The sequence below is a fragment of the Bradyrhizobium glycinis genome (genome assembly GCF_016031655.1).
Lineage (GTDB): Bacteria > Pseudomonadota > Alphaproteobacteria > Rhizobiales > Xanthobacteraceae > Bradyrhizobium > Bradyrhizobium glycinis.
Genome location: NZ_JACCHQ010000019.1, coordinates 55,061 through 109,768 on the forward strand (window position 1 = coordinate 55,061; position 54,708 = coordinate 109,768).

The following is a 54,708-nucleotide window of genomic DNA, read 5'->3' on the forward strand; positions in this document are numbered from 1 at the left end:
GTGCCGGAAGATGTCCTGGATCGTATTGACCTCTGCGGCCTCCACGGCCGCCTGGGAGGTGCCGAGCAGCAGCACCGCGGCAACCAGCACGAGCTTGCCACCACGGCGCGCCATGGCCGCTCCTATTTGATGTCGGAGGCGACCTGCACCTTCACCATCTTGTCGGGGTCGGTGACGGAGCCGCCGGGCGAGCCGGGGGGCGCCTTCTTCAGCTTGTCGACGACGTCCATGCCCTGCACGACCTCACCGATCACGGTGTACTGGCCGTCGAGGCTGCCGCCGTCGGCGAACATGATGAAGAACTGCGAGTTGGCGCTGTCGACGCTGTCGCCGCGCCGAGCCATGCCGACGATGCCGCGGGCAAAATGCACCTTGGAGAATTCCTGCTTCAGGTTCGGGTACTTCGAGCCGCCGGTGCCGTTGAAGTTCTGGCCGTCGCCCGTCTGCGCCATGAAGCCGTCCATGACGCGGTGGAACGGCACGTTGTTGTAGAAGCCCTCGCGCGCGAGCTGCTTGATGCGTTCGGCATGCTGGGGCGCGATGTCGGTCCTGAGCTTGATGACGATGCGGCCCTTGGTGCTGTCGATGACGATGGCGTTGGCCTTGTCGAGATTTGCCGGCAATTGCTGCGCCACCGCCGGCGCCGCGAACAGAAGCGCGGCAAGAACTGCGAGAATTCGGATCATGACAACTCCGGATCAGAGAGAAGTGGAAGCGCGCCGCTAGCCGGCGAATTTGGCCTTGAGCTGTGCCGCGACCTGCGGCGGGACAAAGGCCGAGACGTCCCCGCCCATGCCGGCGATCTGGCGCACCAAAGTGGCGGTGATCGGGCGGACCATGGGAGAGGCCGGCAGGAAGACCGTGTGCACCTCGGGCGCCATGGCCTCGTTCATGCCGGCGAGCTGCATTTCGTAGTCGAGGTCGGTGCCGTCGCGCAGGCCCCGGATCATGATGGTCGCGCCGTGCTTTCGCGCCGCAGTGACCGATAGATCGTCAAAGGTCGTCGCCTCGAGCACGCAGCCGGCCTGCGCCGCGATCGGACCACAGACGTCCTCGAGCATCTGGAGCCGCTCCTCGGTCGAGAACAGCGGCTTCTTGCCGGGATGCACCCCGATCGCGACCACAAGCCTGTCGCACAGCGCAACGCTGTGCCGGACCACATCCAGGTGGCCGTTGGTGATGGGGTCGAAGGAACCCGGGTAGAAGGCAATGCGCGACATGGCCCCGTCCTACCTCGCCCGGCCCGGGCCGGCAAGCCGGACAGGGTCCTTGTCCGTTTCCGGTCCAGCCCCCGAAAACGTCCGGCCGGGCGTCGGCGACAGCCGGTTTGTTTCGTCCTCGGGGTGGCTACGAAACAAAACGGAGCGCGAACGAAACCATTTCCGGCGACGGCGAAGACGTCCGGAAACTGGCCATGGTTACTAATCCGGCCAACGAACGACGGGCCGCGTACTGGGCGTAGGCGGCCGCATCACAGGGGACTGTCAATGATCAAGGCTCTTTCAGCGATCGCTCTGTCTGCGTGTGTTGCCGCGGCCCTCACCCTCCTGCCCGGCTTTGCCCCGAAGGTCGAAGCCAGCGTGCCGCAGCCGCTGGCCAAGAGCGACCGGCTGGATATCCGCGCCGTCGGCCGTGACTGCTCGCAGCAGGCCTGGCCGAATTTCGAGGCGTCCTGCCTGCGCCGCGCCGGCAGCAAGGCCAATGTCCGCGAGGCGCGCCTCGTGACCGCCGACCGCACCCCGTAGACGGATCTGTACGTTCGCGTCGGGTAGGTCCCTCTAGATAAACCCCATGGATATTTGCGACGTCTCGTCGCAGACTGCATCGTGTTCGCGCCCGTCGGAATGGCCCGTCGAGCGCGATCTGGTTGAGGGGGGCACTGTTCCGATCGGCTGCCGCCTGCCATGACCGTGGGCGCCCTTGGGGGTCTGCGGCGGTGTCGGCACCTGCCCACTCTAAGCCCTGACGGAAGCCGCCATAGCGCAGCCGCCGTGCTGCAGGTGCGAAAATGTCCAATGATCCACCTCTGCAGCTGAAGCCGCGGCTGACAATCTCGGTCGATCAGGTGCAGGCGATCCTCGGTCAGATATCTCCGCAGGCCTCGCTGCTGAACGTCGCCGAACTGCATGGCGGGGAGATCGGCACCGTCCTGGAGATCGTGTTGGCGGATTCGCGCGCCTGCGTCCTCAAGGCCTACCCTGCATCGCTGCAGTGGAAAATGGAGAAGGAGGTCTACGTTCTGGGACTTCTCCGTGGCGTCGATGTAGCCGTTCCGAGAATATTGTTCGCCGACGACACGCAATCTGTGATCGACCTCAACTACGTCCTGATGACCAAGCTCGACGGCACGATCCTCGGCCGACGCGAAGCCGATCTATCGGACGCAGGGTTGTTCGCAATCTACGCCGAGATGGGTGCTGCGCTTCGCAGGATCAACGAAGTTTCCCTCGATAGTTTTGGCTACATTGGTCCTCACGGGGTCTGGACGGCGCATCCGAGCAACCGGGCCTACATGTGCGCGCAGCTCGAGCGAAAACTGAAGGAATTTTGCAATCGAGGCGGAGAACCCGCACTTGCCGGGCGAATTCGGAAAGCCGTTGCCGCTCGGCAGCACCTTTTTGATGCTGCCGTCACCCCGAGCCTTTGCCACTACGATTTCCATGCTGGTAACGTGCTGGTGACGCCGCAGGGCGCTCCGCATTTGTCAGGTATCGTCGATTTCGAGAATGCGACGTCAGGCGATCCGCTGATGGATATCGCAAAGGCGCTCTACTATTTCACGGCGAAGGATGCACCGAAGCGCGAAGGACTGCTCGCGGGCTATGGCAAGATCGAGCGTACCGATTGGCAGGAAACGCTTCGTCTCTACCGCATGTATTGCACGCTGGAGCTATGGTGCTGGATGGCGCAAATCGGCAAGCAGGAAGCGCTTGCCGATTTGACGCGGGAGCTTGCAAACGCAGCTTAGAACGGGGCGTCACGCCCCGTTGCCGTTCTCGCCGTTGCCGTTCTCCGCCTCTTCGGTGATGTGCTCGACCGAGACGACGTGCTCGTCCTCGGCGGTGTCGAACACGATCACGCCTTGCGTCGAGCGGCCGGCGATGCGGATGCCTTCGACCGGGCAGCGGATCAGCTGGCCCTTGTCGGTGACGAGCATGATCTGATCGGCCTCCTCCACGGGGAACGAGGCCACGAGATTGCCGTTGCGGTTATTGACGCTCATGGCGACGATGCCTTTGCCGCCGCGGCCCGTGGTGCGGTACTCGTAGGACGAGGTCCGCTTGCCATAGCCGTTGACGGAGACGGTCAGCACGACCTGCTCCTGCGCCGACATCTCGACATATCGCTCCTGCGGGAGCTGGAAGCTGCCCGAGGTCTCCTCGGCCTCAGCATCGGCCGGCGCCTCGTCCGCGGCGGCTTCACCCGCCACCGCGCGGCGCATCTTCAAATAGGCTGAGCGCTCGTCCGAGGTGGTGTCGACGTGGCGCAGGATCGCCAGCGAAATCACCTTGTCGCCTTCGCCGAGTGCGATGCCGCGCACGCCCATCGAGGTGCGCCCGGTGAACACGCGCACGTCGGTGACGGGGAAGCGGATGCACTGGCCGCCGGCAGCGGTCAGCAGCACGTCGTCGCGCTCGGTGCAGATCTGCACGTCGACGATCGCCTCGTTGTCGTCGAGCTTCATGGCGATGATGCCGGAGCGGCGCACGTCGACGAAGTCGGACAGCTTGTTGCGGCGGACGTTGCCGCCCGTGGTGGCGAACATCACGTCGAGCTGGCCCCAGGTCGATTCATCCTCCGGCAGCGGCATGATGGTGGTGATGCGCTCGCCCTGCTCCAGCGGCAGGATGTTGATCATGGCCTTGCCGCGTGCGTTCGGCGCGGCCATCGGCAGCCGCCAGACCTTTTCCTTGTACACCTGGCCGCGCGAGGAGAAGAACAGCACCGGAGTATGGGTCGAGGCGACAAAGAGCCGGCTGACGAAATCCTCGTCGCGGGTCTGCATGCCGGAGCGGCCCTTGCCGCCGCGGCGCTGGGCGCGATAGGCCGATAGCGGCACGCGCTTGACGTAGCCGGCATGCGAGACCGTGACGACCATGTCCTCGCGCTGGATCAGGTCCTCGTCCTCGACCTCGCCCTCCTGCTCCATGATCACGGTGCGGCGCGGGGTTGCGAACTCGGTCTTCACCTCGGCGAGCTCGGTCTTGATGATGTCGAGGATGCGCCCGCGCGAGCGCAGGATGTCGAGATAATCGCTGATCTCGCCGGCGAGCTTGGACAGCTCCTCCCCGATCTCGTCGCGGCCGAGCGCGGTGAGGCGCGCCAGGCGCAGCTCCAGGATCGCCCTCGCCTGCTCCAGCGACAGGCGGATCGTCCCGTCCGCGTTGATGCGGTGACGGGGATCGTCGATCAGCGTGATGATGTCCTCGACGTCGCGCGCGGCCCAGTCGCGGGTCATCAGTGTCTCCCGCGCCGCAGCCGGCGTCGGCGAGTGCCGGATCACCTTGATGATCTCATCGATATTGGCGACCGCAATGGCGAGGCCGACCTGCTCGTGCGCGCGTTCGCGCGCCTTGCGCAGCTTGTACTTGGTCCGGCGGGTGACGACCTGCTCGCGGAAGCCGACGAAGATCGTCAGCATGTCCTTCAGGTTCATGGTCTGCGGACGGCCAGAATCGAGCGCGACGGCGTTGACGCCGAAGCTCGTCTGCAGCGGCGTGAACTTGTAGAGCTGGTTCAGCACGACGTCTGGCACGGCATCGCGCTTGAGCTCGACGACGACGCGATAGCCATCGCGGTCGGACTCGTCGCGCAGGTCGGAGATGCCCTCGATCTTCTTTTCCTTGTAGAGCTCGGCGATGCGCTCGACCATCGTCGCCTTGTTCACCTGATAGGGGATCTCGGTGATGACGATCGCCTCGCGCTCTTTGCGGATCGTCTCGAAGGTGACCTTGCCGCGCATTACGATGGAGCCGCGGCCGAGATGATAGGCGCTGCGGATGCCCTGGCGTCCGAGGATAATGCCACCGGTCGGGAAATCCGGGCCCGGGATGATGTTGATGAGCTCGTCGATCGTCAGCGACGGATTGTCGATCAGCGCGACGCAAGCGTCGATCACCTCGCCGAGATTGTGCGGCGGGATATTGGTGGCCATGCCGACCGCGATACCGCCGGCGCCGTTGACCAAGAGGTTCGGGAACCGCGCGGGCAGAACCACCGGCTCCTTCTCGGAACCGTCGTAATTATCCTGGAAGTCAACCGTGTCGTCGTCGATGTCCTCGAGCAGCTTCAGCGCGATCTTGGTCAGGCGCGACTCGGTGTAGCGCATCGCCGCCGGCGGATCGCCGTCGACCGAGCCGAAATTGCCCTGCCCGTCGATCAAGGGCGCGCGCATCGAGAAGTCCTGCGCCATGCGCACCAAGGCGTCATAGATCGCCTGGTCGCCATGGGGATGGTACTTACCCATGACCTCGCCGACGGCGCCGGCGGACTTCTTGTGCTTCTTGTCCGGGGTGTCGCCGCGATTGTTCATCGCGAACAGGATCCGGCGGTGGACCGGCTTCAACCCGTCGCGCGCATCGGGCAGCGCACGCGCCACGATCACGCTCATGGCGTAATCGAGATAGGACTTCTTCATCTCCTCGTAGATGGAAACGGGACGAATGTCCGAGGGGTGCGCCGGCTGGTCGCCGGGCTTGTTGTCGTCGTCAGCCAAGGGGGAATCCGGTGAGGTTTTGTCTGGGAATCATATAGCGCATCACACCCCCGATAACCACCCTTGCCGGGGCTCGGGACGCGCTTTTTCCGACTGTTTTTCCAGAGACTTACGCCCTGCCGGGCACTGCCGCCGACAGGCCGGGAACGGACCGGGCGGAACCGGGTCTCACCCCGAAAATCACGCGGTGCATGATGCGCCCGGGCACCAGCGTGAACAGCCCCGCGACCACCAGCGCGCCGGCGAAGATGAAGATCATCATCCGCCGGTGATCGGCGATGCGATGGGTTCGCGCCCGCCACACTGCCAGCGGCAGAACAACCAGGGTGAAGATCGACAACAGATGGATCGGGCTGAACGGCCCGACCAGGCGGATCTCGTGGATCCAGAACGACGAGGCGGCCACGACCACCATCAGGACCACCCAGAGCCAGCCGATGGTCCGGTGCGGCAGCGTGCCTTTAGGGGCAGCAAACTGGACAAGGCCGAGCACGATGGCGGCCATTGCGGCAAAGGCATGGAGCGGGATCGAGGGAGCAGCCTCAAGCAGCGGCGCAAGACTCATGCGAGGCTTCCTCGCGTCCGGGCGAAGGCGATGTGAATTTGATTAACATGCCATCACATCGCGCCCCGTCAAAAACCTGAGGCTGCACATGAGGCAAGGCCGAAAAAATCGTGCCTGGCCCGGCAATTGGTGAGACGTCCTGCCGCCTCACGCGAGCAAGCGCACGGAGGCTCAGAACGGGATATCGTCGTCCATGTCGCTGTTGCGGCCGCCGCCGGCGGCAACGGGACGGCGCGGCGCGCTGCTTACGGGTCCGGAGGAGCCGAAATCGCCACCCGGCTCGTCGCCGAAGCTGCCGCCTCCGCCGCCACCGCCGCGGCCGTCGAGCATCGTCAGCGTGGAGTTGAAGCCCTGCAGCACGACCTCGGTCGAGTACTTCTCGACGCCGCTCTGGTCGGTCCATTTGCGGGTCTGCAACGCGCCTTCGATGTAAACCTTCGCGCCCTTCTTCAGGTATTGTTCGGCGACCTTGCAGAGTCCTTCATTGAAGATCACGACGCGATGCCACTCGGTCTTTTCCTTGCGCTCGCCGGTGTTCTTGTCGCGCCAGGTCTCCGAGGTGGCGATGCTCAAGTTCGCGATCGGCCGCCCGTCCTGGGTGCGGCGGATTTCGGGATCCTTGCCGAGATTTCCAACCAGAATGACCTTGTTGACGCTTCCCGCCATCGCCGCTCTCCACTCCAAATGCCACTGAATTTCAAAAGGGCGAATCCGCTGCCCGCGTTCTTCTGCGCCCGCTAGGGCGACCCTATACGCTTGCGGGCACCGGTCAGCCTGCCACCCCCGGGGTTATCCCCACATATAGCATCACGCTCAGGTTTGTTCCAGATTTGTTCTTCGTCACGAGGCGAGCGGATTTTCCCGCGCATGCCGCGCAAAAGGGCAGCCCTCGAATGGAACCTTACCGAGTTCCCGTGAACGCCCAAAACCACTTAACATTCATCAAGTTGTTCCACCTCAGTTGAGCCGCGAGTGTGGCATTCCGGAGACGGACTTTGCCCTTTCCTTAGGCTACCTTTGCCTTGGAATTAGTTCATATGGGCGTCGCGCCTGATCAGCCGTTTCGGGGACTTTCATGAAGCGGACGAAACTTGGGGAGACTGCAATGAATAAGGTTCTATTTGGCACAATCAGTGTACTGGCGTTGGGGCTGTCGGCTCCGGCAAGCGCGGCGGACATGGCCGCGCGTCCCTACACCAAGGCTCCGGCACCGGCGGTCGCTGCGATCTACGACTGGAGCGGCTTCTATATCGGCATCAACGGCGGCGGCGGCACCAGCCGCAAGTGCTGGGACTTCCTCGACGCTACCGGCGCCGTAACCGGGGTTCCCGGCACCTTCGTCCGTGAAGGATGCCACAACGCGACCGGTGGCACCGTCGGTGGCCAGATCGGCTATCGCTGGCAGTCCACCAATTGGGTGTTCGGCGTCGAAGGCCAGGGTAACTGGGCTGACTTCTCGGGCGACAACGTCAGCACCGTCTTCCCTGGAAGCGCTTTGGTCACCGGTGATCGCAACCGCTCCCGCATCGATGCTTTTGGCCTGCTTACGGGCCAGGTCGGTTACGCCTGGAACAACGTGCTGCTCTATGTGAAGGGCGGCGGCGCCGTGGTCGGGGACAAGTACGACGTTTATGCCGCGGCCGGCACGCCGGGCGCCGGCACGCTGCTGGCATCGGCTCGCGAGACCCGCTGGGGCGGCACCGTTGGCGCCGGTCTGGAATTCGGATTTGCTCCGAACTGGACGCTCGGCGTCGAGTACAACCACATCTTCCTCGGCGACCGCACGATCACCTTCACGACGCCTGCAGGCGTCGTGTTCGGAAGCGATCGCATCAGTCAGGACGTCGACATGGGTCTTGTCCGCTTGAACTATCGCTTCGGCGGCCCACTGGTTGCGAGGTACTGATATCCCGCTGATTTCGCGAGCGAAGGGAAGGGCCGGCCCGCGCCGGCCCTTTTTATTTTGGCACGATGCTGGACGTAAATGAGTCAGCAACCATCACCTTTTCGGCTGTTGTGGCTTTTCGGAGACACAACTTGCGGCTTTGGTGGTGTAAATGCAGCGTCAGTTGGGCCGTTTGAGTCCGCTGCCCTTCCGTCACGGAAGGCAACAACAGAAACTGGGACTGGGATTAAGTTGAAAATGAAAAAGGTTTTGTTGGCTTCGGCCTGTGTGTTCGCTCTTGCGGCCCCCGCTTCGGCTGCTGATCTGGCAGCCCGCCCCTACACCAAGGCTCCGGTGGCTGTGGCCTCGGTCTACAACTGGACCGGCTTCTACCTCGGTATCGTCGGCGGCGGCGCTTGGCAGGACGCCTCCGACATCAAGATGAAGGGCGGCTTCGTCGGCGGCACCGCCGGCTACAATTGGCAGACCGGTAACGTCGTGTTCGGTATCGAGGCCGACGGCGCCTGGGCCGACGTCAGCGACTCGGTCACCGCCGGCGTCCTCACCACCAGCTCGAAGATCGATGCGATGGGCACCGTGCGCGGCCGCATCGGCTACGCCGTCAACAACGTGCTGTTCTACGGCACCGGCGGTTACGCCTGGGTCGACAACAAGATCACCCTCTCCGCACTCGGCGTGTCCGTGTCGGACAGCAAGTGGCACAACGGCTGGACTGTCGGCGCCGGCGTCGAGGCGTTCTTCGCGCCGCAGTGGTCGGTCAAGGGCGAGTATCTCTATCGCAGCCTCGGCGGCGAGACCTACTTCTCGGGCGCCCTCCCCACCAACACGCTCGAGCTGCACACCGTGCAGGTCGGCGTGAATTATCACTTCGGTGGCCCGGTCGTCGCCAAGTACTGAGCTTCGTCTCTAACGCACCCGCGTTACGAAAGGCCGGCCTCGCGCCGGCCTTTTTGTATTTGTTGCGGCCGCCCGTTCGCTCGCGTTTTCGGACGGATGTGGCCGCCGAGTGACACAACTTTTGGCTTCAATGGTGTAAAGCAATGATGTTACTTGGGTCATGAGGTCCGCTGCTCTTCCGCTCTCCGGAAGACCGGAATGAGAAAATGGAAGTGGGGAATTGATATGAAGAAGCTTTTGCTGGCTTCGGCCAGCTTGTTCGCTCTGGCTGCCCCTGCATCGGCGGCTGATCTCGCGGCCCGCCCGTACACCAAGGCTCCGGTGGCTGTGGCCTCAGTCTACAACTGGTCTGGTTTCTACATCGGCGCCAACGCCGGTGGCGGCTCGAGCCGTAATTGCTGGGATCTGACCAGCGTGGGTGGCGTTGCCATCACTCCGGTAGCCGAAGGTTGCCACAATGCGACTGGCGCCGTGGTCGGCGGCCAGGTTGGTTACCGCTGGCAGTCCGCCAGCTGGGTGTTCGGCCTCGAAGCCCAGGGTGATTGGGCCGACCTGAAGGGCTCCAACACCAGCTCGCCCGCGGCTCTCTTCCCGCTGGTGAACAATACCAAGATCGACGCCATCGGGCTCTTCACCGGGCAGGTGGGTTATGCTTGGAACAATGTGCTCTGGTACGTGAAGGGCGGCGCGGCCGTCACCCACAACAAGTTCAGCGGCACTCTGGCGGGCGTCACGCTCGACACCGCGAACGAAACCCGTTGGGGCGGCACCGTCGGCACGGGCATCGAGTTCGGCTTCGCACCGAACTGGTCGGTTGCCGTCGAATACAACCACCTGTTCATGGGCAAGCACACCGACAACTTCACCTTCCTCGGTGTGAACACCCGCGGCGACAGTATCAAGCAGGACGTGGATATGGGCACGGTTCGCCTGAACTACACCTTCGGTGGCCCGGTTGTCGCGAAGTATTAAGCTGCGTCTCTGACGCATCCGACGTTACGAAAGGCCGGCCTCGCGCCGGCCTTTTGCTTTGGCGGCGCCGTTCCGGCCGCGTTCCGCACGTTCCTGCTGCCAGATGCCGCCAGCGCGCCAACAATCCGTTGACGATTCGCAACTCGCACTGGAAATCCGCCGCCGTTCTTCCTACGTTCGCTGCCATACCCATCGGCGCCGTTCCCGGTTCCGGGCGAAGCGCGCCTTTTGCATTGGCGCGGTCGCGCGTCTTTGGATTCCTCGAGGACCTCTGGGATGGACGAAGTGATCAGGGCGAAGCGCCAACAAGAGAACGCGGGCTCGAGCCTGCGCGCAATTACGATCCGCGGCGCGCGCGAGCACAACCTCAAGAATATCGACGTCGAGATTCCCCGCGACAAGCTGGTGGTCTTCACCGGCCTTTCCGGCTCCGGCAAATCCTCCCTCGCCTTCGACACCATCTATGCCGAGGGCCAGCGCCGCTATGTCGAATCGCTCTCGGCCTATGCCCGCCAGTTCCTGGAGATGATGCAGAAGCCGGACGTCGACCAGATCGACGGGCTCTCGCCGGCGATCTCGATCGAGCAGAAGACGACGTCGAAGAACCCGCGCTCCACCGTCGGCACCGTCACCGAGATCTACGACTACATGCGCCTCTTGTGGGCCCGCGTCGGCGTGCCCTATTCGCCGGCTACGGGCCTGCCGATCGAGAGCCAGACCGTCTCGCAGATGGTCGACCGCGTGCTGGCCCTGCCCGAGGGCACCCGCCTCTATCTGCTGGCGCCGGTCGTGCGCGGCCGCAAGGGCGAGTACAAGAAGGAGCTCGCCGAGTGGCTCAAGAAGGGCTTTCAGCGCGTCAAGATCGACGGCACCTTCCATGAGCTGGCGGAAGCCCCCAACCTCGATAAGAAATTCCCGCACGACATCGATGTCGTGGTCGACCGCATCGTGGTGCGCGCCGATATCGGCCAGCGCCTCGCCGAGAGCTTTGAGACCGCGCTGAAGCTCGCCGAAGGCCTGGCCGTCGTCGAGTTCGCCGATGCTCCCGCGGCGGCGGCTCCTGCGGAGGAAAAGAAGAAGACCGCAAAGATCCACGACAAGAGCGGGCCCGAGCGCATCCTGTTCTCGGAAAAGTTCGCCTGTCCGGTCTCCGGCTTCACCATTCCCGAGATCGAGCCGCGCCTGTTCTCCTTCAACAATCCCTACGGCGCCTGCCCCGCCTGCGGCGGCCTCGGCGTCGAGCAGCATGTCGACGAGGACCTCGTCATCCCCGAGAAGGATGTGACGCTGCGCAAGGGCGCGATCGCGCCCTGGGCCAAATCGTCGTCGCCCTATTACGTGCAGACGCTGACCGCGCTCGGCAAGCACTACAAGTTCACGCTCGACACCAAGTGGAAGGATCTGCCGAAGAAGACGCAGAACGCGATCCTGTACGGCTCGGGCGAGGACGAGATCAAGTTCTCCTACGAGGACGGGGTGCGCTCCTACGACACCAAGAAGCCGTTCGAGGGCGTCATCACCAACATCAACCGCCGCTACCGCGAGACCGAGAGCGAGTGGGCGCGCGAGGAGCTGGCGAAATATTTCCACGACGTGCCCTGCGAGGCGTGCCACGGGTTTCGGCTCAAGCCCGAAGCGCTTTGCGTCAAGGTCGGCGGCAAGCATATCGGCGAGATCTCGGAGCTGTCGGTCAAGCGCGCCGGCGAGTGGTTCGCAGGCGTGCCCGAGGCGCTGAACAAGCAGCAGAACGAGATCGCCGGCCGCATCCTGAAGGAGATCCGCGAGCGCCTCACCTTCCTGCTCGACGTCGGCCTCAACTACCTCACGCTGTCCCGCTCCTCCGGCACGCTGTCCGGCGGCGAGAGCCAGCGCATCCGCCTCGCTTCGCAGATCGGCTCGGGGCTCACAGGCGTGCTCTACGTGCTGGACGAGCCTTCGATCGGCCTGCACCAGCGCGACAACGCCCGCCTGCTGGATACGCTGAAGCGGCTGCGCGACCTCGGCAACACCGTGGTCGTGGTCGAGCACGACGAGGACGCCATCCGCCTTGCGGACTACGTGCTCGACATCGGTCCCGGCGCCGGCATGCATGGCGGCAACATCGTCGCCGAAGGCACGCCCGCCGAGATCATGCGCAACCCGAAATCGCTGACCGGCAAGTATCTCACCGGCGAGCTCGAGGTCGAGGTGCCGGAGCGGCGTCCGCCGAACCACCGCCGCACCATCAAGGTGGTGAACGCGCGCGGCAATAACCTCAAGAACGTCACGGCGGAGATTCCGCTCGGCCTGTTCACCTGCGTCACCGGCGTCTCCGGCGGCGGCAAGTCGACGCTGCTGATCGACACGCTCTATCGCGCCATCGCCCGCAAGCTCAACAATGCCAGCGAGGGAGCCGCCCCGCACGACCGCATCGAGGGCCTCGAGCACATCGACAAGATCATCGACATCGACCAGTCGCCGATCGGCCGCACCCCGCGCTCGAACCCGGCGACCTACACCGGCGCCTTCACGCCGATCCGCGAATGGTTCGCCGGCCTTCCGGAAGCGAAAGCGCGCGGCTACGAGCCCGGCCGCTTCTCCTTCAACGTCAAGGGCGGCCGCTGCGAGGCTTGCCAGGGCGACGGCGTCATCAAGATCGAGATGCACTTCCTGCCCGACGTCTACGTCACCTGCGACGTCTGCAAGGGCAAGCGCTACAACCGCGAGACGCTGGAGGTGCTGTTCAAGGGCAAGAGCATCGCCGACGTGCTCGACATGACCGTCGAGGAAGCCGCCGAATTCTTCAAGGCGGTGCCGCGCGTGCGCGAGACCTTCCAGACCCTGCACCGCGTCGGCCTCGACTACATCCACGTCGGCCAGCAGGCGACGACGCTCTCGGGCGGTGAAGCCCAGCGCGTCAAGCTGGCCAAGGAGCTGTCCAAGCGCGCCACCGGCCGCACGCTCTATATCCTGGACGAGCCGACCACCGGCCTGCACTTCCACGACGTCAAGAAGCTCCTGGAGGTGCTGCACGAACTGGTCGCGCAGGGCAACACGGTCGTCGTCATCGAGCACAATCTCGAAGTCATCAAGACCGCCGACTGGGTCATCGACCTCGGGCCCGAAGGCGGCGACGGCGGCGGCGAGATCGTCGCCTGGGGCCCGCCGGAAGACATCGTCAAGGCGCCGCGGAGCTATACGGGGAAATTCCTCGCGCCGGTGCTGGAGAAGGCGCGGAAGCCGAAGCGGAGGCGTGCGGCGAGCGAGGCGGCGGAGTAGCCGATTTGCATCGAAGCCGTAGGGCTGCAGGGCGGATGGGCGAAGCGTAATCCGACGCCGCACGATCGGGGAAGAACCGACATGTCCGCAGGACTTGTACAAACGTATCGCGCCTTCGCCCACAACAATGCCTGGGCGAACCATCGCCTGCTTACCGCCTGCGCCGCGCTGTCCCAGGCGGAATTCGAAGCCCACCGCACCGGCTTCTTTCCAAGCCTGCAGCATACGCTGAACCACATCTACAACGTCGACCTCTTCTACATCGATGCGCTTGAAGGTGGCTGGCTAGGACCGCACGCCTGGACGAACGAGGTGCCGTACCCCTCACTTGCCGAGCTCAAACCTGCCCAGGCCGCAATGGACAAGCGCCTGATTGCGATCTGTGATGGGCTGACAACTGAACGCCTCGACGGCTTCGTCCAGATCAACCGCGACACGAGCGTTCAGACCGAACGCCGCGACCGGCTGCTCATGCATCTGTTTCAGCATCAGATCCATCATCGCGGACAGGCGCACGCCATGCTGTCCGCCACGAACGTCGCGCCGCCCCAGCTCGACGAGTTCTTCGCAGAAGGCGAAGCGCCGCTTCGGGCCGACGAGTTCGCCGAACTCGGCTGGACCGAGGAAACGGTGTGGACCCCGTAGTCGCGTAGCCGCGCTACAATCTAAGCCAGAAACTCCGGCGGCACGTGGTCGGTCAGCCACACGCCATTGTCCGCGCGGTAGAACTTGAATCCCTTCGCGTGCATGCCGCCTGCATCGACCTTGAAGACGTGGGGCTTGCCGTGGCGTTGACCAACTCTCTGTGCCGTCGCGTCATCGGCGGACAGATGCACCTGCTGGCGCGCTTGTGGCTTCAGGCCCTCGGACAGGATCGCCTCCACAAACCGCGTGGCCGTGCCGTGGTATAGGATCGACGGCGGCTCGCGCGGCGACAGGCCGAGCTCCACCGAGACCGAATGTCCTTGCGCCGCGCGAATGCTGAGCCCGTCGGACGAGAGCGAGAACCGCTTTTTGTCACTGGTTGCGACGACGCCGAGCAGATCGGCTCGTTCGAACTTTGTCCCGGCTGCTTTGGCCCTTTCGACCAGTTCGTCGATGTTGGCCCAGCCTTTCGGGCCAAGGGTCAAGCCGATTTCGTCCGGCTTGTGCCGCAGCACGAAGCTCAGGAATTTGCTGAGTTGAATTGGGTCGACGGGCATCTTGTGCATTCCTGTTGATCTCTTGTACATCCGGTCGCGAAACCCGACCAGACCTTCCGGCCATGAAGTCCTACGCCCTCGCCATCTTCGACCTCGACGGCACGCTCGCCGACAGCTTCCCCTGGTTCCTGCGCACCATCAACGACGTCGCCGATCGCTTCGGCTTTCGCCGCGTCGCAGATGACGAGATCGAGGAGCTCAGGCATGCGTCGAGCCGCGAGATCCTTTCCCGGCTCGAAGTGCCCTTGTGGAAGCTGCCGGCGATCGCGCGGCATGCACGGCGGCTGAAGGCGGAGGCAGCAGCTGAGATTCCGCTGTTCGCGGGCGTCGAGGCGATGCTGCGGACGCTGGCCGAGAACGGGGTGCAGCTGGCGCTGGTGACCTCCGACAACGAAGCCAATGCGCGCGAGAAGCTCGGGGATGCCGCCGCGCTGTTTTCGCATTTCGACTGCGCGGCATCGCTGTTCGGCAAGCCTGCGAAATTCCGCCGGGTCGTCCGACGTGCGGGCATCGTACTAGACAAGGTCATATCGATCGGCGATGAGGTCCGCGACATCGAGGCGGCACGCGCGGTCGGTATCGCCTGCGGCGCCGTATGCTGGGGCTATGCGGCGCCGGCGGCATTGCGGGCGCTGGGGCCGGATCATGTGTTCGAGCGAATGGATGAGATTGCGGATGTGTTGTGCCGGATCCGTAGGGTGGGTTAGCCCTGCGGACTGCGCGAAGCGCAGACCGCTTGGCGTAACCCACCACTTCCGTCAACGCGGACACCAAAGTGGTGGGTTACGCTGACGCTAACCCACCCTACACACCCCTACTCCGTCCTCCGCAAGAACGACCCGAACGCGCGCGGGCCGTCGCCGGTCTTGATCTCACCGATCACCTTGAGCTCGGCGGCATCGATTATAGCAAGCGTGTTGCTTTCCCAGCAGGCGACGATGACGCGCTTGCCGTCGGCAGTCGCCGCAATGCCTTCGGGATAATCGCCGACATTGATGCGCTTGATGGGCTTCAGGTCCGCCAGGTCGAACACGCTGACGGTGCCGCCGTACTGATCGGTGACGAAGCCGCGGCCTAGCGTCAACGCAACCGCATAGGGCCGCATTCCGACCGGCACGCGGCCGATCTCGCGGCCGGCGACGATGTCGATCACGGAGACGTCGTCGGAGCCGACATTGGCAATGTAGGCGCGCTGGCCCTCGGCATCGATGGTGAGGCCGAACGGACGCGTGCCGACCTTGATGGTCGCCTTGCGCTTGCGCGTCGCGGCGTCGACCACCGAGACGGTATCGTCGTCACGGTCCGCCGAGAGCAGCAGTTTGCCGTTGGGCGTCACCGCAAGACCCGACGGCGAGGCGCCGACCGCGATGCTGGCGGTGACGCTGCGCGAGGCGGTATCGATCACCCGCACCGCGGCGGCGTACCAATCTGCGACATAGACCGCCTTGCCGTCGGGCGACACGGCAATGCCGAGCGGTCCGCCGCCGACCTCGACGCGGCCGGCGACCTGCCGCGTGGCTGCGTCGATCACCGTCACCGCCTTGGCATCCGGGCTCGTGACATAGGCAAAGCGCCCGTCGGCGCTGACGGCGACACCGGCCGGCTTGCCGCCGATCGGGATGGTCGCGACGCTGCGCGCGCCAGCGAGATCCACGACCGTCAGATCGTCGCTGAGCTGGTTGGTGACGAACGCCTCGTCGGCAGCTGCGCTGGCGAGCCCGGCATGACAAAGGCTGGCGGCGAGCGCCGCCAGAACCAGCGCTCGCACGATCAGCTACCGCTCTCGATCTTCTTCTTGAGGGCCTCGAGCCCGGCCTTGTACAGCCCGCTCACCGCCTTGATCGCGGCCTCGTCGCTCAGCTCCGGTGGCGGATCGTTGTTGGGATAGCCGCGATAGAACGCGCCGGCCCATTCCAGCTTGGCCTTGCCGTCGGGCGCGGGCGAGACCGTCAAGGTCGAGGAATAATTGGTCACCGGCAGCACCTTCACGTCGACCTTGGTGATCCGGTACGAATAGCTCTGCATGTCGGGCTCGTATTTGTAGAGTTCCTCCTCGACCGTGGCGCCGCCCGTCAGGGTCAGCTTGCGTGTCGCGCCGATCTCGTTGCCCTTCTCGCCTTCGGTCTTGGTGACCGGTTGAAGCCAGCTCATGTCCTGAAAATTGCCGATCACCGCCCACACCTTGGCCGGGGCCGCGTTGATCTCGATGGATTCCCGCACCTTCTGCCGCGTCGGTCCATGGGCCCAGACCGGCTCGAAGGCGGTCATCAAAGCCATCCCCGCCACCGCCAGCGCCGCCACCCCGGCGATCGCCGGTCCGCTTCTCATCCTCATGTCGTTTCCTCGTTTCTCAATCTGCGCGACTTGGAACGCGCGCTGAGGTCATGCTAGCGCATTTTCGGGCCATGGGGAGACCCGTTCGTGGCACGGCCGTGGCAAGGCGGCGGCCCCCCAATCCACACCATCCGTTGCGTTGCCCGACGGGCAAAACACCCCAAAGCAAGGTCAACGCGTCCGCGAGGAAATAATTCGCTTTACTCGAATTCGGATTTATCGCATGTTGCGGCCACCTCAACCCGGGCCGAGGGGCGCATCGCGATCGTCACTAACGCGGGTTGGGAGGTGGTGGACGCAGGCAGCGTCGCGCGTAGGCGGTTTGCAGGGCGGGTCACTCCGTGAGCAGACGCGGCGCGCAAACGACGGGCGCGGCCTGCGTACGGCAAAATCGTGTGGTCCTGGCGCCCGGGGTCTGTGCGCCAAGGCTTGCGGTGACGTTGCGGCCCGACCGGGCCCGCACCGTCAGTCATCCGCAAGGCGACGGGGGCAATAGTGCATCGCTCCCCGGGGAGAGCACGACATAAGCCGTCAAACCACTGCGCAGGGAAGGCCGGATGTTTTGGCTTCACCTGTATGCCGCTGTGCAGCCTTTTTTAGCACACGCTTCGCACAGTGGACCGCGGGTGCCAGCCGGCACCCGGCCTTCCCTGCGCCCTCGGCACTTTCGAGGGTGGTGAATGCAGCAAAGCTCGGGCGGACTCCGCCGCGAGGACGCGGGATCGTGCGCCTGCGCCGCGTGGAAGTTCATCAATGGTCATTGCATCAGGCGGCATCGACGGGCCTGACCTGTCGAGCAATCTCCGCGCCCTTCTCACGCTCCACAACTCCGATGTCGTACTGTCCTTGCAAGTCGAGCCAGAATTGAGGGCTATTGCCGAAATAACGGCCAAGCCGCACGGCAGTATCCGCGGAAATCCCCCGCCGCCCGTTCAAAATGTCGGTGATCCGCCCCGAGGGAACCCCGATGTCGAGCGAAAGCCTGTTGGCACTGAGCCCACGCGCCGCCAATTCGCGCTTGAGCAGGCGTCCAGGATGAACGAGTGGAGCCATGGATGTCAGCCCTTGTGATAGTCGACGATTTCAACCTCGTAGGCATCGCCTTTGCTGAATTCGAAGCAAATACGCCAACGCTCGTTGACCGTCATTGCCCATTGTCCCCTGCGATCGCCCTTCAGCTTGTGCAATCCGACGCTCCTCAACGGACTGAGGTCTCCGAGCGATTTCGCCACATTGAGCGCCAGCAACAACTCAGCCGCCGCCTCGAAATCGAGCCCACGAAACTGGTTCGGATGCTCGCCATCCCAGATCTTGCGGCTCGCTGAATTCCGCCGACCTGATCATGGCAAAAACATACTACGAAATCCGGTGAACGGTGAATGGTACATTCACTCCCCCAGCGTCGCCTCCACGAACCCGCGCGGATCATCACAAAACTCCCGCATCACCCGGTAATGATCGGTCTGCTCCACCCTCACGGGTTCAAGGCCGTATTTCCCGAGCCGCAGCAGCTGCGCATTCGGATAGGCCATCAGCAAAGGCGCGTGGGTCGCCATGATCACCTGACAATGACCGGAGAGATCCATGCGATGCAGGAGCTTGAGGAAGTCCATCTGGCGTGCCGGCGACAACGCGGATTCCGGCTCGTCGAAGATATAGATGCCCTGCTTCTGGCAGCGCTCCTCGAAGAACACCAGAAAGCCCTCGCCGTGGGAAAAGGAAAGATAGTCCGGCGCTTGCTGAACGCTCGCACCAAACACGCCTTCCATGGCGTGCGCAGCATCCACGGCCGAGCGGTCCAGATAGCGCGCGATGGAAAAGAACGTCTCGGCCCGAAAGAACCAGCCGTCGGTCACCTTCGGCACCCAGGCAGCCCGCAACGCAGAGGACAGTTCATCGCCGCTGATCTCGATGCCGCCGCCGTCAATTTCCTGAAAACCCTTGCGCCCGCCGGTGCTGGCGAAGCCGGCCAGTCCTGCGATGCCCTCGAGAATGGTCGATTTGCCGGTCCCGTTCTCCCCGACGATGATGGTGACGGCGGCCTCGAAGCTCTGGTCGAACTCGTCCCTGAATACAGGAAGACAGAACGGATAGGCCTCCCAGTCCTCGACGCGCGAACGATCGAGCCAGATGCGCCTGAGATAAGGCGCGCTCAACGTGGTCTGACGTCGTCGTGTCCGGCTCATGCGCCTGCCCCTCCTCACCAACGGTTAAAGGAACATATCAGGAACACCAGCCGCACGGAAGTGGCATCCGCGGAAGACCGCAAGCTTTGGTCGAGCCTTAAGGCAACACCTCCAGCACCAGCTCCATCGTCATCAGCACGGGATTATCGCCGCGCACCAGGCGGCCCTCGGCGATGCCGCCGGTGTAGTCGATCAGGGCAACGTCGAGCGCAGCTTCCAGCGTGCCGGAGGCGCCGAGCCCGATAGTCCCTGCCGTGATCGCCAGCTCCGTCGCGAACGGCTCGGTGGCAGCGCCATGGCTGAAGCGCGCGCCGATGGTCGAGCCGACGCCGCCATGAATCTTCGCGCGGTCGATGCCGTGGGCGCGACAGAACGCTTCGAGGCCGCCGGCAAAATCCTGGTTCGGGCGCAGGCGGAGCGCGAAGGCGCGGCTCGTCGTACGTGCGCCGGTGCTCGCGGCTGCGACAGGTCCGAACAGCTTGAAATTGGTCTCCGGATCGGGCTCGGCCGTGAACATCGTACCGTCGAGACCGAACGCCTCGACCTCGAACGGCTCGGCGACGACCGTCTCGTCCGGCATCATGTGGCCGCCGCTCGTCCTACCGTCGGCCTCCGTCCACAGCCCGTGGCAATGAAAGAACGGCGCGCCGTCGCGCATGCCGAGCGTCATGCTGCCGAGCTTTGGGCGCGTCACGCCGGCCGGCCGGAACGTATCGCTGTAGAACGCCGCATTCTCGCCGGTCTTCGACAGCGCCGGCATGACATAGGCGAACGGCCCCAGCGCGCCGCGGCGAAAGTGCAGTACGCCGCCGGCAAAGCCCTCCGCGGCAAAGCCGCGCCGCGCGGCCTCCAGCAGCGGCAGACCGGCTTGAAGCGTGAAGGAAAAGGCACGTCCCCTCGCCTCCACCCATTGAATGCGCTCGGGAGGCGGCGAGCCCGGCTGCTTGATACTCCGCATCTCGTACGCTCAGCCTGTCTTCGCCTTGTCGAGGTCGAGCAGCCCGCGCGCCTCGAGCTCGTCGCGCACCATGCGCTTGGGCACCTTGCCGTAGCCCGATTTCGGCAGCGCATCCCAGAAGAAGAAGCGCTTTGGCATCTTGTAGCGCGGCACTTTCGGCGACAGGAACGCCGCCATCTCGGCTTCGGTCACTTCCTTCGCGCCCTCACGGACGACACAGACGGCGACGCCGACCTCGCCCCAGGTCGCGTCGGGCACGCCGAGCACGGCGACCTCGCCGATGGCGGGATGGGTCAGGATCTTCTCCTCGATCTCGCGCGGATAGATATTGGAGCCGCCGGAGATGTACATGTCGGAGGCGCGTCCTGTGATGTACACAAAACCCTCCTCGTCCATGTGGCCGAGATCGCCGGTGCGGAACCAGCCGTTGCGGAACGCCTTCGCATTGGCTTCGGGGTTGTCGTAATAGCCGGCGAACACCGCAGGCCCGATCACGCAGATCTCGCCGCTCTGGTTGGCTTTGAGCTCGCGGCCCTCGTCGTCCTGGATCGACACCTGCATGCCGGTGCGCTCGAAACCGCAGGTGCCGATCTTGGCGTGCGGGCCGTCCTCCGGATCGTGCAACGCCGCCGGCAGCACGGTGATGTTGCCGGTGACCTCACCGAGGCCAAAATACTGCACGATCACCTTGCCGAGCTTCTTCAGCGCCGCCTTCTGGTCCTCGCGGTACATCGGCGCGCCCGCATAGATGACGTAGCGCAGCGAGGAATGGTCGTATTTGTCGGCGGCGGGATGCTCGACCATCATCTTCAGGATGGTCGGCACCGTGAAGAGATTGCTGACGCGATGCGTTTCGATCAGGCGGAACGCCTCGTTGATGTCGAATTTCTCGGTCGGCAGCAGCACGGTGCGCGCGCCGCGCGCGGTCTGCATCAATTGGTGCACGCCGGCGCCGTGCGACAACGGCGCCACCACCAGCGAGGCATCCTGCTCGGTCGTGCCGGGCGTCAAATCGGCGAGATGATTGGTGACGACGAATCCCATCTGGCCATGGGTCAGCACGGCCGCCTTCGAGCGTCCGGTGGTGCCGGAGGTGAAGAAGAACCAGCAGGGATCGTCGTGCTCGACGGCGACATTCTCCACGGCAGCGCCGGTATGCGAGGCGATGGCGTCAGCCACCGAGCGCTCGCCGAACGCGGCGTTGCCGTCAACGCTCAAGGTGAATTGCAGCGCTCCGCTCTTCACCGCCGCGGCATGCTCGGGGAAGTCGACATGGCACAGAAACGCCTTCGCGCCGGAGGCCTGCGCGAGATAGCTGACCTCATCCGGCATCAGGCGGAAATTGGTGGGCACCCAGACCGCGCCGAGCCGGAACGCCGCGAACATCGAGAAGAACATCTCATCGCCATTCTTGGAATGGACGAGGATGCGGTCGCCCTTCGCGATGCCCCGCGCGGCGAGCGCCGCTGCAAGGGCCGAGACCTGCGCATCGATCTCGCGCCAGGTCCACGACTTGTCCCCCCATACGAAGCCGGGACGGGCGCCATGCCGCCGCGCATTCTGGGTCAACATATAGGCGAGATTCATGACGCGGCGGGACATGCGCAGGGGCTGCATCGGGCTTCCTCTTCGGCGACGGACAGCATGCGAGCCGTCCGTTCATTGCAGCCCATTTATCGCCAACGCCGGAGGCCCTGCAAGGCCGGCTGCCGCGGACCTGCCCTACGGCTGCTTGAAAGCAAAAGGCGTCGCGGTGATAGTCTTGGTCTTCCAGCAGGCCTGCGCACCAAAGCCGCCGCAGAAGCTGCCATGCAGATCGAAGCGGATGGTGCGCGCCGCACCGCGCTTTATCGGTGGGGCCATGATCTTGTAGCGAAGGACGTAGCCGTCGAACATCTCGCGCAGATTGCCGTCCGGCAGCGTTACCAGGATCTTCATGACGCAACCGCCGGTTCCGCAATACGTCGTCTCGCGATCGCCGCATTTGGTGTCCTGGAAATCGACGATGTAGTCCTCGCGACCATCGCCGGTCAGGTCGATCCTGCGCACGGTGTTTGGCGCGAAGGTCACCGCTCCACCCTCCTGGCTCTCGCATTCCTCGTTGGCGTAGCGCAGCGCCTTCTGCACGCCGGGCGGATAGTCGGACGGATTGAACGGCCTTGCGTCGTCGGCGCGCGCGCTGGCCACGAGCAAGCCGAGCAGGAGGATGAGATATCGCATGCGCGTTTGTCGCCAGCGCAGCCACAATCGTTCAGGGAATTTTAAACATGATCGGCGCAACGTTCATCAATTGTCGCGTACAGAGTGCCGCATCATGGTCAAAGCGCCTGCCCTCCTTCTGTTGTCGTTGGCGCTCGCCGGATGTGCCGCGACTCCGCAAGCGCATCTGGCGTCCGATCCCGCCATCAAGCCTGCGCGCTATGCCTGGGATGGCGCCGGCGAGGATCCCAACCGGCCAAGCGCTACCTCGCAGCCGACGCGGACTGGCGGCCGCTCCGAGCGTCACAGGTCGCAAGCCGATGCTCAGCCCTATTCGAAGGAATGGCGGCAGGCGCAGGACGGCATCGAGGCCGAACAGGACGCCAGGGTCAACCGCTCCCTGGTCATCTGCCAGGGCTGCCTCCGCCCGCAGCCACAGGCCGAAGATTCCAGGTTGGCCAAAGCGAGCGATTGAATCGAACAGCTTCGGATCGGAAACCCGCCGATGGGCCGTGCGTTACGATCTCGTGCGCGAGGCCGGCAGCTGCAAGGCAACGATATGAGCGACGTCATCAACAACAAGGCCCATCATCGCTATGAGCTCGAGGTGGAAGGTCATCTTGCGACCGAGCACTACAAGCTCGACGGCGGTGTCATCACCTTCGAGCATACCGACGTGCCGAAGGAGCTTGGCGGCAAGGGCATCGGCTCGAAGCTGGTGCAAGGCGCGCTCGACCAGGTCCGCGCCGAAGGATTGAAGCTGATCCCGCAATGCCCGTTCGTGAAGACGTGGATCGACAAGCACCCGGACTATGCGGATCTCGTGACACGGTGAGTGCACAGGCCCGCCGCTCGTGGCCGGCGGGCCTGCCGTAACCTACGGTCTATTGTCCGTGCTTGAGCAAGTCCTGATCATTCGTATCCCAGTCCTGCCATAGCTGGAGAATGCCGAGCAGCACCACCACCGCGCCGAGGGTCGTGTGATAGATGCGGAGAAATCCCTCACCGGAATAGCCGATCACGTATGGCGAGGCGATGAGCCACAGTCCGACCAGAATCGTCGCCACCTCTTGCCAGCGCTGCAAGGCGACGTATTCCAGCTGGCTGATGCCAAATACGACCAAACCGATCGCAACGGTGTTCAGGATGGCCGTCTGGTGACCGGCGATCGCTTGGTCCTGGATCGGGAACCACGGCGAGGCCACGATCACCGCGCCCAGCAGCATCCCGCACCAGTCCTCCCACGTTCGATGAGTATTGAAGAAGCCAGAGTCCGACATCGTACCCTCCTACAGAAGAGGCATACGTCTGCGGCTGGCGATCATGACACTCCGAATGTCTGGCGACCCTGCCGGCCGCATTCGGGCGTATGTCCTTTTTAGGACGTGGGAACCGAAGTCCGGCTTGCAAGAGCGGCATCGGGGATTATTTGCGGGTCGCGGGACCACTCTCCCGGGGCGCCATATCCATACTGCAGTGCGTCTATGCGGCGCGCATTTGCAGATATCTCCTCTGCGCCGATCTCCCTTGGTCTCACCTTGGCAAGCGCCATGTGAGTCTCCTGGATCAGGATCTGCAGTTCGGAGGTATACCGCATGGGGGCTTCGGTACGCGACAACAAGGACAGAAGCCGCTTTGAGCTCGATGTCGGCGACGATATCGCCTTCGCCAATTATCGGCTGACGCCATCAGCCGTGATCATCACCCACACCGAGACGCCGCGCGCGCTGCGCGGGCGCGGCATCGGCTCCGAGCTGGTCAAAGGCGCGCTCGACCTGATCCGGCGCGACGGCAAGAAGGTGATCGCCGGCTGCGGCTTCGTCGTCGACTATCTCGACCGGCATCCGGAGGATGCGGATCTGGTCGCCTGAATGCAAAAGGGCCCGCGCGATCGCGGGCCCCTGCGGCACGACCCCAGGCGGGTCAGTGCTTGATCTCCGGCGGCAGCTTGCCGCCATTGGCGGCGAGCTTGGACATCACCTGCTTGTGCAGCCAGACGTTCATGCTCGCCGAGTCGTTCATGTCGCCGCTGTAGCCCAGCTCCTTGGCGAGATCCTTGCGCGCGGCGAGGCTGGAATCGATGTCGAGCGCCTTCATGAGGTCGACGATAGAAGTGCGCCATTCCAGCTTCTCGCCCTTGTGCGCGGCCGCCGCCTTGTCGACGATCGCCGCCACGTCGACCGCGGCCATGGGCGCGGCGGCCGGCGCCGACGTACTTGCCGACCCTGCGGGCGCGCCCGGCGAAGCGGCGCCACCGGCCGGCGCGGCGGACGCCGGCTGGCTGCCGAAGATCGCGCTCATGATTTTCCCGAAAATGCTCATGTCTGCTCCCCGAAAAGGATCCGTTGGAAGGGCCTGAGTGGCACACTTATAGACCAAGTCACTGCGTGGCGCCCGCGAAGTTGCGAACCATCGCGCAGCATCAGCTTATCTGCGGCGAAATGACGACCGAATGACGTTGCTGAACTTGCGCTGCGGCATCGAATTTCACCCCAGCGTGAGGGACAGGACTCGGAAATAGGCGTACGGTTTGCGTTCAGCTCGCGATGCCTTCCGGAATTCGCGTCTGGTCGGGATCGCGGGATTTCAAGAGAAAACGCGGCCGCTTGCGCCGTTTGCCGGCGCCGGACTCGGCCGCTTGGCAAGGGAGCTAGCGACCATGGCCACACTCTACCAGGGCAATGTCCCCACGATGGCCCAGCCCACGGATGCGGCTGGACCGGTGATCCGAACCATTCAATTGTCCGATCTGCATGACGCGCTCAGGCGCGGCTGGGAGGATTTCAAGGCCGTTCCGAGCCACGCCATCATCCTCTGCGTGATCTACCCGGTGCTCGGCCTCGTGCTCGCCCGCGTGGTGATGGGCTATTCGGTGCTGCCGCTGCTGTTTCCGCTTGCCGCAGGCTTCGCGCTGATCGGGCCTTTCGCCGCCGCTCGGGCTCTACGAGCTTTCCAGCCGGCGCGAGCGCTATGAACCGGCCAGCGCCTGGGATGCCATGGAGGTGCTGCGCTCGCCGTCGTTCGGTGCGATGCTCGGCCTCGGTACGTTGCTGCTCGCCCTGTTCGTCACCTGGGTGGCGACGGCGCAGGCGATCTATGTCGCGGCGTTCGGCTACGAGGGCGTCACCGGTTTCTCGGACTTCATCAAGCGCGTGCTGACGACCGAGCAAGGCTGGTGGCTGATTGTGGTTGGCTGCGGCACCGGATTTCTGTTCGCGCTCGCCGCGCTCTGTCTCAGCGCCGTATCGTTCCCCTTGATGCTGGATCGCCATGCCGGTGCATTCGAGGCGATAAGCACATCCCTGCGCGTGGTCGGGAAAAACCCGGTGCCGATGGCGGCCTGGGGCCTGATCGTGGCGGTGCTGCTCGCGCTCGGCACGATCCCGGCGTTCCTCGGCCTCGCCGTCGTGATCCCGCTGCTCGGGCACGCCACCTGGCACCTCTACCGCAAGGTGATCGCGTCCGATCCGGGCGCACGTCCGGTGCCGCCTCCGCCGCATCGGCCGCGCAAGCCGGCCGCCGACTTCCCGGCCAACCTCTTCCCGTGGCGGAATCGGACGGACGTCTGACAATCGCGTGACGTGCGGCCCTGCCCGGTTCGGACAGGGCTGCACGCCTTGCTTTGGCCGCGGTTACAGCCGAGATTATGCTGCCGGTCAGGTCAGTTCACGGAAATCCATTTCATCTGATGACTCCGACGATTTCTCGTCTTGCTCTCGCAGCCTTCGCCGTCTCCGCGTCCCTTCTCTCAGTCCAGCCAGCGCCCGCCGCGGTTGCCTGCGGCTCGGGCAATTTCGACGCCTGGCTGGCTGATTTCAAAACCGACGCTGCAGCGAAGGGCATCTCGCAGCAGACCATCAATGCCGGGCTTGCCGGCGTCACGCTCGACCAAAGCGTGATCAACCGCGATCGCTCGCAGAAAGTCTTCACCCAGAGCTTCGAGGAATTTTCCGGCCGCATGGTGCCGCCGCGCTTGGAGCGCGGCGCCAACAGGATGAAGCAATACGGCTCGGTGCTGTCGCGCATCGAGCAGGCCTATGGCGTGCCAGGCGAAGTCCTGGTCGCGATCTGGGGGCTGGAGACCGATTTCGGCGTCAACACCGGCAAGTTCGCAACGATCCGCTCGCTTGCAACGCTCGCGTACGATTGCCGTCGCGCCGAGCAGTTTCGCGCCGAGCTGTTGGATGCGCTGCGCATCGTCCAACGCGGCGATCTTGCGCCTGCCGACATGAAAGGCGCCTGGGCCGGCGAGCTCGGCCAGACCCAGTTCATGCCGTCATCCTGGATGAAATATGCCGTCGACTTCGACGGCAATGGCAAGCGCGACCTTCTGCACAACGTGCCCGACGTGCTCGCCTCCACCGCCAATTATCTGGCCGGCTATGGCTGGCAGAAGGGCAAGGACTGGCAGCCGGGCAGTCCGAACTTTGAGGTGCTCAAGCAGTGGAACAAGAGCGAGGTCTACTCAAAGACGGTGGCCTATTTTGCCGCCCAGCTCGCACGCGCCCCTTAGAATAACACGCCACAACACGACAAAACGCTTGGGCCGATCGCAACGCGACCGGCCCTCTCTTGGGTACGTTTACTTGGGTGCGTTTACTTGCCCATGGTGGCGTGCATCGCCTTGTTCAGATGCGCGCCGCACGCACCCATTTTGCCGTTGAGCAGGGAGTCCTGAGCCGCAGCAATCTCCTTCTGCGCGACGAACTTGCTGTCGCCGTCGGCCATGTTCTCGATCGCGGTTTCCGTTTTCTCCAGGTTGGCTCCGCTGCAACCACCCATGGCGTGCTTGGCGGCCTGGACGGGCGCGACGGCGAATGCAACAGCCGCGACTGCGATAACCCCGAGTAACTTCGTCATGACGTTACTTCCTTCTTGTGACTGGGCAGACCAGCGAAATTGCCGGATCTGCAGCACGACTTTCCTCCAGGCGCGGCAACTTGCCGCAATAAACTCCTCGCGAGGACTGCGTGATGTTGCGCTCGGCACAGAGCAACATGCAGAATTGCGGATTTCCTTATGCAGGTACAAGGAACCTCGTCGCTGGGGCGGCTAAATGAACCTAAATTCATTATTTTGCTTGTGGATGCATGCGAATCGCGCATGCGTGTTTTGGGCTTAGGCGCTACCGGCGCTCTTGAATGTACTGTGAAAGCGCAACATGTTTGCCGGCGCGTGTCTGTCTAAGTCTGCGGCATAAGCCCGTGAATTCACGGTGATTTGTGGCTCCCGGGCGAGCGCATCGCCCATCGCTCGGGCAGGAGCGCTCCTCAGTTAATCGCTCGTTACCGGCGGTATGCATGTGGCGCTTAGCTGCATCGCAACATTGGAACTTTCGCACTGCACCACTCTCACCTATATTCATTTCAACGATGAGGCCTTCAAGCAAAGGCTGAATCGAACTACAGGAGACTACCAATGCTGCTCTCGCTCATCCGCATGATCCAGGCCTTCCGGGACTATCAGCGCAATGTTGCCGAGCTGTCCCAGCTCAGCGATCGCGAACTGGCCGATATCGGCCTCGATCGCTCGGACATCCCGCGCGTTGCCGCCGGCCAGTATCAGGGCTGATATCCTTCAGCCCTTTCGCCCGGAACGGACCGATAGCGCCCGCCTCGTGCGGGCGTTGTCGCATCTGGCGGCAGAAAACTCGATCTCGGCGATTCCACTCTCCGCCGAAAAGCGCTACCTGTCCGCCCCATGACAGGACCCCAATCCAACATCGTGCACGTGATCGGTGCCGGCCTCGCCGGTTCGGAAGCTGCCTGGCAGGTTGCGAAGTCCGGCGTGCCCGTGGTGCTACACGAGATGCGGCCGACCCGCATGACCGAGGCGCATCGCACTGACGGGCTCGCCGAGCTCGTCTGCTCCAATTCGTTCCGCTCGGATGACGCCGCCAACAACGCCGTCGGCCTGCTGCATGCGGAAATGCGCCGCCTCGACTCGCTGATCATGCGCGCCGCCGATGCCAACCAGGTGCCCGCCGGCGGCGCACTCGCGGTCGATCGCGACGGCTTCTCCGCTGCCGTCACCAGCGCGCTGAACGATCACCCCCTCATCGAAATCGCACGCGGCGAGGTCGCCGGCCTGCCGCCGGCCGAGTGGAGCAACGTCATCGTCGCCACCGGGCCTCTCACCTCCGCGCCGCTGGCTGAGGCCATCCGCGAGCTGACCGACGAGAACGCGCTCGCCTTCTTCGACGCCATCGCGCCGATCGTGCACCGCGAATCCATCGATATGTCGGTGGCCTGGTTCCAATCGCGCTACGACAAGGTCGGCCCCGGCGGCAACGGCGCCGACTACATCAACTGCCCGATGACAAAGGAGCAGTATGACGGCTTCGTCGCCGCGCTGATCGCCGGCGAGAAGACCGAGTTCAAGGAATGGGAGACCAACACGCCCTATTTCGACGGCTGCCTGCCGATCGAGGTGATGGCGGAGCGCGGCCACGAAACGCTGCGCCATGGTCCCATGAAGCCGGTCGGCCTCACCAATCCGCACGATCCCACCACGAAACCCTACGCGATCGTGCAACTGCGCCAGGACAACAAGCTCGGCACGCTCTACAACATCGTCGGCTTCCAGACCAAGCTGAAATACGGCGAGCAGCAGCGCATCTTCCGAACCATTCCGGGGCTGGAGAACGCCGAATTCGCTCGCCTCGGCGGCCTGCATCGCAACACCTTCCTGAACTCGCCGAAGCTGCTCGACGGCCAGCTGCGGCTGCGTGCGCAGCCGCGGCTGCGCTTCGCCGGCCAGATGACCGGCTGCGAGGGCTATGTGGAATCGGCTAGCGTCGGCTTGATCGCGGGTCTCTATGCCGCCGCGGACGCGCGCGGCGAGATGCTTGTCAGTCCGCCCGCTACGACCGCACTGGGATCGCTGCTCGGTCACATCACCGGCGGCCATATCGAGACCATCGAGCCGGGAACGCGCTCGTTCCAGCCGATGAACATCAACTTCGGCCTGTTCCCACCGCTCGCGAGCCTGCCAACGAAGAAGCCCGACGGCACACGGCTGCGCGGCAACGAGAAGACGGTGGCCAAGAAGCAGGCGCTGAGCGCCCGGGCGCTCGCCGATCTCGATCGCTGGATCGCCGATCACCTGCGCATTGCCGCCGCCGCGTGAGTTTGCGATGAGCTTGCCCAAAGACGACGCCGCAGAGCTGTCGGCGCGCTGGACCGAAGGCGTGATGCTCAAGCGCGACGTGTTCTCGACCGTCGAGCGCGGCCGTTTCCGCAGCGAGAGCGGCGAGATCGACGCGGTGCTGCGCCGGCTCGACGAGGTGCCATGGTGGTCGTTCCTGCTGGCACGCCACCTGTTCGCCCGCGAGAAGCAGGCCCTGGTGCGCGCCAAAGGCCTCGACGTCGGCCCCAAGCTGCTCTGGGCCGGGCGCCGCGCTCTGGTGCGCGGCTTCGTCGACGGCGTCGCGCTGCATCTCGCAAAGCCCCATGGCGATCTCGCCTATTTCCGCTCGGCCAAGGCCGCACTGCGCCGGCTGCGTCGCGCCGGCATCTGCCACAACGATCTCGCCAAGGAGCAGAACTGGCTGGTCGGCCGCGACGGCCGCGCCTATGTGACCGACTTCCAGCTCGCCGCGTGCTTTGAGCGCCGCGGGCGGCTCTATCGCATCCTCGCCTATGAAGACCTCCGGCATCTGCTCAAGCACAAGCGCTCCTACGCGCCCGAGGCGCTGACGCCGCGAGAGCGAAAGATCCTGGCGAGGAAGTCGTTCGCCGCGAGCCTGTGGCTCGCCACCGGCAAGAAGGTCTATCGCGCCATCACCCGCGGCCTGTTCAACTTCACCGACCGCGAGGGCGGCGGCCGCCGGCTCGTCAACGACGCGCCGGTGCTGGCCGAGCTGATCCGCCGGAATCCCGCCGTGCGCGACGCCGCCATCGTCGCCTTTGCCGACCGCCGCTCCGGCGTCGGGCTTTACGCCTTCGTCGAAGCCGATCAGGCCGCGCTCGAGGGCCAGCTCCGCAGCGAGCTTGCCGCCGCCAAGGGACCGAAGCCGCCCGAGCACATCCAGGTCGTGCACGCCCTGCCACGCAACACCAGCGGCAAGCCGCGCATCGAGGTCCTGCAACTGGTCGCCATGAATCAGCTCGACCTGATCGAGCCGATGATGAAGAACGAGCAGGACCGCGCCTTCCTCAAGGACATCCTGGAGCAGCGCAAGAACCTGCGCGACCGCTTCAATTTCGAGGCGAAGCTCCCAACGAGCTAGCGCGGAATCTGCGCCTTGAAGCCTCCACAATGGCGACCGAGAAGCGCTTGGATCACGCAGGGTTGGCAGAGATCATGGGCGGTCGGGGGACGATGATGCATCGTATGGTTGGCGGAACGATCGCTGGCCTTGTGCTGCTGGCAGGCGCGCCCGCGCTGGCCGACTCACCGGCGGAGCTGATCTCCAGCTTCCGTCAGAAGCATGGTGAGGCCCGCGTCGTCCGCGACGCCACCCTCGATCGCATCGCCATGGATCAGGCCCGCGCGATGGCGGCGAAGGACAATCTCAGCCACGACGCACTCGGCCCGTTCAACCGCCGTGTCGCGCCGGCCGGCGCGGGGCGCGCCGCCGAGAACATCGCCTACGGCTACGACAGTTTCGAGAAGACGCTTGGCCAGTGGATCGACTCCTCCGGGCACCGCAAGAACCTCTTGCTGCACAACGCCTCCCGCGTCGGCATTGCCAGCGCCAAGAATGCGAGTGGCAAGCGCACCTATTGGGCCATGGTCATCGCCGGCGACTACGAGCCGAAGGGCAAAGGCAAGAAAAAGGACAAGGAGCCCATCGTCGCCGTGAAGCGCGAGGTCGCGCCCGCGAGCAAGCCGAAGTCCGGCAATTGTCACATCAAGCTGCTGGGCCTCTGCATCTGAGGCGCGCCAGCCCAGCTTGCTTGCGCTCGGCAACGCGCCTAATTCATGCACGAATCGCAAGACGCGGAGGGCGTGAGTGATCGACCTCGACCGAATACGTGCCGACACGCCAGCCACCAGCCGGCTCGCCTATCTCCACAACGCCGGCGCGGCGCTGATGCCGACCCCCGTTCTCGCTGCAATGAAGCAGCATATCGACCTCGAAAGCGAGATCGGAGGCTACGCCGCCGCTGACCGCGAAGCCCAGCGGCTCGACGCGGTCTATGGCTCGGTCGCGCGCCTGCTGAATGCCGCCCCCGACGAGATCGCGCTCGTGGAGAACGCGACGGTTGCCTGGCAGATGGCATTCTATTCGCTTCCGTTTCGCAAGGGCGACCGTATCCTGACCGCCGAGGCGGAGTACGCCGCCAATTATGTCGCCTTTCTTCAGGTCGCGAAACGAACCGGCGCGACCATCGAGGTCGTGCCGAGCGATGCCACCGGCGAGCTCGACCTGCACGCGCTGGAGCGCATGCTCGACCGACGCGTGAAGCTGATCGCCGTCACCTGGGTTCCGACCAATGGCGGGCTGGTCAATCCAGCAGAGGCAATCGGCAAGATCGCGCGGGCGCATGGCATTCCCTATCTGCTCGACGCCTGCCAGGCGATCGGGCAGATGACGGTCGACGTAGACGCCATCGGCTGCGACATGCTGTCGGCCACGGGCCGCAAATTCCTGCGCGGCCCGCGCGGCACCGGCTTTCTCTACGTCCGCCGCGCACTGCTGCAGCAGCTCGAGCCACCGATGATCGACCATTTCGCAGCGCCCTGGGTCTCGCGCGATGAGTATCGGCTCCGCGACGATGCCCGCCGTTTCGAGACCTGGGAAAACAACTACGCGGCCCGGCTTGGGCTCGGCGCGGCTGTCGACTACGCGCTCGAGATCGGACTCGCTCCGATCGAACAGCGCTGCCGCCTGCTTGCCGACCGTCTTCGTAGCGGCCTTGCGGCCCTTCCAGGCATCACCATTCGCGACCTGGGACGTGCGCCGGGCGCCATCGTCAGCTTCACGATGAATGGCTATGAGGCGGAGGCCATTGTCAGCAGCGCCGCGACGGCGGGCATCACAATCGGCACTTCAGACCCGTCGAGTACCCGCATCGATGCCGAGATCCGCGAGCTGCCGCCGCTCGTCCGGGCTTCTCCCCACTACTACAATACCCAAGAAGAGATCGACCGGCTGATCGACCACGTCGCGAATTTGGCGTCACGTTAGCGCGCGCTCAGGTGCAGCGCGCGCTCAGTCCGGATGCGCTGAGCCTGGCCATCACCTCGTCGAGATGGGCGGCGTCGCGGGTCTCGATGACCAATTGCAGCAGCGTCGCCTTGGCCGGCAGGTCGGAGAAGGTCCGCTGATGCGAGACCTCGATGATGTTCGCACCCGCCTCGGCCAGCAGCGCTGCCACGGCGGCAAGCTGCCCCGGCCTGTCGGGGATATCGAGCGACAATTGCGTCAGCCGCCCCTCGCGCGCCAGCTCGCGGGTGAGCACGGAGGCGATCAGCCGCGTGTCGATGTTGCCTCCGCTCAGCACGAGGCAGACCTTCTCGCCGGCAAAGCGGGACGGATCGGACATCAGCGCGGCGAGGCCGGCGGCGCCGGCGCCCTCGACCACCGTCTTCTCGATCGAGATCAGGGTCGCGACTGCGCGCTCGAGCTCGGCTTCGTTGACGAGCGCAATGTCGTCGACGAGGCGGCGGACGATTTCGGTGGTGATCTTGCCCGGTGATTTCACCGCGATGCCCTCGGCGAGCGTATCGCCGCGCGCCGGCAGATTGCCATCGTGGATGGCGTTGTACATCGAGGGATACAGCCAGGCCTCGACGCCCAATATCCGCAACGACGGCTTGATCGACTTCGCGGCAATGGCAATCCCGCTGATCAGACCGCCGCCGCCGATCGGGACGACGAGCGTGTCGAGCTCCGGGACCGCCTTCAGCACTTCCAGCCCGATCGTGCCCTGCCCGGCGATGACGAGCGGATCGTCGTAAGGGTGGACGAAGACCATGCCGTGCGCTTCACCGTGGCTTCGCGCAAAGGCGGCCGCCTCTTCCAGTGTCGCGCCCGTGACAACCACCTCGGCACCGTGATGCCTGGTATTCTCGATCTTCACCATGGGCGTGCCGATCGGCATCACGATGGTGGCGGGAATGCCGAGCCGCTTGGCGTGATAGGCGACGCCTTGCGCGTGGTTGCCCGCGGACATCGCGATCACGCCCCGGACGCGCTCTTGCGGCGTCAGCGCGGTGAGCCGGTTGAGCGCGCCGCGCTCCTTGAACGATGAGGTGAACTGCAGGTTCTCGAATTTGAGCCAGATGTCGCAGCCGCAGATGCTGCTCAACGTCCGGCTATGGCTACAGGGCGTCTCAACGACGGCGCCTTGGATGGTCTTGGCGGCGGCGTGAATGTCTTCAGGGGCGACCGGAAGGCCGCTGAAATCGGACGTACTTTGGGACCTGTCAGCCATAGGACAGCATAGAGCATTTGGGCGGCCCAGGCGATAAGCCGGCGTCTATTTGGTAAATTCACGCGATCGCGAGGCGCGCCACAGCGTCCAAAGCGTGCGCAACCGCGAGGTCGGTTGCAACGTAAACGGATTGCGTCCCGGGCGCGACAGGCGCTCGAGATCGGCCTGCGCCTGGCGCAGCGGCAGAAACGCCGGCCGCACCGGCGGCGCCACCCGCGCCAACAGCGATGAAGCCGCGGTCATATGCTGCCGGGCTTCACCCGCGAGCTGATCCAGCACCGCATGGAGATTGGGTGTCTCCTTGCCGGCGAAGACATCCTCCATGCTGCAATTGTGCTTCTCCAGCACCTGCTGCGGCACGAACAATTGCCGGCGCGCGGCATCGCGCGGCAGATTGGCGATAACCTGCACGATACCCTGCGCCAGCCCTGCATGGCGGGCAAGATGCTCGGCCGCCTCCGATGCCGGTCCCAACACCTGCGCTGCCAGGGCGAACAGCGCCGATGAGGTCGCCGCCAGATAACCTTCCAGCGCGGCCATAGTCGGCATCGGGTCGTTGTAGAGATCGAACTGGTGCTCCTCGGCAAGCAGCGACAGCGGCTCGACCGGCAGGTGGAAATCCCTGACAGCGCGGAGCAGCTCGGCCGCCACCGGATTGCCCTCGGCGCTGCCATGGACGTGGCCCGACAGCATGTCGGTCCACCATTGCAGGCGGATCTCGCCGGGCAAGGGCTGGCTCACCTGGTCGCGAACGCGGACGATCTCGACGTTGAAGGCATAGAGCGCCAACAAGGCGTGGCGCTCGGCGGCAGGCGCGAACAGGGTCGCGGCGTAGCGCGGAAAGTCATGACTGCGCACGAGATCGGCGCAAAAAGCAACGGAGTCGGACGGCGCCGGGTTGCTCATGGCACGGCGATCAGCGCGGCGGCAACCCGCCGCCGTTCACCGATCATGATGTTGTAGGTGCGCACGGCCGGGCCGGTCTGCATCGTGTCCAGTACCACCCTCACCGCTTTGAGCGCCTGACGCAGCTCCGGCGGCGGCAGCCATAGCCCCGTTCCAGTGCCGACCAGGAGCGTGTCGATGCTGTTGGCCGCCGTAAACACCCGATCCAGCGAGTAGCGGTCGATCTTCGCGGGGTCGGTCACGTCCCAAGCCCAGATCGCGTCGGGCAGGCAGAGCAGCGAGCCCCGATGCGACATGCCGGCGAAGGCGAAGCCGCCCTTACCATAGGCATCGATCGGTGCCGAGCGCGGGAAATGCGGAGCGTTGGGATCGCCGGCCATGAGCTTCGTCCGAGTGGGCTTACTGCCCTCGCAAACGCCTGTGAGGGCACGAGGTTCGGATCACGCCTTGCTTTTCTTCGCCGGCGTCGCCGTATCGGGCGCGTCTTCGCGATGCTCGCCGACGCCGAGATAGATCAGGATCGGCGCTGCAATGAAGATCGAGGTGTAGGTGCCAACCAGCACCACACCGAACATCATCACCGCGGTGAAGCTGTGGATGGCATGGCCGCCGAACAGCAGCAGCGCGAGCAGTGCCAGCGTCACCGTGACGTGGGTGATGATCGAGCGCGACAGCGTCGAGTTGATGGATTCGTTCAGCAGCTGCGGCATCGGCATCTTCTTGTAGCGCCGCAGCATTTCCCGGATGCGGTCGTAGATGACGACGGTGTCGTTGAGCGAATAGCCGAGAATCGTCAGCAGCGCCGCGATGCTGGTCAGGTCGAAATCGACCTGGCTGATCGACATGAAGCCGATCGTCAGCACGATGTCGTGCACGTTGGCGATCATGGCGCCCAGCGCGAACTGCCATTCGAACCGGAACCAGAGATAGATCAGGATCGCGACGATCGCGAGCATCAGGCCGAGCATGCCGTAGGCCAGGAGCTCGCCGGCGACGCGCGGACCGAGCACCTCGGTGCGCTGAATGTCGACACTGTCGCCAAGCGCGCCACGAAGCTTCTGCAGGGCTGCCTGCTGTGCCGCGTCGCCACCCGGCTGCTCCGCAACACGGATCAGGACGTTCTCGGGACCGCCGAACTGCTGCAGCTGGACCTCGCCGAGGCCCAGGGCGTCGAGCGAGGTGCGCATCGCCGCGATGTCGGCGGTGCCGGACTTCGCCTTCACCTCCAGCAGCGTGCCGCCCTTGAAGTCGATGCCCAAATTCAGGCCGTGGGTGAAGAACAGCGTGATCGCGACGATCGACAGCGCAGCCGAGATCGGGAAACTGATGCGGCGGAAGCGGGTGAAGTCGAAATGCGTCTCGTCCGGAACGATGCGCAGCGACGGCAACACGCCGAGGGCCGCAACCACGGTGAGGATGGCAATGAGGACGCCGAGCCCGATGAGAACGGTCTGAGTCACGATCAGGCTCCTAGATCGGCACGCTCTGCGGCCGCTTCCACCGCACCCACCAAGCCACGATCAGCCGGGTCAAGGTGAAGGCGGTGAACACAGTGGTGATGATGCCGATGCCGAGCGTCACGGCGAAGCCGCGCACCGGGCCGGTGCCGATGTAGAACAGCACCGCGGCGGCAATGAAGGTGGTGATGTTGGAATCGAGGATGGTTGCGAGCGCCCGCTTGAAGCCGGCGTCGATCGCCGAGATCGCGTTGCGGCCGCCGCGCAGCTCCTCGCGGATGCGCTCGTAGATCAGCACGTTGGAGTCGACGGCGATGCCGACGGTGAGCACGATGCCGGCGATGCCGGGCAGCGTCAGCGTGGCGTTCAGCAGCGACAACAGGCCGAAGATCATGGCGACGTTGATGGTCACCGCGATGTTCGCGAACACGCCGAACAAGCGGTAGGTCACGAGCATGAACACGACGACGAGGATCGAGCCGACATAGGCGGCGAGTTCGCCCTTCTCGATCGAGTCCTGGCCGAGGCCCGGACCGACGGTGCGCTCCTCGACGACCGTGAGCGGCGCCGGCAGCGCGCCTGCGCGGAGGAGAATCGCGAGATCGTTGGCCGATTGCACGGTGAAATTGCCGGAGATCTGGCCCTGACCGCCGGTGATGGGCTCGCGGATGACCGGCGCCGAGATCACCTTGTTGTCGAGCACGATCGCGAAAGGCAGTCCGACGTTCTCCGTCGTGGCCTGCGAGAACTTGCGGGCACCCGAGGTGTTGAACTTGAAGCTGACGACCGGCTCGCCGGTGCGCTGATCGAAGCTCGCCTGGGCGTCGGTCAAATCGCCGCCGGCGACCAGCACCTGTTTCTTGACCACGTAGGGCGTAGGCGGCGGCGATGCGCTCGTCAACAGCTCGGATTCCGGCGGCAACCTGCCCGCTTGCGCCTGATCCGGCGGCACGGAGGTGTCGACCATGCGGAATTCCATCTTCGCGGTCTTGCCCAGCAGCTCCTTCAGGCGGGTCGGGTCCTGGAGGCCGGGGACCTGCACCAGGATGCGGTCGTTGCCCTGGCGCTGGATCACGGGCTCGACGGTACCGAGCTCGTTGACGCGGCGTTCGACGATCTGGATCGACTGCTCAATGGTCTTGCGCATGCGGTCGAGCATCGCGGCCTGCGGGATGCTGAGGCGGATCACACCGCCGCTGGCATCAGCCACCTCGAGGTCGCGCTGGCCGCTGGATCCCATGAGGCCGCCCAGCGGCTGGGACAGCTCGCGTAGCTTGGCGAGTGCCGGCTGCACGTCGGTTTCCTTGGTGATGCGAACTTCGACCGCGTCGTTGCGCACGGTGACGCCGCCGGTGAAACCGATCTTGGCGTCGCGCAACGTTCGGCGAACGTCGTCGCGGATCTGATCCAGCCGTTCCTTCTTCACGTAGTTGGAATCGACCTCGAGCAGCAGATAGGAGCCGCCCTGGAGGTCGAGTCCGAGCACGAGCCGGCGCTGCGCCCAGGCCGGCCAAGTCTTGACCTGGGCCTCGGGGAAGAAGTTCGGGACCGCGCAGAGGCACACGATCAGCGCCGTCAGGATGATCCCGAGCGCCTTCCACCGCGTGAAATACAACATCGACTGGACCTGTCAGATCAGGAGACTTGAGATGCTCGCGGACGCGCTCACTTCGACGCGGCGTCGTCCTTGGCAGCTTCCTTGCTATCCTTGGATTCCTTCGCCGGCTCGCCCTTGGCGCGGACGCCCGAGATCATCTGACGCATCTGCCGCACGCGCACGCCGTCGGAAATCTCGAACTCGATCTGGTCGTCGTCGACCACCTTGGTGACCTTGCCGACGAGGCCGCCCGACGTGACGACGGTGTCGCCGCGGCGGATGTTCTTCACGAGTTCGGCGTGGTCGCGGACCTTCTTCTGCTGCGGACGGAGAATCAGGAAGTACATGATCACGAAGATCAGGGCGAACGGCAGCAGCGACATCAACATGCTGTTGGTGTCGCCAGCGGCCGCGGCCTGGGCATACGCAGGGGTAATCAGCATTCGGACGATCCTCGTGAGAACGGGGGAAAGCCGGTCAGGCCCTCAAAGGCGACCGGTTCGGTCAAATTCGCGCGGACTATAGCGGCCATTGCCCCAATTGCAACGCTGCCAGACCGCCCTTTTGGGCCACCTTGCGGCGCCCCGTGAGGCCCGATAAGGCTGCGTTCTCAGGAACTTCGAACATGCCCAAAAACCATAGCAAAAGCCCGGCCGGCAAAGGCCCCCGCACCCCTGCCAACAAGCCCACCCGCCTCGCGGCAAAACGCCCCACGGCAGCGGACAGCAAGGCAGGTGGAGACCTCGCCCAGGAGCGGATCGTCCGCGCCCTTGAGACCATTGCGGCGCACCTCTCCGCCCAGGGCAAGCCGGCGATCGAGCCCGAGTCGTTCGAGCGGGCGGATGCCTATGTCTGGCACCCCGACGGACGCCTCTCGGCGGTGCCGCGCGTGAGCCGCGTCGAGCTGTTCCTGCTCAAGGGCGTCGACCGGATGCGCGACATCCTGATGGAGAACACGGAGCGCTTCGCCAATGGCCTGCCGGCCAACAACGCCCTGCTCTGGGGCGCACGCGGCATGGGCAAGTCGTCGCTGGTGAAGGCGGCGCATGCCAGCATCAACGCGGAGCGCAAGCCGGCCGACAAGCTCAAGCTGATCGAGATCCACCGTGAGGACATCGAGAGCCTGCCGGCATTGATGGAGCAACTGCGGGCCTCCTCCTTCCGTTTCATCGTGTTCTGCGACGATCTCTCCTTCGACGGCAACGATGCCTCCTACAAGTCGCTCAAGGCGGTGCTCGAAGGCGGTATCGAGGGCCGGCCCGAGAACGTCATCCTCTACGCCACCTCCAACCGGCGCCATCTGCTGGCGCGCGAGATGATCGAGAACGAGCGCTCGACCGCGATCAATCCGGGCGAAGCGGTCGAGGAGAAGGTCTCGCTGTCGGATCGCTTCGGCCTTTGGCTCGGCTTCCACCGCTGCAGCCAGGACGAATATCTCGCCATGGTGCGCGGCTATTGCAGCCATTTCGGCATCAGGATCGACGACGAGGCGCTGGAGCGCGAGGCACTCGAATGGTCCACAACGCGCGGCTCGCGCTCGGGCCGCGTCGCCTGGCAGTTCGTGCAGGAGCTGGCGGGACGGCTCGGTGTGAAACTAACGGCGTAGTAGCGCTGTTACCCCGAATTCAACTGTCGTCGCCCGCGAAAGCGGGCGACCCAGTACGCCGCAGCTTATCGGCTCAACAATGGCCGTCTCTGGAATACTGGGCCGCCCGGTCGAGGCCGGGCGACGACGCATTCGTGTCGAGGCTACCCAGGCTCACGCCCCATTCAGGAATTGAAGCGGGTCAACCGGGCTCGATCCCTTACGGATCTCGAAGTGGAGCTGCGGCGACGCCACCTCACCGGATTGACCCGACTTGGCAATGACCTGGCCGCGCTTGATGGTATCGCCGCGCTTCACCAACAGCTCACTCGCATGGGCATATGCGGTGACGTAGCCATTGGAGTGCCGAACCAGAACCAGATTGCCGTAACCCTTCAGCTCGTTGCCGGAATAGGCGACGACGCCATCTTCGGCCGCCTTGATCGGCGTCCCCTCAGGCACCGCCAGATTGATGCCGTCATTGGACTTGCCATTGGTCTTAGCGCCGTAGCTCGTGACCACCTTGCCGCGGACGGGCCAGCGGAAGGTCGGCAGCGCGCCAGTGGCCTCCGCAGCCTTCGCCGGCGTCTCGGCGGGCTTGTCTTCGACATTGCTCGTGGCCTGGGCGAGCCGCGCGCTCTGCACGGGCGCGGCGGCAGTGGCCATCTTGGTCGCGGGTGCCGGAGCTGCCGCAACGGGCTGGAGCGTTCCGGCCACCGGTGCAGCCGCGACCGGAGCCGCAGCAACCGGCGCCGCAACGGCGGCGGTCTTGGCGCCGGGCACGGTCAGCTTGGCGCCGAGCTTCAGCTTTGCCGACGGATCGAGGCCGTTGGCACGGGCGAGCTCTGCCGCCGAGATGCGGTTCTTGCGCGCGATGCTGGCGAGCGTGTCGCCGCGGTTGACGAAGTGCGTGCTCGGCGGTGCAGCGACGGCCGCAACCGGCTTGCCAGCAGGCGCTGCCGCGACGCGAGCCGTCGCGGGCGCTGGTGCAGCTGCCGTCGCCGGTGACGGAATGATCAGCTGCTGGCCGGGCGAGAGCGCCCGTGGACCCTTGTAGCCGTTGGCGGCAAGAATCGCCTGCGGCGTGACGTGATAGCGCTTGGCGAGCACGTCGAGCGTGTCGCTGGTGCCGACGATGATCTTGGTCCCGGCGGCCGGCTGAGCTGCCGCGACCGACCGCGGCGGAACGGTGGCCGTGGTCTCCAGATGCGGTTGCGCCGGAGGCGCGTATGAGCTGACGCCGCGTCCGCCGCCGGACACCCCGCCCCCGGAGGCAACGGGATAGGACTGCGGGGCAGACACCGCGGGCGGAGGCAAAGCCTGCGACTGGTAATAACCGGGCTGCGTCTGCGGCCGCGCATATTGCGGAAGCTCACGCTGCGGCGGCGGTGGCTGCTGCACCGAACCGGTCTGCTCGGAGGCGAAGGGATTGGAGAAATTCGTCTGGGATAGCCGCGACGACATGTCGGCGCTGCACCCTGCAAAACTGAAGGAGATCAGCGCCAGCACCGCGACCTGCGGCACGCGGCGCGAGTAAAGCAACTCGGCGACAGCGGACATGGTTACTCACTCGTACGCAACAGAACTGGTGTTTTAAGTAAACACGCGCCGAGTAAATAACGGCTTAACCCTCACAATAAGATGTTGGCGGCACTGCCGATCCGGGATTCTACAGCTCCCGCGCCACGCCGGGCAGTGCCGGCACGAAGCGGACCTCGACGAGTTCCTTGCGCTCGATTCCGGTTTCGCTGCGGGTCAGGCGAATTAACGTCTGCACGCCCTGATGCGGGCCGACCGGGGCGATCAGGATGCCCCCGACCTCCAGCCGCTCGACCAGGTTCTCCGGAATCTGCTCCATCGCAGCGGTGACGATGATGCGGTCGAACGGGCCGATGTTGGAAGGCAGATTGAGACCGTCACCGAGCATCACCTCGACATTGTGGCAATCGAGCTTCTCAAGCCGGGCGCGTGCCGCGTCGGCGAGCTTGCGATAGCGCTCGACGGTCAGCACCTGGCCGGCCAGCCGCGACAGCACGGCAGCCTGGTAGCCGGAGCCGGTGCCGATTTCGAGCACCCGGTGCTGCTTCTGGAGCTGGAGCTGCTCGGTCATGTAGGCGACGACGAAGGGCTGGCTGATGGTCTGCCCGCAAGCGATCGGCAGCGCGCTGTCACGATAGGCGCCCTCGCGATCGGCCTCGTCGACGAAAAGCTCGCGCGGCACTTCCTCCATGGTCCGCAGCACGGCCTGATCGCTGATGCCCCGACGCCTCAGCGTGAGCTGAAACATCATCTTTTCCGGCGGGTGCTGGTGGGGCGTCATTTTGCTATCGCTCATCTCGTCTGGCGGATCGCTGTACTGCACCGCAAGAACCCGAGACGAGAATCTTGTTCCGGCTCAGGAACTCATGATATCCTTTCGGCGCAGCATTTGACCACAACAAGGCCTTCAAAGCGCTAAGCCATTTGCGAGGTTTGCGTTCGCCGAAACGCGCATTGCGTCGCCTATCTTTATCTGCGAACGTTCACGAGAATGGGCAAGGACTCACCTATGACTGCGACAGGGCTTTCGGGCCGTTCTGTGTTCCTCGTCGAGGACGAGGTCATGATCAGAATGATGGTCGCGGACATGCTGGAGGAACTCGGCTACAAAGTTGCCGCCGAAGCGGGCGACATCGCCGAAGCCATGCGGCTTGCGCAATCCACCGATTTCGACCTCGCCATTCTCGACGTCAACGTCAACGGCAAGGTCATCTCGCCGGTCGCCGATGTCATCATGGCCAAGGGCTGCCCGTTTATCTTTGCCACCGGTTACGGCTCCTCCGGCCTGCCCGAGCAATATCGCGACCGGCCGGCGCTGCAGAAGCCGTTTCAGCTCGACGCGCTCGGCAAGACCATCGAGGCCGCGCTTCGCCGCGGCTAACCCTTATTTCAGAGTGAGGCCCAGCTGCTCCGAAAACGCCTCGTCGGTGCGGTCGAGCCTGAGCGGGGTGACCGAAACGTAGCGCTCGCGCAGCGCCGCGAGATCGGTGCCATCGGCGGGCGTGTCGAGCATTGCGGTGCGTTCGAAGCCGATCCAGAAATAGGGATTGCCGCGGCCGTCCTTGCGCTCGTCGATCCTGAGGAAGCCGAGATTGCGCTTGCCTTGCCGCGTGACGCGGATGCCCAGCACATCCTCTGGCGCGCAGGACGGGAAGTTGATGTTGATGACGGTGTCCTTCGGAACGCCGGCGGCGATCACTTTGCGCAGGATATCGGGCCCGAATTTGCGGGCCGTGTCCCACGGCGGCCGTTCGCGCGTCTCGATGCTGAACTCCTGTGACAATGCGAATGACGGCAATCCCAAGATGGTGCCTTCCAATGCGCCGGCAATGGTGCCGGAATAGACCACGTCTTCGGCGACGTTGCGGCCCTTGTTGACGCCGGACAGCACGACATCGGGCAGCTTGGCACCCAGGATATGGCGGGCGCCCATGATGACGCAGTCGGTCGGCGTGCCGCGCACGGCGAAGTGGCGCGGACCGACCTCGCGCAGACGCAAGGGATCGTTCAGCGACAGCGAGTGCGACACGCCGGACTGGTCGAGCTCGGGTGCCACCACCCACACGTCCTCAGACAAGGCGCGCGCGATCTCCTCCACGACCTTGAGGCCGGGGGCGTGGATGCCGTCATCATTGGTGCAGAGAATGCGCATGCGGAAGCTTCGATTCCTGAAAGCGGGTCTGAGCCGTCTTATCCGGCCAGCGCCGATCAGGCAAACCGGACGATTGCGGTCCGGCGGCTGGTTCCCTAGCTGGTCGCGCTAGCGGCGAACGCGCCATTGCGGCAGGAAGCGCGCAAGCCGGCCTTCCGCACGCAGTTGCATCGCCGGCACGACTTGATTCACGGTGGAAGCCTCGATGACGCCGAGCGCCTTCAGCTGCGCGACGAACGGGTCAGGTGTCGGCTCCTGCGGAAAGCGTTCGCGTGCCACGCTCAGCGCCTTGTCGAAATCCGCGGCATTGACCCCGGGCTTGGCCCGCCGGCTCTGCACGAGATCGTCGTCCCAGAGCCGCGCGATCCCGATGTCGAGAACGCCGCGGAGGCGCTGATCGATGGCCTGAATCCCGGCCCCCGTCACCGCCCATTGTCTTCCGACCCAGAAGATGTCGCGGTGCAAGGCCATGAACGGAGGGATTCGCGTGGACGGGCCGGCAGGATAGCCACCCGCCCGATCTTCGCAACGCGATTCTCGTCATGCCGCTTTTTCGGACGCGAACCGGTGCCCAGTTCGCGGGAAAACGCTTTAGTCGCGTGCGATCACTTTCAGGCCGCCCATATAGGGCTGGAGCACGTCCGGGACCGCGATCGAGCCGTCCTCCTGTTGATAGGTCTCCATCACCGCGATCAGTGCGCGGCCGACTGCGGTGCCGGAGCCGTTCAGCGTGTGGACGAAGCGCGGCTTGCCGTCGGGCCCACGCGAGCGCGCATCCATGCGCCGTGCCTGGAAGTCGCCGCAGACCGAGCAGCTCGAGATCTCGCGGAACATGCCGCCATCGCCCTGCCCGGGCATCCAGACCTCGATGTCGTAGGTTTTTTGCGACGAGAAGCCCATATCCCCTGCGCAGAGCGTCATCACACGGTAATGCAGGTCGAGCTTCTGCAGCACCTGCTCGGCGCAGGACAGCATCCGCTCCAGCTCGTCCCTGCTGGTCTCAGGCGTCGTGATCGAGACCAGCTCGACCTTGGTGAACTGGTGCTGGCGGATCATGCCGCGGGTGTCGCGCCCCGCCGCACCCGCCTCGGCGCGGAAGCACGGCGTCAACGCCGTGAGACGCATCGGCAGCTGCTTCTCGTCGAGGATGGTTTCGCGGGCGAGATTGGTGAGCGACACTTCGGCGGTGGGGATCAGACCGAGGCGCTCGGTCTTCAGCCGCTCATGGTCTGGCGCGGCGAGCAGCTCGCCCTTGATCGCCCAGAACTGATCGTCCTCGAATTTCGGCAATTGTCCGGTGCCGAACATCACCTCGTTGCGCACCAAGAGCGGCGGATTGATCTCGGTGTAGCCGTGCTCGGTCGTGTGCAAATCGAGCATGAACTGGCCGATGGCACGCTCGAGCCGCGCCAGCCCCTTCTTCAGCACGACGAAACGCGCGCCGGAGAGCTTTGCCGCCGCCTCGAAATCCATGTAGCCGAGCGCGGTGCCGAGATCGTCATGCAGCTTCGGCGCAAAGCCGTAATTGCGCTTGTTGCCGAACACGTGATGCTGCACGTTGCCGTGCTCGTCGACACCGTCGGGCACGTCGTCGAACGGAATGTTCGGGATCGCGGACAGCTCTTTGGTCAGCTCTTCGTCGGCGGCTTTCGCAGCCGCTTCGAGCTCGGGCATCGTGGTCTTGAGCTCGGCGACCTCGGCCATCAGCTTCGCCGCACGCGCCTCGTCCTTGGCCTTCTTGGCGTCGCCGATTTCCTTCGAAGCTGCATTGCGCCGCGCCTGCGCCTGCTCGGAGGCCAGGATCGCCGCACGCCGCTTCTCGTCGATCGCAAGCAGCGAGGCCGACATCGGCTTCAGGCCACGCCTCGCGAGGCCGGCGTCGAAGGCTTGCGGATTGTCGCGGATCGCTTTGATGTCATGCATGGCTGTCTTCCCGTCATGGCCGGGCTTGTCCCGGCCATCCACGTGTCTGCCGCCTTAGATCAAGTCGTGGATGCCCGGGTCAAGCCCGGGCATGACGAATCATGGGCTGGACAGCGACATGATAGTGCGAAAGCGCCCTATTCCGCCGGCTTTGCCGGCGTCGACACGTCGGTGCCGGTGGCTTGCGACGAAGCCGCCGCCTTCTTCTCAACCATCGCGACCGCGATGATCGAGCCCTCGTAGAGCGCCATCAGGGGGATCGCGAGCGAGCACTGGCTGAGCACGTCGGGCGGCGTCAGCACGGCCGCGATCACGAAGGCGATCACGATGAAATAGCGCCGCTTCTCGCGCAACATCGTCGAGGTGACGATGCCGATCCGGCCGAGCAGCGTCAGGATCACCGGCAGCTGGAAGGCGATGCCGAAAGCGAAGATCAGCGACATCATCAGCGACAGATATTCGCCGACCTTGGGCAACAGCTGGATCTGCGCGGTCTCGTCGCCGCCGGCCTGCTGCATGCCGAGCGAGAAGCGCACCAGCATCGGCAGCACGACGAAATAGACCAGCGCCGCACCGAGCACGAAGAAGAACGGGGTTGCGACCAGATATGGCAGGAAGGCCTGCTTCTCATGCTTGTAGAGCCCGGGCGCGACGAACTTGTAGATCTGCGTCGCCACGATCGGGAACGAGATGAAGCCGGCGCCGAACAGCGCGAGCTTGAGCTGGGTGATGAAGTATTCGAGCAGCGCCGTGTAGATGAATTTCGAGTTCTCGGGACCCGCGATCCACACGAACGGCCAGACGAGCACGTTGTAAATCTGCTTGGCGAAGAAGAAGCAGAAGATGAAGGCCACGCCAAAACCGAGCAGCGCCTTGATCAGCCGCGAGCGCAGCTCGATCAAATGGTCCATCAGCGGCGCTTTGCTGGCCTCGATATCGGCGTCGGTCATGACGCTTTGGCGTCCTTGATCGCTTCGGATGGCGCGGTGTCCTGCGCAACCTTTGCCTGTTCGACCTCACGGGTGATCGCGAGCGGCTCATTCGCGGTCGCATGCGCTTCGGCTTCCATGAAGGTCGAAGGCGTTGGGGTCTCCGGTGTCGTGGGCGTGACAGGCGGATCGACGGCAGTGGCGGCCGGCGTCTCGGCCGGCTTGTCCAGCGCATCGACGCGAAGCGCGTCGCTCACGTCCTTCTGGAGCGAGGTCAGCGGATTGAATCCGGTGGCGGCTTCCTTGACCTCGTCGAAGCTCTTCTTGAGATCGGCCATCTCGGCCTCGCGCATCGCCTCCTGGAACTGGCCCTGGAATTCGGCCGCCATCTTGCGCGCCTTGCCCATCCACTGCCCGACCATGCGCAGCACGCCCGGCAGCTCTTTCGGGCCGATGGCGATCAGGGCCACGACCCCGATGAGGACCAGTTCACTCCACCCGATGTCGAACATGAGGTCTTCCGTTCACGCGAAGCCGGAGCCGGCCCAGCCCTTACGCGCAGGATCAGGGCCGCTACCCGCGTCTCGCGTGCTGCTTCCGGCTCAGACGGCCTTGCTGCCGACGTCGGACCGCGTCGCAGTCGGCGCCGCATTGTGCTCGATCGACTTCGCCGGCTCGGGCTTCTCGGCGGACTTGTCGTCGTCCTGCATGCCCTTCTTGAACGCCTTGATGCCCTGCGCCACGTCGCCCATCAGATCCGAAATCTTGCCGCGGCCGAACAGCAGCAGGACCACTGCGATCACCAAGATCCAGTGCCAAATGCTGAGTGAACCCATCCTGCAACCCTCCAAACGCGCATGGCCGGGGACCCGGCCGATCTTCACCGAAACCTAGGCTTGGCAGGCCTCAAAAACAAGGACCAAGGCAGCGCCAATTCGCTGTCGGCGCTACGCAATCTTGCTAGTGTTAACTGTCGCAGGGCCCGTATTTCGCCGGGGCATCACTCTTCGGTGCCGCCCTCGCCGCCCCCCGCATTGCCGCCTTCCGGCGGGGTCTCGGGTTCAACCGCAGGCGCAAGCGCCAGATCGAGGTCATCGCCGGGTTCCAGCGGATCCTCGTCCTCACGCAGCGCCGGATCGTCCGACGGCGTCGGCACGCTGAACCCGGTGGGCAGGCGCGAATCCAACAGGCCGGTGCCCTTCAGCTCTTCCAGCCCTGGCAGGTCGCCGAGCTGTTCCAAGGTGAATTGCGACAGGAACTCCTCGGTGGTTCCGAAGGTCAGGGGCCGGCCCGGCGTCTTCCGCCGGCCGCGCGGCTTGATCCAGCCGGTCTCCAGCAGCACGTCGAGCGTGCCCTTTGACGTGACGACGCCGCGGATCTCCTCGATCTCGGCCCGCGTCACCGGCTGGTGATAGGCGATGATCGCCAGCACCTCGATTGCGGCCCGCGACAGGCGGCGGGTTTCGGTGCTCTCCCGCGTCATCAGCCAGGCCAAATCGCCGGCGGTGCGGAACGTCCATTTGTTGGCGACACGGACGAGATTGACGCCGCGCGAGGCATAATCGGCCTGCAACTGCTCGAGCGCAGCCTTGACGTCGACGCCTTCGGGCATGCGCTTGGCCAGCGTCGCGGTGTCCAGCGGTTCGCTCGAGGCGAACAACAGCGCCTCCAGCAGCCGCAATTCTTCGGGGCGCGCCTGGGATTCGTTCTCCATCGGCTCGGCCTCTTCTACCCGCACTTCAGCCAGGCTTGCCATGGCAGATTCTCCTTCTTGCACTTAAGCGACCGGCGCATCAGGCGCAGGAGCTGCGTCCGGGACCGGTTTTGGGCGCCCCTTCCGGAAATAAATCGGCGCGAACGCTTCCTTCTGATTCAGCTCCAGCTGACCTTCGCGCACCAATTCGAGCGCGGCGGCAAAGCTTGAGGCGAACACCGTCGCGCGCTGCGTCGGATCGGCGACATGCCGGATCAGGAAGTCGTCGAGAACACCCCAATCGTCCTGCTCGGTGATGCTGCCGACCAGCCGCTCCAGCGTGGCGCGTGCTTCGGCGAGCGACCAAACCGTGCGCTTGGCCAGATGCACGCTGGCCAACACGCGCGACTGACGCTGCGCTGCATAGGCGGTGAGCAGGTCGTAGAGCGTTGCGGTGTATTTCGGGTGCTTGATCTCGGCGATGTGCTCGGGCTCGCCACGCGGAAATATGTCACGCTGCAATTGCGGCCTGTTCATCAGCCGGTTGGCGGCTTCGCGAATGGCTTCCAGGCGGCGCAGGCGGTTGGCGAGCGCCGTCGCCATCTGCTCGGCGCTCGGGCCTTCCGCGCTCGGCGGCTCCGGCAGCAGCAGACGCGACTTCAGGAAGGCGAGCCATGCGGCCATCACCAGATAATCTGCGGCGAGCTCCAGCCGGATCTTTCGCGCGGCTTCGATGAAGTGGAGGTACTGGTCGGCCAGCGCGAGAATCGAAATCTTGGCGAGATCGACCTTCTGCTGCCGCGCCAGCGCGAGCAACAAATCGAGCGGGCCCTCATAGCCCTCGACGTCCACCACCAACGCCGGCTCACCCTCGGCGAGCTCTGCGGGCCGCCCGGTTTCGAACGATAGGATTTCTGCGGTCATGCCGATGCCGTGTTTGCCCGTGCGATCAATGCATCCAATTCGGCGCGTGCGGCCACGCGGTCGAACGGCTGCGGCGGCTTGCGTGCGGCGAGCGCGGCGTTCGCCCGCTCCAGCGCCCTGCCGGCCAGTTCAGGCGTCTCGCCGGCGACGTCACGCATCTCGTCGATGTTGCCGTTGCAATGCAGGGCTACGTCGCAGCCGGCCGCGAAGATTGCGCAGGTCCGCTCGGCGATATTCCCCGACAGCGCGTTCATCGACACGTCATCACTCATTAACAAACCCTGGAACCCGATTGCGCCGCGAATCACGTCAGCAATCATTGTCGCAGATGTCGTCGCCGGATGGGCGGGGTCGAAGGCGCTAAACACAACATGTGCAGTCATGGCCATTGGCAGATCAGCCAGCGGCTTGAACGCGGCGAAATCGGTTCGCTCCAGCTCGTCCCGGGCCGTGTCGACGGTTGGCAGCTTGAAATGGGTGTCAGCGGTGGCGCGGCCATGCCCGGGAATGTGCTTGAGCACCGGCAGCACACCACCCTGCTCCAGGCCCTCGGTGACCGCGCGGGCAATCGCCGCGACCTTGCCCGGCTCCGTGCCATAGGCCCGGTTGCCGATAACCGCGTCAGCGCCTGGCACCGGCACGTCCGCCAACGGCAGGCAATCCACGGTAATGCCGAGATCAGCGAGATCGGCAGCGATCAGACGGGCACTGAGGCGGGCCGCGGTGAGCCCGAGGGCCGAATCGGTGTCGTACAAATTCGCGAATACAGCCCCCGGCGGATAGACCGGCCAATGTGGCGGCCCCAGCCGCTGCACCCGTCCGCCCTCCTGGTCGATCAGGACCGGTGCGTCGGGAGCATTCGCGACCGAGCGCAATTCCGCAACCAAAGCAGCAACTTGCGCAGGTGTCGCGACATTGCGCTTGAACAGGATGAAGCCCCATGGACGTTCCGCACGGATAAACTTCCGCTCGGCGGCGGTCAGTTCCGTTCCGGATACGCCGGTAATGAAGGCCCGCGTGCTCATAACGGCCGATTAACCCTGCCCCGTCAGGGGGTCAAGGAAACCGCCGTTAATTCCTCTGGACGAAGCAGTCGGAGAGGCCTGCGGCCTTCAGATTGTTGCAAGCCTGCGTCGCTTCCTGGACCGAGGCATAGGGTCCGGCAAAGGCGCGGTAGACGATGCCCTTGCCCTTGTCGGTCAGATCGACGCGCTTGATCACCGGCGAGCGGGATCCGAGCACGCTGCCGTACTTGCTCTGAAGCACCCGGTAGGACGCGGCGGCGCTGTCCTCGCTCTGCTGCGAGGAGACTTGCACGATGTAGCCGCCGCCGCTGCTGCTGGTGGGCGCGATCTGAACCGGATTGGTCGCCGCCATCCGCTGCGGCGGCTCGGCCGCGGGCGACGATTGCGGCGCCAGCGACATCGGCTGGTTGGCGCTGGCATTGGCCGAGATCGGCGGATTGCGCGGCGCGGCGGGGGCAATTGGCGCGGCAACAGGCTTCGGCGCGGGGGGCGCCGGCTTGGCGGCGGCGGCCGATTGCGGCGCGGCGCTATCGGTCTGGTCACCCTTCACCGCCACGGTCCTGATCGGGCGCGGCGAATTGTTCGGCAGGGTGCCGTTGCTCGAGGTCGGCCCCGCGCTCGGCGGCGGCACGGTGGACGGCGACACGCTCGCCACTGACGGCGGGTTCGCATTCTGGTTCAGCGGCGGGAACACCACGCGCGGCCCGCCCGCCTTGGCGTTAACGTCGACGGGCGCCTCCTCGCGCGGCACGATCTTCTCGGTGCCGTCACCGCTGACCATGCGATCCGGCACCTTGGCCGAGGAGTCCGCCGGCGCCGGCACGATCTTGGTCGGCGTGTTGTCGGCCTTGATGATCGGCGGCTCGCCGCTGCGAGGCGAGCCGATATAGGTCTTGTAGGCGAACGCGGCACCGGTGCCGACCACGGCAAGCGCCAGGATCGCCGCAACCGTCATCATACCGCCGCGCTGCTTCTTCGGCTCCTCGACCTCGTCCTCGGGATAGTCGCTTTGATAGGCATACGGATCGTCTGGATAGGCCGGCTCGCGCTGATAGTCCTGCTCGCCCGTTTCCAGCCGACCATAGAGCGCATCGTCGTAGCGCGACGGATCCGGCTGGGCATACGGCTCCTGATAGGACTGCTCATGATGCGCCTGACCGTGCTGCTGATAGGCCTGCTCCTGATGAGCCTGATCTTGATAGGAGTGGTCCTGATAGGCCTGCGGCTGATGAACGACAGGCTCGGGCGCGGCAGGCTTGGCTGCATAGCGATGCAGCGGATGAACCGGGCTTACGGTCACCGGATAGTCAGGCTCCGGCGCGGGTGCCGGCTGCACGTTGGCGCGCCGCATCCACGAGGGCGGCCCGGGCGGCGGCGGCGCCTGCCCGGCATCGTCCTGCTGATCATCGAGCTGGCGGTAATCGTCGTCCTGATAGCTCTGGGCGGGCGCTGCCGGCGGACGTGCCGCCGGATGCGACTGCGCTGCGAACGGATCGGTCTGCCCGATCAGACGGGCGAGCTCGGCCAAGGGATCGCTTTCCGCCTTCCCATGCTGATCGCCGCCGCGACCATAGTCATCGGAAGGAAACGGTCTGTCCTGATATCGTTCGGCCATCGTAATGATGCGTCCCTTCGGGAAAGCCGCGCGCCCCTCGACCAAGGCACGGCTTTCGACCCACAAGGCTTTCAACCAAGCTAAGCGATCCGGCTTCTGCCGGTTACCCCCGAATTCCCCTTAAGTAGTTCGCCCCAAACTACCGCATCTCGTCCGGGGCATGGACGCCGAGGATGGCGAGGCCCGATGCCAGGACCGAGACGACGCCCTGGACCATTGCCAATCGCGCCTTTGTAAGATCTGCATCATTATTGATAATGAAGCGTAAATAGGGCAAATCGCGCCCTTTCGTCCAAAGTGCATGAAATTCGCTGGCTAAATCATAGAGATAAAAGGCAATTCGGTGCGGCTCATGGGCCGCGGCGGCAGCTTCCAGCATGCGCGGATAAATTGCGAGGCGCTTAAGAAGATCGAGCTCGACGGGATCCGACAGCCGTTCCACCGCCGACTCAGCGAGCCATGCGATCCGCGCGCCGGCATCCTCAGGGAGTTCCGGGAACACCTCGGCGCGGGCATTGCGGAAGATCGAGTGACCGCGGGCATGGCCGTACTGAACATAGAACACCGGGTTGTCTCGCGACTGTTCCATCACCTTGGCGAGGTCGAAGTCGAGCACCGCGTCGTTCTTCCGGTACAGCATCATGAAGCGGACGGCGTCCTGGCCGACTTCATCCACCACCTCACGCAAGGTGACGAAGTCCCCGCTCCGCTTGGACATCTTCACCGGCTCGCCGTTGCGCAAGAGCTTCACGAGCTGGACGATCTTGACGTCGAGCGATCCCTTAGCCGACGTCGTCGCCTTCACCGCCGCCTGCATGCGCTTGATGTAGCCGCCGTGGTCGGCGCCCCAGACGTCGATCATCTCGGCAAAGCCGCGGTCGAACTTGTTCTTGTGGTAGGCGATGTCGGAGGCGAAATAGGTATAGGAATTGTCCGACTTGATCAGCGGACGATCGACGTCGTCGCCGTAAGCGGTCGCCCTGAACAGCAGCTGCTCGCGGTCTTCCCAATCCTCGACCGGCGCGCCCTTCGGCGGCGGCAGGCGGCCTTCGTAGATGTCGCCCTTGGCCTTCAGGAAATCGATGGTCTCAGCAACCTTGTTGTTGCCGGTCTCGATCAGGGAGCGCTCGGAGAAGAACACGTCGTGGTGGATGTTGAGGGCAGCGAGATCGTCCTTGATCTCGTCCATCATCATCGCGATCGCCTTGGCGCGCACGGTCGGCAGCCACTGAGCCTCGCTCATCGCGAGCAGCTTGTCGCCATGCTCCGTCGCCAGCGCCTGCCCGACCGGCTTGAGGTAGTCGCCGGGATAGAGCCCTTCCGGGATCGCGCCGATGTCCTCGCCGAGCGCTTCGCGATACCTGAGGAAGGCCGAGCGCGCGAGCACGTCCACCTGGGCGCCGGCGTCGTTGATGTAATATTCGCGCGTGACGTCGTGGCCTGCGAACTGGAGCAGGCTCGCCAGCGCGTCGCCGAACACGGCGCCGCGGCAATGGCCGACATGCATCGGCCCGGTCGGATTGGCCGAGACGTATTCGACATTGACCTTGGCGGCGCCCCGGATGCGGCCGTAATCGGCACCCTCGCGCAGCACGGTGCGCAGCGCCTCGGCCCAGGCGGCCGGCTTCAGCGTCAGATTGATGAAGCCGGGACCGGCGACATCGACCTTGGCGATCAGCGCGTCGGCACGCAGCCGTTCGGCGATCTGCTCGGCGAGATCGCGCGGCTTTGCCTTTGCCTCCTTTGCAAGCACCATGGCGGCGTTGGTCGCCATGTCGCCATGGGAGGCATCGCGCGGCGGCTCGACCACCACGCGGGAGAAATCGATGCCCTCGGGCCAGCCGGAATCCGCCGCAAGCGCGCGGCAGGCGCCGTGCACGCGTGCGAGCACGTCGGCGAAAAGATGCAGCGATGAGGATGTCTGGGGCATGGCCGCCGCCTAACGCAAATCCGGGGTCGAGTCAAAGAGCCGCTGGTGCTCGGTCAGGGCGAAGCGGTCGGTCATTCCTGCAATGAAATTGCCGATCCGGCGGGCCCGGTCGCCCTCGTCGTCCGCCTCCGCCCCCAGCAGCCATTCCGGAGGCAGCTCGCTGGGGGACTTCAGGTATTTTGCGAACAGGTCGAACAGGATCTGCTCGGCCTCGCCCATCACCCGCATCACCCGCTCATGGCGGTACATGTGCTGGTACAGGAAGGTCTTGATGGCGGCTTCCTCCTCCGCCACCTCGTCGGGAAACGCGACCAGCGCCCGGCTCTGCCGGCGGACATCCTTGGCCGATTGCGGCTTCACGGCAGCGAGGTTCTTCTCTGTCTCCGCAAACACCGCTCCGATCAGGTGCGAGATCAGCTCGCGCACCAGCTCGGCACCGCGCCGGACGTCTTCAAGATCGGGATAATGCGCCGCAGTCTCGGCGATGATCTCCGCCGTCAGCGGCATCACCTTGAGATCGTCGAGCTGGAACAGGCCGGCGCGCAGACCGTCATCGATGTCGTGGGCATCATAGGCGATGTCGTCGGCGATCGCCGCGACCTGCGCCTCCAGCGAAGCAAAGCTCCACAATTCGAGATCGTAGGTCTTGACGTAGTCGGCTATGCCGACGGGAACGCCATGCTCGCGGTAGCGCCCGACCGGGGCGCCGCTGCGATCGGTCAGCGGACCGTTGTGCTTCACGATGCCTTCCAGCGATTCCCAGGTCAGGTTGAGCCCGTCGAACTCGGGATAGCGGTGCTCGAGCGAAGCCACGACGCGGAGCGTCTGGGCATTGTGGTCGAAGCCCCCGAACTCCTTCAGGCAGGCGTCTAGGGCCCGCTCCCCGGCATGCCCGAAGGGCGGATGTCCGAGATCGTGCGCGAGCGCGAGAGTTTCGGTGAGGTCCTCGTCGAGCCCGAGCTGGCGGGCCAGCGCGCGGGCGATCTGGGCCACTTCCAGCGAATGGGTCAACCGGGTGCGGTAGTGGTCGCCCTCGTGGAACACGAACACCTGGGTCTTGTACTTGAGGCGGCGGAACGCGGTGGAATGGATCACCCGGTCGCAATCCCGCCGGAACGGGCTGCGGGTCCGGCTTGGGGGCTCGGCGACCAGCCGGCCGCGGCTGCGATCGGGGTCGCAGGCATAGGGCGCGCGGGGGGCTGCCATTCCGACGGACACGGCGAATTTGGTCCCTATCCATTTGATTCTGCGTATGGTGGCACTTAACTATGTCGGGCGCGGGATACCAAATGAATTGGGTATGACGCCGGGACTATCGGAGACCAGCAATGACGACTGCCGTGACCATCAGCGACCGGGCCGCACGCCGGATTGGGGAGATCCTCAAGGGCGAAGGTTCTGGCGCGATGCTGCGCATCTCGGTGGAGGGCGGCGGCTGCTCCGGCTTCCAGTACAAATTCGACATCGACCGTGCCCGTGCCGACGACGACCTCGTGATCGAGCAGGACAACGCGGTGGTGCTGGTCGATTCCGCCTCGCAGCCGTTTCTGGCGGGATCGCAGGTCGATTTCGTCGATGACCTGATCGGCGCCTCGTTCCGCGTCAACAATCCCAACGCCACAGCGTCCTGCGGCTGCGGGACCAGCTTCTCGGTCTAGCTTACGCGCCCGTTATCTGCTTTTCCTCGTCCGTCCACTCCACCTCGCCCGGCATCAGCTCCGGCTGGAGCGGTGCGTCCTCCGACATAACGTGGCCGTCCAACGCCCGCAGGAGCGCTCCGACCAGCGCCGGCTTGCGCAGCGGCTTGGCCAGAAAGTCCGACATGCCGGCTTCGCGGCAGATCTTGATGTCCTCGG

The 54,708-nt window shown here is 64.7% G+C and carries 59 protein-coding genes and 1 pseudogene (2 of these 60 only partly in view); 21 read left to right on the forward strand and 39 right to left on the reverse strand.

Annotated elements, in window-relative coordinates; genetic code table 11:
• The 3 genes in view from HZZ16_RS24630 to coaD are tightly spaced (at most 36 nt apart) and all read right to left on the reverse strand, a layout consistent with a single transcriptional unit that may run on beyond the window.
• Positions 1-114: the 5' portion of a UCP034077 family protein gene (locus HZZ16_RS24630; RefSeq protein ID WP_197952457.1), read on the reverse strand. 312 nt of this gene lie to the left of the window's left edge; 114 of the gene's 426 nt are visible here — the first part of the coding sequence; it begins with the start codon at positions 112-114; its stop codon lies off the left edge, out of view.
• An 8-nt stretch (positions 115-122) separates the two neighbouring features.
• Entirely contained in the window at positions 123-686 is a 564-nt protein-coding gene (locus HZZ16_RS24635) for a peptidylprolyl isomerase (protein WP_197952458.1), read from the reverse strand.
• 36 nt (positions 687-722) lie between these two features.
• Entirely contained in the window at positions 723-1,220 is a 498-nt protein-coding gene (gene coaD, locus HZZ16_RS24640; RefSeq protein ID WP_197952459.1) for a pantetheine-phosphate adenylyltransferase, read from the reverse strand.
• Positions 1,221-1,487: 267 nt separating this feature from the next.
• Between coaD and HZZ16_RS24645 the strand changes: the two genes are divergently transcribed.
• Both HZZ16_RS24645 and HZZ16_RS24650 read left to right on the forward strand, forming a co-directional pair.
• Positions 1,488-1,745 (forward strand): hypothetical protein, encoded by a 258-nt coding sequence (locus tag HZZ16_RS24645; protein WP_197952460.1) that lies wholly within the window; start codon positions 1,488-1,490, stop codon positions 1,743-1,745.
• Positions 1,746-2,065: 320 nt separating this feature from the next.
• Entirely contained in the window at positions 2,066-2,968 is a 903-nt protein-coding gene (locus HZZ16_RS24650) for a phosphotransferase family protein (protein WP_311974238.1), read from the forward strand.
• A 9-nt stretch (positions 2,969-2,977) separates the two neighbouring features.
• On the opposite strand, the gene gyrA is transcribed toward HZZ16_RS24650, so the two are convergent.
• The 3 genes from gyrA to HZZ16_RS24665 all read right to left on the reverse strand — a co-directional run bounded on the left by gyrA (position 2,978) and on the right by HZZ16_RS24665 (position 6,947).
• On the reverse strand, positions 2,978-5,716 hold the full coding sequence (gyrA, locus tag HZZ16_RS24655) for a DNA gyrase subunit A (protein WP_197952462.1): 2,739 nt from the start codon (positions 5,714-5,716) through the stop codon (positions 2,978-2,980).
• Between the two features lie 109 nt (positions 5,717-5,825).
• Positions 5,826-6,281, reverse strand: coding sequence for a DUF2306 domain-containing protein (locus HZZ16_RS24660; protein ID WP_246510408.1), 456 nt, complete (start codon positions 6,279-6,281; stop codon positions 5,826-5,828).
• Positions 6,282-6,452: 171 nt separating this feature from the next.
• Positions 6,453-6,947, reverse strand: coding sequence for a single-stranded DNA-binding protein (locus HZZ16_RS24665; RefSeq protein WP_027575349.1), 495 nt, complete (start codon positions 6,945-6,947; stop codon positions 6,453-6,455).
• Positions 6,948-7,386: 439 nt separating this feature from the next.
• Between HZZ16_RS24665 and HZZ16_RS24670 the strand changes: the two genes are divergently transcribed.
• The 5 genes from HZZ16_RS24670 to HZZ16_RS24690 all read left to right on the forward strand — a co-directional run bounded on the left by HZZ16_RS24670 (position 7,387) and on the right by HZZ16_RS24690 (position 13,959).
• Positions 7,387-8,187 carry an outer membrane protein gene (locus HZZ16_RS24670; protein WP_197952463.1) on the forward strand — a complete coding sequence of 267 codons (801 nt, stop codon included), beginning with the start codon at positions 7,387-7,389 and terminating at the stop codon, positions 8,185-8,187.
• Between the two features lie 237 nt (positions 8,188-8,424).
• Complete coding sequence (locus HZZ16_RS24675) at positions 8,425-9,084, forward strand: outer membrane protein (RefSeq protein WP_197952464.1); 660 nt, start codon at positions 8,425-8,427, stop codon at positions 9,082-9,084.
• Between the two features lie 225 nt (positions 9,085-9,309).
• Positions 9,310-10,056 carry an outer membrane protein gene (locus tag HZZ16_RS24680; protein WP_197952465.1) on the forward strand — a complete coding sequence of 249 codons (747 nt, stop codon included), beginning with the start codon at positions 9,310-9,312 and terminating at the stop codon, positions 10,054-10,056.
• A gap of 276 nt (positions 10,057-10,332) precedes the next feature.
• Positions 10,333-13,314, forward strand: coding sequence for an excinuclease ABC subunit UvrA (uvrA, locus tag HZZ16_RS24685; protein ID WP_197952466.1), 2,982 nt, complete (start codon positions 10,333-10,335; stop codon positions 13,312-13,314).
• Between the two features lie 81 nt (positions 13,315-13,395).
• Positions 13,396-13,959 (forward strand): DinB family protein, encoded by a 564-nt coding sequence (locus HZZ16_RS24690; RefSeq protein WP_197952467.1) that lies wholly within the window; start codon positions 13,396-13,398, stop codon positions 13,957-13,959.
• 20 nt (positions 13,960-13,979) lie between these two features.
• On the opposite strand, the gene HZZ16_RS24695 is transcribed toward HZZ16_RS24690, so the two are convergent.
• Positions 13,980-14,516: an RNA 2'-phosphotransferase gene (locus HZZ16_RS24695; RefSeq protein ID WP_246510414.1), complete on the reverse strand. Its 537-nt coding sequence runs from the start codon at positions 14,514-14,516 to the stop codon at positions 13,980-13,982.
• 62 nt (positions 14,517-14,578) lie between these two features.
• Here HZZ16_RS24695 and HZZ16_RS24700 point away from each other — a divergent pair, with 62 nt between their 5' ends.
• Positions 14,579-15,223, forward strand: a complete 645-nt coding sequence (locus tag HZZ16_RS24700) for an HAD family hydrolase (RefSeq protein WP_197952469.1) — start codon at positions 14,579-14,581, stop codon at positions 15,221-15,223.
• Positions 15,224-15,330: 107 nt separating this feature from the next.
• On the opposite strand, the gene HZZ16_RS24705 is transcribed toward HZZ16_RS24700, so the two are convergent.
• The 8 genes from HZZ16_RS24705 to HZZ16_RS24740 all read right to left on the reverse strand — a co-directional run bounded on the left by HZZ16_RS24705 (position 15,331) and on the right by HZZ16_RS24740 (position 22,214).
• Positions 15,331-16,284: a YVTN family beta-propeller repeat protein gene (locus HZZ16_RS24705; RefSeq protein WP_197952470.1), complete on the reverse strand. Its 954-nt coding sequence runs from the start codon at positions 16,282-16,284 to the stop codon at positions 15,331-15,333.
• Positions 16,285-16,286: 2 nt separating this feature from the next.
• Positions 16,287-16,850, reverse strand: a complete 564-nt coding sequence (locus HZZ16_RS24710) for an SRPBCC family protein (protein ID WP_197952471.1) — start codon at positions 16,848-16,850, stop codon at positions 16,287-16,289.
• A gap of 765 nt (positions 16,851-17,615) precedes the next feature.
• Positions 17,616-17,903 (reverse strand): HigA family addiction module antitoxin, encoded by a 288-nt coding sequence (locus HZZ16_RS24715; RefSeq protein WP_197952472.1) that lies wholly within the window; start codon positions 17,901-17,903, stop codon positions 17,616-17,618.
• 5 nt (positions 17,904-17,908) lie between these two features.
• The gene (locus tag HZZ16_RS24720) at positions 17,909-18,100 is read right to left on the reverse strand and encodes a type II toxin-antitoxin system RelE/ParE family toxin (RefSeq protein ID WP_210342610.1); all 192 of its coding nucleotides are present in this window, start codon (positions 18,098-18,100) and stop codon (positions 17,909-17,911) included.
• A 138-nt stretch (positions 18,101-18,238) separates the two neighbouring features.
• Positions 18,239-19,036 (reverse strand): AAA family ATPase, encoded by a 798-nt coding sequence (locus HZZ16_RS24725; protein WP_197952473.1) that lies wholly within the window; start codon positions 19,034-19,036, stop codon positions 18,239-18,241.
• A 97-nt stretch (positions 19,037-19,133) separates the two neighbouring features.
• The gene (locus HZZ16_RS24730) at positions 19,134-19,994 is read right to left on the reverse strand and encodes a PCC domain-containing protein (RefSeq protein ID WP_197952474.1); all 861 of its coding nucleotides are present in this window, start codon (positions 19,992-19,994) and stop codon (positions 19,134-19,136) included.
• Between the two features lie 9 nt (positions 19,995-20,003).
• Positions 20,004-21,611, reverse strand: coding sequence for an acyl-CoA synthetase (locus tag HZZ16_RS24735; protein ID WP_197952475.1), 1,608 nt, complete (start codon positions 21,609-21,611; stop codon positions 20,004-20,006).
• Between the two features lie 105 nt (positions 21,612-21,716).
• Positions 21,717-22,214 carry a hypothetical protein gene (locus HZZ16_RS24740; RefSeq protein ID WP_197952476.1) on the reverse strand — a complete coding sequence of 166 codons (498 nt, stop codon included), beginning with the start codon at positions 22,212-22,214 and terminating at the stop codon, positions 21,717-21,719.
• Positions 22,215-22,308: 94 nt separating this feature from the next.
• On the opposite strand from HZZ16_RS24740, the gene HZZ16_RS24745 reads away from it, so the two are divergent.
• Together HZZ16_RS24745 and HZZ16_RS24750 are read left to right on the forward strand one after the other, a co-directional pair.
• On the forward strand, positions 22,309-22,668 hold the full coding sequence (locus tag HZZ16_RS24745; protein WP_197952477.1) for a hypothetical protein: 360 nt from the start codon (positions 22,309-22,311) through the stop codon (positions 22,666-22,668).
• 84 nt (positions 22,669-22,752) lie between these two features.
• The gene (locus HZZ16_RS24750; protein ID WP_197952478.1) at positions 22,753-23,028 is read left to right on the forward strand and encodes a GNAT family N-acetyltransferase; all 276 of its coding nucleotides are present in this window, start codon (positions 22,753-22,755) and stop codon (positions 23,026-23,028) included.
• 49 nt (positions 23,029-23,077) lie between these two features.
• Here the strand turns inward: HZZ16_RS24750 and HZZ16_RS24755 are convergent, their stop codons facing one another.
• Positions 23,078-23,473 (reverse strand): SPW repeat protein, encoded by a 396-nt coding sequence (locus HZZ16_RS24755; RefSeq protein ID WP_197952479.1) that lies wholly within the window; start codon positions 23,471-23,473, stop codon positions 23,078-23,080.
• A gap of 315 nt (positions 23,474-23,788) precedes the next feature.
• Between HZZ16_RS24755 and HZZ16_RS24760 the strand changes: the two genes are divergently transcribed.
• The gene (locus HZZ16_RS24760; RefSeq protein WP_197952480.1) at positions 23,789-24,064 is read left to right on the forward strand and encodes a GNAT family N-acetyltransferase; all 276 of its coding nucleotides are present in this window, start codon (positions 23,789-23,791) and stop codon (positions 24,062-24,064) included.
• Positions 24,065-24,116: 52 nt separating this feature from the next.
• Here the strand turns inward: HZZ16_RS24760 and HZZ16_RS24765 are convergent, their stop codons facing one another.
• Positions 24,117-24,515, reverse strand: coding sequence for a DUF3597 domain-containing protein (locus HZZ16_RS24765; RefSeq protein WP_197952481.1), 399 nt, complete (start codon positions 24,513-24,515; stop codon positions 24,117-24,119).
• 337 nt (positions 24,516-24,852) lie between these two features.
• Here HZZ16_RS24765 and HZZ16_RS24770 point away from each other — a divergent pair.
• Together HZZ16_RS24770 and HZZ16_RS24775 are read left to right on the forward strand one after the other, a co-directional pair.
• A pseudogene (locus HZZ16_RS24770) lies at positions 24,853-25,762 on the forward strand (DUF2189 domain-containing protein).
• A gap of 119 nt (positions 25,763-25,881) precedes the next feature.
• Entirely contained in the window at positions 25,882-26,706 is an 825-nt protein-coding gene (locus HZZ16_RS24775) for a lytic murein transglycosylase (RefSeq protein WP_197952482.1), read from the forward strand.
• A gap of 83 nt (positions 26,707-26,789) precedes the next feature.
• On the opposite strand, the gene HZZ16_RS24780 is transcribed toward HZZ16_RS24775, so the two are convergent.
• Entirely contained in the window at positions 26,790-27,053 is a 264-nt protein-coding gene (locus HZZ16_RS24780; RefSeq protein ID WP_246510418.1) for a hypothetical protein, read from the reverse strand.
• 558 nt (positions 27,054-27,611) lie between these two features.
• Here HZZ16_RS24780 and HZZ16_RS24785 point away from each other — a divergent pair.
• The 5 genes from HZZ16_RS24785 to HZZ16_RS24805 all read left to right on the forward strand — a co-directional run bounded on the left by HZZ16_RS24785 (position 27,612) and on the right by HZZ16_RS24805 (position 32,328).
• Entirely contained in the window at positions 27,612-27,764 is a 153-nt protein-coding gene (locus tag HZZ16_RS24785) for a DUF1127 domain-containing protein (protein ID WP_007590701.1), read from the forward strand.
• 129 nt (positions 27,765-27,893) lie between these two features.
• Positions 27,894-29,321 carry a methylenetetrahydrofolate--tRNA-(uracil(54)-C(5))-methyltransferase (FADH(2)-oxidizing) TrmFO gene (trmFO, locus tag HZZ16_RS24790; RefSeq protein WP_197952484.1) on the forward strand — a complete coding sequence of 476 codons (1,428 nt, stop codon included), beginning with the start codon at positions 27,894-27,896 and terminating at the stop codon, positions 29,319-29,321.
• A gap of 7 nt (positions 29,322-29,328) precedes the next feature.
• Positions 29,329-30,423: an AMP-binding enzyme gene (locus HZZ16_RS24795; protein ID WP_197952485.1), complete on the forward strand. Its 1,095-nt coding sequence runs from the start codon at positions 29,329-29,331 to the stop codon at positions 30,421-30,423.
• 95 nt (positions 30,424-30,518) lie between these two features.
• On the forward strand, positions 30,519-31,073 hold the full coding sequence (locus HZZ16_RS24800; RefSeq protein WP_197952486.1) for a CAP domain-containing protein: 555 nt from the start codon (positions 30,519-30,521) through the stop codon (positions 31,071-31,073).
• A 76-nt stretch (positions 31,074-31,149) separates the two neighbouring features.
• A complete protein-coding gene (locus HZZ16_RS24805; RefSeq protein WP_197952487.1) occupies positions 31,150-32,328 on the forward strand; it encodes an aminotransferase class V-fold PLP-dependent enzyme in 1,179 nt (392 codons plus the stop codon).
• Between the two features lie 7 nt (positions 32,329-32,335).
• Here HZZ16_RS24805 and HZZ16_RS24810 read toward each other — a convergent pair whose 3' ends face one another.
• From HZZ16_RS24810 to yajC, 6 genes are read right to left on the reverse strand one after another with little or no spacing between them, the layout of a single operon-like run.
• Positions 32,336-33,577, reverse strand: a complete 1,242-nt coding sequence (locus tag HZZ16_RS24810) for a threonine ammonia-lyase (protein WP_197952488.1) — start codon at positions 33,575-33,577, stop codon at positions 32,336-32,338.
• A gap of 45 nt (positions 33,578-33,622) precedes the next feature.
• On the reverse strand, positions 33,623-34,483 hold the full coding sequence (locus HZZ16_RS24815) for a phytoene/squalene synthase family protein (protein ID WP_197952489.1): 861 nt from the start codon (positions 34,481-34,483) through the stop codon (positions 33,623-33,625).
• Complete coding sequence (locus tag HZZ16_RS24820; RefSeq protein ID WP_028179505.1) at positions 34,480-34,863, reverse strand: Mth938-like domain-containing protein; 384 nt, start codon at positions 34,861-34,863, stop codon at positions 34,480-34,482. Before HZZ16_RS24820 ends, HZZ16_RS24815 begins: the two co-directional genes overlap by 4 nt.
• A 60-nt stretch (positions 34,864-34,923) precedes the next feature.
• The gene (gene secF, locus HZZ16_RS24825; protein ID WP_197952490.1) at positions 34,924-35,943 is read right to left on the reverse strand and encodes a protein translocase subunit SecF; all 1,020 of its coding nucleotides are present in this window, start codon (positions 35,941-35,943) and stop codon (positions 34,924-34,926) included.
• A 10-nt stretch (positions 35,944-35,953) separates the two neighbouring features.
• Positions 35,954-37,558 carry a protein translocase subunit SecD gene (secD, locus tag HZZ16_RS24830; protein WP_197952491.1) on the reverse strand — a complete coding sequence of 535 codons (1,605 nt, stop codon included), beginning with the start codon at positions 37,556-37,558 and terminating at the stop codon, positions 35,954-35,956.
• 47 nt (positions 37,559-37,605) lie between these two features.
• On the reverse strand, positions 37,606-37,980 hold the full coding sequence (gene yajC, locus HZZ16_RS24835; protein WP_197952492.1) for a preprotein translocase subunit YajC: 375 nt from the start codon (positions 37,978-37,980) through the stop codon (positions 37,606-37,608).
• 182 nt (positions 37,981-38,162) lie between these two features.
• Here yajC and HZZ16_RS24840 point away from each other — a divergent pair, with 182 nt between their 5' ends.
• Positions 38,163-39,143 carry an ATP-binding protein gene (locus tag HZZ16_RS24840; protein ID WP_197952493.1) on the forward strand — a complete coding sequence of 327 codons (981 nt, stop codon included), beginning with the start codon at positions 38,163-38,165 and terminating at the stop codon, positions 39,141-39,143.
• A 153-nt stretch (positions 39,144-39,296) separates the two neighbouring features.
• Here HZZ16_RS24840 and HZZ16_RS24845 read toward each other — a convergent pair whose 3' ends face one another.
• Positions 39,297-40,682: a LysM peptidoglycan-binding domain-containing M23 family metallopeptidase gene (locus tag HZZ16_RS24845; RefSeq protein ID WP_197952494.1), complete on the reverse strand. Its 1,386-nt coding sequence runs from the start codon at positions 40,680-40,682 to the stop codon at positions 39,297-39,299.
• Between the two features lie 109 nt (positions 40,683-40,791).
• Complete coding sequence (locus HZZ16_RS24850) at positions 40,792-41,442, reverse strand: protein-L-isoaspartate(D-aspartate) O-methyltransferase (protein ID WP_197952495.1); 651 nt, start codon at positions 41,440-41,442, stop codon at positions 40,792-40,794.
• A 228-nt stretch (positions 41,443-41,670) separates the two neighbouring features.
• On the opposite strand from HZZ16_RS24850, the gene HZZ16_RS24855 reads away from it, so the two are divergent.
• Entirely contained in the window at positions 41,671-42,042 is a 372-nt protein-coding gene (locus tag HZZ16_RS24855; protein WP_197952496.1) for a response regulator, read from the forward strand.
• Positions 42,043-42,045: 3 nt separating this feature from the next.
• Here HZZ16_RS24855 and surE read toward each other — a convergent pair whose 3' ends face one another.
• From surE to HZZ16_RS24915, 12 genes are all read right to left on the reverse strand, one after another.
• Entirely contained in the window at positions 42,046-42,813 is a 768-nt protein-coding gene (surE, locus tag HZZ16_RS24860) for a 5'/3'-nucleotidase SurE (RefSeq protein ID WP_197952497.1), read from the reverse strand.
• A 108-nt stretch (positions 42,814-42,921) separates the two neighbouring features.
• Positions 42,922-43,284: a hypothetical protein gene (locus tag HZZ16_RS24865; protein ID WP_197952498.1), complete on the reverse strand. Its 363-nt coding sequence runs from the start codon at positions 43,282-43,284 to the stop codon at positions 42,922-42,924.
• A gap of 120 nt (positions 43,285-43,404) precedes the next feature.
• Positions 43,405-44,736 (reverse strand): serine--tRNA ligase, encoded by a 1,332-nt coding sequence (gene serS, locus HZZ16_RS24870; protein ID WP_197952499.1) that lies wholly within the window; start codon positions 44,734-44,736, stop codon positions 43,405-43,407.
• Positions 44,737-44,873: 137 nt separating this feature from the next.
• Positions 44,874-45,686: a twin-arginine translocase subunit TatC gene (gene tatC, locus HZZ16_RS24875; protein WP_197952500.1), complete on the reverse strand. Its 813-nt coding sequence runs from the start codon at positions 45,684-45,686 to the stop codon at positions 44,874-44,876.
• On the reverse strand, positions 45,683-46,177 hold the full coding sequence (gene tatB, locus HZZ16_RS24880) for a Sec-independent protein translocase protein TatB (RefSeq protein ID WP_197952501.1): 495 nt from the start codon (positions 46,175-46,177) through the stop codon (positions 45,683-45,685). The genes tatC and tatB overlap by 4 nt, the downstream gene beginning before the upstream one ends.
• 90 nt (positions 46,178-46,267) lie before the next feature.
• Entirely contained in the window at positions 46,268-46,501 is a 234-nt protein-coding gene (locus tag HZZ16_RS24885) for a twin-arginine translocase TatA/TatE family subunit (RefSeq protein ID WP_197952502.1), read from the reverse strand.
• Positions 46,502-46,665: 164 nt separating this feature from the next.
• The gene (gene scpB / locus HZZ16_RS24890; protein WP_197952503.1) at positions 46,666-47,421 is read right to left on the reverse strand and encodes an SMC-Scp complex subunit ScpB; all 756 of its coding nucleotides are present in this window, start codon (positions 47,419-47,421) and stop codon (positions 46,666-46,668) included.
• Positions 47,422-47,442: 21 nt separating this feature from the next.
• Positions 47,443-48,282 (reverse strand): segregation and condensation protein A, encoded by an 840-nt coding sequence (locus HZZ16_RS24895; protein ID WP_172783664.1) that lies wholly within the window; start codon positions 48,280-48,282, stop codon positions 47,443-47,445.
• Positions 48,279-49,307, reverse strand: coding sequence for a beta-N-acetylhexosaminidase (gene nagZ, locus HZZ16_RS24900; protein WP_197952504.1), 1,029 nt, complete (start codon positions 49,305-49,307; stop codon positions 48,279-48,281). Before nagZ ends, HZZ16_RS24895 begins: the two co-directional genes overlap by 4 nt.
• Positions 49,308-49,353: 46 nt before the next feature.
• Positions 49,354-50,922, reverse strand: coding sequence for an SPOR domain-containing protein (locus HZZ16_RS24905; protein ID WP_197952505.1), 1,569 nt, complete (start codon positions 50,920-50,922; stop codon positions 49,354-49,356).
• Between the two features lie 139 nt (positions 50,923-51,061).
• Positions 51,062-52,852 carry an arginine--tRNA ligase gene (gene argS / locus HZZ16_RS24910; RefSeq protein WP_197952506.1) on the reverse strand — a complete coding sequence of 597 codons (1,791 nt, stop codon included), beginning with the start codon at positions 52,850-52,852 and terminating at the stop codon, positions 51,062-51,064.
• A gap of 9 nt (positions 52,853-52,861) precedes the next feature.
• Positions 52,862-54,070: a deoxyguanosinetriphosphate triphosphohydrolase gene (locus HZZ16_RS24915; protein WP_197952507.1), complete on the reverse strand. Its 1,209-nt coding sequence runs from the start codon at positions 54,068-54,070 to the stop codon at positions 52,862-52,864.
• Positions 54,071-54,180: 110 nt separating this feature from the next.
• Between HZZ16_RS24915 and erpA the strand changes: the two genes are divergently transcribed.
• Complete coding sequence (erpA, locus tag HZZ16_RS24920) at positions 54,181-54,510, forward strand: iron-sulfur cluster insertion protein ErpA (RefSeq protein ID WP_197952508.1); 330 nt, start codon at positions 54,181-54,183, stop codon at positions 54,508-54,510.
• A gap of 1 nt (position 54,511) precedes the next feature.
• Here erpA and HZZ16_RS24925 read toward each other — a convergent pair whose 3' ends face one another.
• A protein-coding gene (locus tag HZZ16_RS24925; RefSeq protein ID WP_197952509.1) for a hybrid sensor histidine kinase/response regulator crosses the window boundary here: on the reverse strand, positions 54,512-54,708 show its 3' portion. Its footprint extends 2,113 nt past the window's final position; the window shows 197 of its 2,310 coding nt (coding positions 2,114-2,310); the start codon falls outside the window, past its right edge — the gene reads right to left on this strand; it ends in the stop codon at positions 54,512-54,514.

Coding starts and splice junctions, on each gene's coding strand:
- HZZ16_RS24635 (WP_197952458.1), bottom strand. CDS start 686: ATGATCCGAATTCTCGCAGTTCTTGCCGCGCTTCTGTTCGCGGCGCCG.
- coaD (WP_197952459.1), bottom strand. CDS start 1,220: ATGTCGCGCATTGCCTTCTACCCGGGTTCCTTCGACCCCATCACCAAC.
- HZZ16_RS24645 (WP_197952460.1), top strand. CDS start 1,488: ATGATCAAGGCTCTTTCAGCGATCGCTCTGTCTGCGTGTGTTGCCGCG.
- HZZ16_RS24660 (WP_246510408.1), bottom strand. CDS start 6,281: ATGAGTCTTGCGCCGCTGCTTGAGGCTGCTCCCTCGATCCCGCTCCAT.
- HZZ16_RS24665 (WP_027575349.1), bottom strand. CDS start 6,947: ATGGCGGGAAGCGTCAACAAGGTCATTCTGGTTGGAAATCTCGGCAAG.
- HZZ16_RS24670 (WP_197952463.1), top strand. CDS start 7,387: ATGAATAAGGTTCTATTTGGCACAATCAGTGTACTGGCGTTGGGGCTG.
- HZZ16_RS24675 (WP_197952464.1), top strand. CDS start 8,425: ATGAAAAAGGTTTTGTTGGCTTCGGCCTGTGTGTTCGCTCTTGCGGCC.
- HZZ16_RS24680 (WP_197952465.1), top strand. CDS start 9,310: ATGAAGAAGCTTTTGCTGGCTTCGGCCAGCTTGTTCGCTCTGGCTGCC.
- uvrA (WP_197952466.1), top strand. CDS start 10,333: ATGGACGAAGTGATCAGGGCGAAGCGCCAACAAGAGAACGCGGGCTCG.
- HZZ16_RS24690 (WP_197952467.1), top strand. CDS start 13,396: ATGTCCGCAGGACTTGTACAAACGTATCGCGCCTTCGCCCACAACAAT.
- HZZ16_RS24695 (WP_246510414.1), bottom strand. CDS start 14,516: ATGCCCGTCGACCCAATTCAACTCAGCAAATTCCTGAGCTTCGTGCTG.
- HZZ16_RS24700 (WP_197952469.1), top strand. CDS start 14,579: ATGAAGTCCTACGCCCTCGCCATCTTCGACCTCGACGGCACGCTCGCC.
- HZZ16_RS24710 (WP_197952471.1), bottom strand. CDS start 16,850: ATGAGGATGAGAAGCGGACCGGCGATCGCCGGGGTGGCGGCGCTGGCG.
- HZZ16_RS24715 (WP_197952472.1), bottom strand. CDS start 17,903: ATGGCTCCACTCGTTCATCCTGGACGCCTGCTCAAGCGCGAATTGGCG.
- HZZ16_RS24725 (WP_197952473.1), bottom strand. CDS start 19,036: ATGAGCCGGACACGACGACGTCAGACCACGTTGAGCGCGCCTTATCTC.
- HZZ16_RS24730 (WP_197952474.1), bottom strand. CDS start 19,994: ATGCGGAGTATCAAGCAGCCGGGCTCGCCGCCTCCCGAGCGCATTCAA.
- HZZ16_RS24735 (WP_197952475.1), bottom strand. CDS start 21,611: ATGCAGCCCCTGCGCATGTCCCGCCGCGTCATGAATCTCGCCTATATG.
- HZZ16_RS24740 (WP_197952476.1), bottom strand. CDS start 22,214: ATGCGATATCTCATCCTCCTGCTCGGCTTGCTCGTGGCCAGCGCGCGC.
- HZZ16_RS24745 (WP_197952477.1), top strand. CDS start 22,309: ATGGTCAAAGCGCCTGCCCTCCTTCTGTTGTCGTTGGCGCTCGCCGGA.
- HZZ16_RS24750 (WP_197952478.1), top strand. CDS start 22,753: ATGAGCGACGTCATCAACAACAAGGCCCATCATCGCTATGAGCTCGAG.
- HZZ16_RS24755 (WP_197952479.1), bottom strand. CDS start 23,473: ATGTCGGACTCTGGCTTCTTCAATACTCATCGAACGTGGGAGGACTGG.
- HZZ16_RS24760 (WP_197952480.1), top strand. CDS start 23,789: ATGGGGGCTTCGGTACGCGACAACAAGGACAGAAGCCGCTTTGAGCTC.
- HZZ16_RS24765 (WP_197952481.1), bottom strand. CDS start 24,515: ATGAGCATTTTCGGGAAAATCATGAGCGCGATCTTCGGCAGCCAGCCG.
- HZZ16_RS24775 (WP_197952482.1), top strand. CDS start 25,882: ATGACTCCGACGATTTCTCGTCTTGCTCTCGCAGCCTTCGCCGTCTCC.
- HZZ16_RS24780 (WP_246510418.1), bottom strand. CDS start 27,053: ATGACGAAGTTACTCGGGGTTATCGCAGTCGCGGCTGTTGCATTCGCC.
- HZZ16_RS24785 (WP_007590701.1), top strand. CDS start 27,612: ATGCTGCTCTCGCTCATCCGCATGATCCAGGCCTTCCGGGACTATCAG.
- trmFO (WP_197952484.1), top strand. CDS start 27,894: ATGACAGGACCCCAATCCAACATCGTGCACGTGATCGGTGCCGGCCTC.
- HZZ16_RS24795 (WP_197952485.1), top strand. CDS start 29,329: ATGAGCTTGCCCAAAGACGACGCCGCAGAGCTGTCGGCGCGCTGGACC.
- HZZ16_RS24800 (WP_197952486.1), top strand. CDS start 30,519: ATGCATCGTATGGTTGGCGGAACGATCGCTGGCCTTGTGCTGCTGGCA.
- HZZ16_RS24810 (WP_197952488.1), bottom strand. CDS start 33,577: ATGGCTGACAGGTCCCAAAGTACGTCCGATTTCAGCGGCCTTCCGGTC.
- HZZ16_RS24815 (WP_197952489.1), bottom strand. CDS start 34,483: ATGAGCAACCCGGCGCCGTCCGACTCCGTTGCTTTTTGCGCCGATCTC.
- HZZ16_RS24820 (WP_028179505.1), bottom strand. CDS start 34,863: ATGGCCGGCGATCCCAACGCTCCGCATTTCCCGCGCTCGGCACCGATC.
- secD (WP_197952491.1), bottom strand. CDS start 37,558: ATGTTGTATTTCACGCGGTGGAAGGCGCTCGGGATCATCCTGACGGCG.
- yajC (WP_197952492.1), bottom strand. CDS start 37,980: ATGCTGATTACCCCTGCGTATGCCCAGGCCGCGGCCGCTGGCGACACC.
- HZZ16_RS24840 (WP_197952493.1), top strand. CDS start 38,163: ATGCCCAAAAACCATAGCAAAAGCCCGGCCGGCAAAGGCCCCCGCACC.
- HZZ16_RS24845 (WP_197952494.1), bottom strand. CDS start 40,682: ATGTCCGCTGTCGCCGAGTTGCTTTACTCGCGCCGCGTGCCGCAGGTC.
- HZZ16_RS24850 (WP_197952495.1), bottom strand. CDS start 41,442: ATGACGCCCCACCAGCACCCGCCGGAAAAGATGATGTTTCAGCTCACG.
- HZZ16_RS24855 (WP_197952496.1), top strand. CDS start 41,671: ATGACTGCGACAGGGCTTTCGGGCCGTTCTGTGTTCCTCGTCGAGGAC.
- surE (WP_197952497.1), bottom strand. CDS start 42,813: ATGCGCATTCTCTGCACCAATGATGACGGCATCCACGCCCCCGGCCTC.
- HZZ16_RS24865 (WP_197952498.1), bottom strand. CDS start 43,284: ATGGCCTTGCACCGCGACATCTTCTGGGTCGGAAGACAATGGGCGGTG.
- serS (WP_197952499.1), bottom strand. CDS start 44,736: ATGCATGACATCAAAGCGATCCGCGACAATCCGCAAGCCTTCGACGCC.
- tatC (WP_197952500.1), bottom strand. CDS start 45,686: ATGACCGACGCCGATATCGAGGCCAGCAAAGCGCCGCTGATGGACCAT.
- tatB (WP_197952501.1), bottom strand. CDS start 46,177: ATGTTCGACATCGGGTGGAGTGAACTGGTCCTCATCGGGGTCGTGGCC.
- HZZ16_RS24885 (WP_197952502.1), bottom strand. CDS start 46,501: ATGGGTTCACTCAGCATTTGGCACTGGATCTTGGTGATCGCAGTGGTC.
- scpB (WP_197952503.1), bottom strand. CDS start 47,421: ATGGCAAGCCTGGCTGAAGTGCGGGTAGAAGAGGCCGAGCCGATGGAG.
- HZZ16_RS24895 (WP_172783664.1), bottom strand. CDS start 48,282: ATGACCGCAGAAATCCTATCGTTCGAAACCGGGCGGCCCGCAGAGCTC.
- nagZ (WP_197952504.1), bottom strand. CDS start 49,307: ATGAGCACGCGGGCCTTCATTACCGGCGTATCCGGAACGGAACTGACC.
- HZZ16_RS24905 (WP_197952505.1), bottom strand. CDS start 50,922: ATGGCCGAACGATATCAGGACAGACCGTTTCCTTCCGATGACTATGGT.
- argS (WP_197952506.1), bottom strand. CDS start 52,852: ATGCCCCAGACATCCTCATCGCTGCATCTTTTCGCCGACGTGCTCGCA.
- erpA (WP_197952508.1), top strand. CDS start 54,181: ATGACGACTGCCGTGACCATCAGCGACCGGGCCGCACGCCGGATTGGG.